The organism is Oerskovia sp. Root918 (assembly GCF_001428945.1).
GTDB lineage: Bacteria > Actinomycetota > Actinomycetes > Actinomycetales > Cellulomonadaceae > Oerskovia > Oerskovia enterophila.
In genome coordinates this window covers 516,057-573,727 of record NZ_LMJG01000001.1, presented here as the reverse complement: position 1 = coordinate 573,727, position 57,671 = coordinate 516,057, and the positions used below count along the sequence as shown (strand labels likewise).

Here is a 57,671-nt window from a genome sequence, read left to right as displayed (position 1 = left end):
TCCCCAGCAGCGTCCGGACCACGTCGCCCGCGGGCAGCACGTACTCGCCCACCATGATCGAGGCGACGAGCAGCGCGAGCACCAGGGCGACGAGGCCCGCCGCGACCAGTGCCTGGCGCCGGGTGCCCGGGTGGCGACGGAGCGGCGCGAAGACTCGGCCGAGCCCCCTGGTCGGAGAGGAGCGTCCGGTGAACCGTGAGCGCCCGGAACGCCCGGAGCCCCCCGAGCCCCCACCGCGCCCCGCGAACCCTGAGCGCCCCGCTGAGTTGTCAGAACTGGGCCGGTGGGTACCCCGGTGCAGTTCTGACAACTCAGCGGTCGGCGGACGCCTCGTGATCATGAGCGATCTCCCAGGTAGCCGCGGGCGAGGACGACGAACAGCGGCGCCCCGACCAGCGCGATCACGATGCCGACCTGGATCTCCGAGGTGGCAGGGGCCAGGCGACCGACGACGTCGGCCCCCAGGACCAGGACCGCCCCGCACAGTCCCGCGACCGGGATGCGCCACGCCGGTCCGCCGAGGCCGAGCCGCGTCGCGGCGTGCGTCGCGGCGAGCCCCACGAACGCGATCGACCCGCACGCCGCGGTCGCCGCACCGGCGAGCAGCGTGACCGCGAGCAGCCCGATCAGCCGGTCGCGCACGACGTGCCTCCCGAGCGAGACCCCGAGCTCGTCACCGAGCTCGAGCGCCCCGAGCGTCGGCGCGTTGACGACCGCGAGGAGCAGCCCGAGCAGCAGGAACGGGGCGACGGTCCAGATGACCTCGGGTCCCCGACTCACGAGCGAACCGATGCTCCAGAAGCGGAAGACGTCCATGGTCGTGCGGTCGAGCAGCAGCACCCCGGACGTGACCGACGCGAGCAGCGCCGTGACGATCGAGCCCGTGAGGACGAGCGTGACGCCCGGCGCGAGCACGCGGATGCGTTGCGAGAGGACCACCACGATCCCCCCGGCGCACAGCGCCCCCACGAGCGCGAAGCCCACAGCCCCCGACGGGCTCGTGACCCCCAGGACGTGGATCGCGAGCACCACGGCGCACGCGGCGCCCGACGTCACGCCCAGCAGCCCGGGGTCGGCCAGCGGGTTGCGGGTGTGCGCCTGCGTGAGCGCGCCGGCCACGCCGAGCGCGATCCCCACGAGCAGCCCCAGGACCGTGCGCGGCACGCGCATGTCCCACACGATCGCGGACGCCTCGGTCGTCCCGGGCTCGCGCAGCACCGCGAGCACGTCGGGCCACGGCACGGGCTGCGAGCCGAGGGCCACGCTCGCGAGGATCGCAGCCAGCAGCGCGAGCACGAGCGCTGCCCCCACGAGCAGGACACGCGACGAGGGCCGCGAGCCACGGAGGACGGTCGGGGGGCCAGCGGGCACAGCAGGCACAGCAGGTGCGGGGGCCGCAGCAGGTGCGGCAGCGGCACCTCTGCCCGCCGCCCCGCCGCCCGTCGGTGCCGTGCCGCCGTTCATGAGCCCGCTCCCGTGCTCGCGACGGCCTCGCGCGACCACACCCACCGGTCCTCGGCGCTCGGACGCGCGGCGTCCGCGGCACAGGTGCCCGCGACGGCTGCGGTCAGCGCGACGCGCAGGGCCTCGATCACCTCGTCGGGCCGTTCCCCGACGAAGAAGTGACCACCCTCGACGACCCGCTGTCGGACTCCTGCCCGCGCGCGTGCGGCCCAGGGCGCGACGGACGCGGGCGGGGACGCGACGTCGTCGGACCCGGCGAGCAGGAGGAGCGGCACCGTGACGTCGGCCGGCTCCCCGGGCGTGGCCGCGAGCGAGTCGTGGACCGCGAGGTCCGCGCGCAGGACGCGCGCGCGCAGCGCGAAGAACTCGTCGTCGGCGAGCAGCTCGGGCGGGGTCCCGCCCAGCGCGGTGATCCACGCGCGCAGTGCGGCCTCGTCGCGCGCGGCCGGCCCGGGCCCGACGACGTCGCTCCCCTCCTCCGCGTCGCCTGCGGTCCCGGGACGGTCGGCACGCGCCGCACGACCCGAGACCACGAGCAGGTCCGGGGCCGTGTCCGGGCCGAGGCCCGCGGCGATCCGGGCCGCGACCGATGCGCCGAGGCTGTGGCCGAGCAGGACCGTAGGCACACCGTCGGCCAGGAGCCCGCGCACCGGGCCGGACACGTCCGCGAGCAGGTCGGTCATGGTGCGGGCGAGCGGCTCGCCGAAGCGGCTCTCGCGACCCGGGTACTGCACGGCCACGACCTCGGGCGAGGTCGCGAAGGGACCGGTCGGGGGCGGGACGGCAGCACCGGCACCGGCTGCAGAGCCCGGTGCGTCGGGCGCGCCCGAATCACCAAGGGCATCAGGGGCACCCACGAGCCGCCGGTAGTAGCTCGCCGCGCCGCCCGCGTGCGGGCACACCACGACGCGCCACGTCGCCCCGGCCGGTGAGGCCAGGACACGCAGTGCGGGGTGGCGCGGCCGAGGACCGTCAGTCACCCGACGGTCCCGACGCGGGGGCGGACGACCCGGCGTCCGCGGTGCTCCCGGTGGGCAGGGCGGCGTCCGGTACAGCCGAGTCCTCCGGCGCCTCGGTGTCGTCGTCGTGGTGGTCGTGGTCCACGACGCCCTTGCGCCAGTACCCGTCGACGTCGAAGTTGTCGCGCCCCAGCCCCACCTCGTTCTTGAGGTAGCGGCGCAGCGGCTTGATCGACAGCGACTCGCCCGCGACCCACACGAACCCGTTGCCCGCGGGCAGGTCGGTCCCGCGCACCGCGTCCGCGAGCAGCGCAGTGGTCCCCGGCGCACGGTCCTCCCGGAAGAGCCAGGTCACGTCGAGGCTCGCGGCCGACGCGAGCGGCAGCACGTCGCCCTCGTCCTGGACCTCGACGAAGACCGTCACGGGCACGTCCGCGCGCAGCCGTTCGAGCCAGCGGGCCGCTGCGGGCAGGGCCGTCTCGTCGACGGCGAAGACGTACCAGTCGAACACGTCGTTGACGAGGAACGAGCCGCGCGGCCCGAGCACCCCGACCAGGTCCCCGACCTGCGCCCGGCCCGCCCACCGGCCCGCGATGCCGTGCTCGTGGAGCACGAGGTCGATGTCGAGCGTGCGGGCCTCGCGGTCGAAGAACCGCACCGTGTAGTCGCGGCTCGTGAGGTGGCGGCCGCCGACCCAGCGGTCGTCGACCACCTCGGGCATCTCCGGGGTGCCGCCGGGCTCGGTCGGCAGGAAGAGCTTGACGTGGTCCTCGGGGGCGACGGTCACGAAGTCCGCGAGGTCCTCCCCCGTGAGACGGACCCGGACCATGCGCGCGGCGATCCGCTCGACGGCCGCGACCGTGAGCAGGCGCGGGCGCAGCGGGTGCGTCAGCAGCGTGACCTGCTCGACGACGTCGGGCTCGGCGGGCTGGTCGTCCGTGACGGCGAGGTTGCTCGTGGTGCTGGTCATGCGTTCTCTCCTCGGGTGGTGCCGACGCTCGCGTCGACGGGCTGGGGGGAAGGTTCGTGGTCGGCCGGCTCGGGCTCGGTGACCGCGCGGCGCAGGCCCGGGACCATCAGGGCGACGAGGCCCGTCGCGACGGCCGCGAGCGCCCCGCCGAGCGCCACGGCGCCGCCTGCCCCGAGGGCCCGGGCGATCAGGGTCACGAGCGGCCCGCCTAGCGCGTCGCCCGCGGTGCCCTGCGCGGTCCACAGCGCGCTCACGCGGCCCCGCAGGTGGTCGGGCGTGCGCTCGTAGAGCAGCGTGAACCGCAGGATCTCGCCCAGGACGTCACCTGCGCCGACCAGGGTCATGGCCACGACGGCGAGGACGACCGACTGGGACAGGCCCAGCATCGCGACGCCCGCGCCCGAGGCCGCGAACACGATCAGGAGCAGGCGGCCGGTGCGCCGGACGCGGCCCGTCCACCCGCTCGTGAGGGTCGCGACGAGCGCGCCGACGGCCGGGGCGCTGAACAGCAGCCCGACGACCTCGGGGCCCGCGTGGAGCTGCTTGTCGACGAGCTCGGGGATCAGGACGTGGGGCGAGGCGAACAGGATCTGGACGAAGCCCAGCAGGATGATGCCGCCGACCACGCGGTCGGTCGCGACGAAGCGCAGGCCCTCGACCATGTCGTCCCACGGGCGGGGCCGGTGCTCGGGACCGAGCCCCACCTCGGCCTCGGGCGGCGGCTCGGCCGCGGCCCCGCCCGCCCCGGGCCTCTCCCCGGGCGAGGCGGCGTGCTCGGCGGACGCGGCGCCGTCGGGCACGGACTCCTCGCGCCGGGAGTCCTCCCCGCCCGGCGGCAGCGCGGGCAGGCGGACCAGGAAGCCCAGGCTCACGACGCTCGCCACGACGACGGCCCCGAAGACCAGGCTCGACCCGCCGTGCGCGATCGCGACGCCCGCCACGAGCGGGGCGACAACGGCGCCCAGGTCGAGCGAGATCGCCTGGAGCGCCGCGACCGCGGGGAGCTGGGTGCGCGGCACGAGCGAGGGCACGGCCGCCGCGAGCGCGACCACGCTGAACCCGCCCGCGAGACCGTCCCACGCCGCGATCGCGTAGATCGCGGGCACCGAGGGCGACTCGGCGAGCGAGTTCACGAGGAGCGCGACGAACCCCAGGACCGCCGCCGAGCGCGACCACAGGATCACGCGACGCCGGTCCGTGCGGTCGGCCACGACCCCCGCGACGAGGGTGCCCGCGAACGCGGTCACTCCCAGCGTCGTGTTCACGCCCGCGACGTGCAGCGACGAGCCCGTCAGGGCGTAGACCTGCACGGGCAGGGCCACGACGAGCATCCCGAGCCCGAGCAGCGACACGACCCGCCCCGCGAAGAGGAGTCGGAAGCTGCGGCTCGCGCGCAGCGGCGTCAGGTCCAGCGCGAGCCCCGAGAGCAGCCCCGGGGCGCTCACGTCGCCGTCGTCGTGGTAGGCGAGGCCGGGAGACCCGCGGACGGGGCGCCGTCGAGCACGCGGCGCAGGCTCGCCGGTCGCAGGTCCGTCCAGTGCGCGTCGACGTACGCGAGCGCGACCGCGCGCGGCGAGGCGTCCAGGACCACGTCCCACCCCGGCGGGACGGCCGCGAACTCGGGCCACAGGGAGTGCTGCTGCTCGTCGTTGACGAGCACCAGGAAGGTGCCCTCGGAGTCGTCGAAGGGGTTCATGGGTCAGTGCCTCTCGTCGGTGCTGGGTCGGGTGGCCGCAAGGGCCTGATGAAGGTGCCGTGCGAGGACCGGGCCGAGCTGCCCGATCGCCGCCGGGGAGACCATGTCGTGGTGCCCTGCGAGGACCGCGTGCTGGGTCACGGTGCCCGTGACGTGCGGGGCCCAGGCGTCGCGCTGGGCCGTGAGGTCGTGGCGGTCCGTGTCCTGGGCCGTGAAGAGCAGCATGTCGCCGCGGAAGGGCGTGTAGCGCGCCTGGCCCATGAGCTCGCACGAGTACAGGTAGGTGTCGACGACCGCGGCGAGCCCGTCCTCGTCCAGGTCGCCCCAGGCGCCGGGCGCGTCGGCCAGGACGTCGAGGACGTCGTCGCGCGTGGGCTCGGCGAGGAGGTCGGGGTCGACGCCGCCGGCCGCGAGGAGCGACCGGAGGGCGTCGACCTCCTCGGCGTGCGCGTCCGCCGACGGCGACGGATCCTCCGGCCCGACGGCGGAGCGCGCCCCGGGCGCGACGGCCTCGGCATCGAGCATCGTCAGGCTCGCGACGACGTCGCCCGCCTCCTGCAGGCGGGTCGCGACCAGGTGCGCCAGGTGAGCGCCGAACGAGTAGCCGAGCAGGTGGTACGGCCCGCGCGGCGCCACCTCGCGCACCGACCGGACCGTCTGCTCGGCGAGGTCGACGAGCGAGGAGGGGGCGCCGTCGGGCCCCGCGAGGCGCGGCGACTGGAGCGCGTGCACCGCGGTCCCGGCCGGGACGTGCGGGACGAGCGACGCGAACGACCATCCCAGGCCCCCCGCGGGCGCGAGGCACACGAGCGGCGGGGCGTCGCCCCCGGGCGTCGGCGCACGCAGCGTGAGCGTGCCGGCGAACGGGTCGGTCTCGGGGGCGTCCCAGTGCGCGACGATCGCCTCGACCGTCGGGGCCGTGACGAGGGCGCCGACGCTCAGCGGGCGCCCGAGGCGCGTGCGGACCATCGAGACCGCGCGCATCGCGAGGAGCGAGTGGCCGCCCGCGGCGTAGAAGTCCTCGTCGGCCGCGAAGCTCGCCACGCCCAGGACCTCGGCGAAGATCGCGCACAGCTCGCGCTCGAGATCGGTCCGTGGCTCACGTCCGCCCGCGCGCGCGAGGTCGGGGGCGGGCAGGCGCCGGACGTCGAGCTTGGCGTGCGGCGTCAGGGGCAGCTCGTCGAGCACGACGAGCGCCGAGGGCACCAGGTGGTCGGGGACCGTGCGGCGCATGGTCCGCAGGAGGTCGGCGAGCAGGTCGGCGTCACCCTCGGTGCCGGCCATGGCCCGTGACGGGCTCTGCCCGGCCAGCACCACGTACCCCACGAGGACGTGCCCTCCCCCGGCGCCCGGGCGCGCGACCACCGCGCACTGCGCGACCCTCGGGTCGCGCGCGAGGACAGCCTGCGACTCCCCCGGCTCGACGCGGTAGCCGCGGATCTTGACCTGGCCGTCGCTGCGGCCCAGGAAGTCGAGCTGCCCGTCGGGCCGGCGCCGCACCACGTCGCCCGTGCGGTACATGCGCGCGCCCGGCGCCCCGAACGGGTCGGCGACGAACCGCTCGGCGCTCAGCCCAGGTGCCCCGTGGTAGCCGCGGGCCAGCCCGATCCCGCTCACGTACAGCTCGCCCGGCGTCCCGTCGGGCACGGGTGCGAGCGCCGAGTCCAGGACGTACACCGAGGTGTTGGCGATGGGACGGCCCACCGTGGGGCGCCTGCTCTCGTCGGTGCCCCCGCCGAGCGTGTTGATCGTGTACTCGGTGGGGCCGTACAGGTTGTAGCCGCGGGTCCCGGGGGTCCGGGCGATCGCGTCCCACACCTCGGCCCCCACGGCCTCGCCGCCCAGCAGCACGAGCCCCGGGCGGTGACGCCCCTCGTCGAGCAGCCCTTCCGCGAGGAGCGCCGAGCACACCGAGGGCGTCACGTTGACGACGTCGATCCGCTCGGTCGCGCAGTACGTCGCCATGGCGTGCGGGTCGCGGCGCACGGCCTCGTCGAGCAGGTGCACCTCGTGGCCGTCGACGAGCCACAGCAGCTCCTCCCACGACATGTCGAACGCGAACGAGACCGTGTGCGCGACGCGCACGGGCTGGTCGCGGAGGCCGACCGGCCGCGACGCGACGAGCGGGTCGAAGATCTCCGTGCGGTGGTTGCGCAGCATGTTGACGAGCCCGCGGTGCTCGATCGCGACCCCCTTGGGCGCACCCGTCGAGCCCGACGTGTACATGACGTACGCGAGCCGGTCGTGGCCGGAGGTGGGCCGGTCGTGGCAGCGGGCCGGGTCCGGATGGCCCCCGGCGGGCAGCGGCGGCGCCTGGTCCTCCGGCACCACCGGCACCACCTCCCGGCCCGCGAGCACCTGCCCCACGAGCCCCCGGAACGACTCGTCGAGCACCACGACACCGGCCCCGGCCGCCTCGACGACCGCGCACAGCCGGTCGGCCGGGTGCGCGGCGTCGAGCGGCACGTACGCCGCCCCGGCGCGCAGGGTCGCGAACAGCGCGGCGACGAAGTCGATCCCGCGCGGCACCGCGAGCGCCACGACGACCTCGGGCCCGGCCCCCGCCGCGGACAGGACGCGCGCGAGCGCGTCGATGCGCGAGCCCAGCCCCGCGAACGTCACCGCGTCGGTGCCGTGGACCAGCGCTGTCCGCTGCGGGTGGGCCTCGACGGCCCGGTCCAGCAGGTCGAGCAACGAGTCCTCGCCCACGTCCTGCGCTGCGCGGACCCCGCGGGCGACGAGGAGGGGAGCGACGTCGTCGGGCACCGCGGCGACCCGGGCGACCGGCGCGCCCGGGTCTCCCACCGCGCGGCGCAGGACCGCCTCGACCTGGTCGAGCAGGGCGCCTGCCCGGGCAGCGTCGACGACGTCGGAGCGGTGCGACAGGATCAGCCGGTACGGCTGCCCGGGGTGGACCACGAACGTCAGCGGGTAGTGCGTGGCGTCGCCGCCCTCGACGTCCTCGAGGCCCACGGACGCGCTGAGGCGGTCGAGCTCGGCGTCGTCCTCGGGCGTGTTACGCATGACGTAGAGCGTGTCGAACAGCGTCCCGACGCCCGCGCGGCGCTGGAGCTCGCCCAGGCTCACGTGGTGGTGGTCCATGAGCTCGGCCTGCTCCGACTGGAAGCGCCGCAGCAGGTCGCGGAACGGCTCGCCGGGCCGCGTCGCCAGGCGCACGGGCACGGTGTTGAGGAACAGCCCGACCATGTCCTCGACCCCCGCGAGCGCGGGCGGGCGACCCGAGACGGTGCTGCCGAACACCACCTCGTCGCTCCCCGTGACCGAGCGCAGCGCGAGCGCCCACGCGGCCGAGTAGACCGTGCTGACCGAGACCGCGCACGTGCGCGCCAGGGCCAGGACCGCGAGCGAGAGGGTCGGGTCGAGGTCCCGTTCGACGACGTCGGGCATCGAGGCCCGACGGCGTGGGTCGGGCGGCGCGACGAGCGTCCCCTCCGCGAGGCCCGACAACGAGACGTCCCACGCGCTCGCCGCCGCGTCCGCGTCCTGCGCGGCGACCCACGCGAGGTACTCGCGGAACTGCGGGGCCGGCGCGAGGCCCAGGTCCTCGCCGCCCGCGGCGTAGTGCCGCAGGAGCTCGGTCACGAGCAGCGCGTCGGACCAGCCGTCGAGCAGGATGTGGTGGTTCGTCACGACGAGCGCGGCCCCCTGCTCGCCGAGCCGCACGAGCACGAAGCGGATGAGTGGCGGGCGGTCCATGGTGAAGCGGCGCTGACGCTCGTCGTACTGGAGCCGGTCGAGCGCGGTGGTGCGCTCGTCGGGCGCCAGGTGGTCCAGGTCCTGGACGCGCCACGGGACCGTGACCGCGGTCGGCACGAACTGCACCGGGCGGGCGAAGCGCTCGTGCGCGAACCCCGCTCGCAGGACCGCGTGCCGCCGCAGGAGCGACTCGCACGCCCGCTGCATGGCCTGCTCGTCGACGCCGCCCGGGAACCGGTACGTCGACTGCATGGTGTAGACGTCCAGGCCCGTGTCCTCCGAGACCGCGTGGAAGAGCAGGCCCTCCTGGAGCGGGGCGAGGGGCAGGACCTCGGCGATCGTGGGGGCGGGGGCTGTGGGGGCCGGGCCGGTGCGCTCGTCGGTCGTGGTCATGTCAGGTTCCTCATCAGGTCGTCGAGGTCGCCGAGCTCGCTCGCGGACATCGCGAGGAGCGGGGAGACGAGCGGGGAGCTGTCAGAAGGTGACCGGGGTATGGCCCGGGGTGCTTCTGACAACTGGTCCAGGGGGCGGGCGCGCAGCGCGAGCGACGCCGGGGTCGGCGCCGCGAAGACCGACCGCGGGTCGACCGTCCAGCCCCGCGCACGCAGCGTCGTCGTGACCTTCATGGCCACGATCGAGTCGCCGCCCAGGGCGAAGAAGTTGTCGTCGTCGGCCACGTCGTGCACGCCCAGGGCCTGGGCGAAGACCTCGCGGACGACGAGGACGGGCGGGCTCGCGGGCAGTCTCGCGGGCGGAGTACCGTCCGGTTCCCCGGGCGCCCTCTCCGGTGGGGTCCCCGCCCTGAGCGGCACCGCGGCGAGGCCCTCGCGCAGAGCGGGATACCGCTCCGCGAGCCCTGCGAGGACGTCCTCGACGGGAGTCCCCGGTGCGTCGGCCAGCAGGCCGATCACCTCGACGACGGCCGCGAGCGCCGCAGCCGCCCGGTCGGCGGGTACCGAGGTCAGGTGGTCGAGCTGCACGCTCAGCCCCTCGGACGCGTCGACCGTGAGCGCGAGCGGGTACTGCGTGCGGTCGTCGCCCTGGACGTCGGTGATCCGCAGGCCGGCCGCGGCGCCCGGCTGGGCGTCGGCGTCGCGCGGGTAGTTCTCGACCACGAGCAGGGTGTCGAACAGCTCGCCGACCCCGAGCGCCCGCTGCACGTCCGCGAGCGCGACGTGGTCGACGTCGCGCAGGCGCGCCTGCCGCTCGTGGACCGCGCGGACCAGGTCGGCGACGGTCCAGGCGCGTCCGCCGTCGTCGCTCCCGTCGTCTGACGAGCCCCCGCCCGGGGTGGCGCCCGGTCCCCCGACCGGGACCCGCACGGGCACGGTGTTGACGAACATCCCGGGCACGCAGTGCGCGCCCTCGATCTCGGCGGGCCGGCCCGCGACGGTCGTCCCGGTCAGCACGTCGCGCTCCCCGGTGAGGGCCGCGAGCACGAGCCCCCAGGCCGTGGTCACGACGTCGGCCGGCGTGACCTGCGCGGCACGCGCCGACCGGACGAGCCGGTCGCCCAGGCCGTCGGGGGCCGCGTGCAGCACGGTCGGCCGCTCGCCCGTGTCCTCGGGCTCGGCCACCCGCACGGGGCGCACCCCGGCCAGGGCGTCACGCCACACGTCGACCGCGCCGACGTCGCGCCGCGCGAGGCGTCGCGAGAGCTGCCAGGCCGCGCCGGGGGTCGGCGGCACCAGGCCGTCGAGGCCCGACGGCGCCGCTCCCGCGGGTGCACCGACGCGCCGCGCGTACGCGCCGAGCAGGAGGTCGACCAGGAACGGCACCGACCAGCCGTCGAGCAGCACGTGATGGTTCGTCACGACGAGCCGGTGGCCGGCCCCCTCGTGGGCTCCGAGGTGGACGACGACGAGCCTCAGCAAGGGTGGTCGTGCCAGGTCGAAGGGGCGGTCGAGCTCGTCGGCCATGATCTCGTCGAGCGCGCGGCGCACGGTGTCAGGGTGTGCGACGTCGTGGTGGGCGGCGCCGGGTGACGCGGCGCCGGCGCGCGAGGCAACTGGATGTGCGGCGTCGTGGTGCGCGGCGCCGGGCAGCGCGATCATCTCGGCGTACGCCGCCACCGGTCCACGGCCGACCCCGTCCGGCGAGATGCGGCCAACGGGGGTCAGAATCCCGCTCGAACCCCCGTCCGCCGCATCTCGCGGAGCACGCGAGAGGTGAGCCACGCCGTCGGGCAGCGTGATCTCGCGCAGCGGGACCTCGGTGACGTCCGTGACGACGAGCCCCAGGTCCTCGGGGCCGCGGGCCGCGACCGCGAGGCGGAGCTGCGGGTGGGCCGCGAGGACGTCGGCTGCGGCGGCGCGCAGCGCGGCGACGTCGAGGGGCCCGTCGAGGCCCACGTCGACCGCGCTCGTGTACCGGTCGACGGGTGCCTCGAGCGCGTGCAGGATCATGCCGCGCTGCACGGGCGTGAGCGGCCAGGGGGTGCCCGTGGGGAGCGCCGGAGCCGCTGCCACCTCGGTCGAGGCCTCTCGGACGAGAGCACGCAGGTGCCTGCCCCACCCCTCGACGAGCCGGTCGCCGACCCCTCCCGCCGAGGGCGACGCCCCCGCGCCCCGAAGGTGACCGCCCCGTCCGTCGAGGGCGTCCGACGCGCCTGCCGAGGGTGACGGCTCGCCGTCGACCGCCGGGGCCAGCAGCCAGCGCGCCACGAGCTCGGGGCCGTCCGGGCCGTCGACCACGTACGCGTTGAGCTCGACCGGGTGCGACGACGGCAGGTCGGCGTGCAGGTCGAGCGCGGACTCGACGTGCGCGGCGTCGGCCGCGCTCCCCCAGTCCTCGGTGCTCTCGGTCTCGCGTCCCAGGTAGTTGACGAGGACCTGCGGCGGGCAGGCCGCCGCGACCTCGCGCAGAGCCGCGGACGCCACCGGGGCGACGTGCCGGAGCAGCCCGTACGCACGCCCGTCGCCCGGGACCGCCGCGGCCTGGCGCGCCGTGGCCCGCAGGTGGGCCGACGCCGCGGCCCCCGGTGACGCAGCCAGCCGGACGGGCCAGGTCGTGGTGAACCAGCCGACGGTCCGCGACAGGTCGGGCCCCTCGCCGTCGAGGCGTCGCCCGTGCCCCTCGCTCTCGACCACGAGCTCGGCGTCGGTCGTCCCACCGGTGCGTGGCCCGCCGCGGCGCGTCTCGCCCGGCGGGAGGATCCCGCCCGCCGAGGCGCCCCCGCCCGCGGAGACGACCTCGCCCGCCGCGAGCGACAGCGCCGCGAGCAGGACGTGGTCGGTGCGGTGCTCGGGCGCGAGCCCCAGCAGGAGCCGGGTGTCGTCCGCCCCGAGGCGCACGACGACCTCGCGCGCGGTGGCCACGGTGTCGAGCACCGGGTCGAGCGGGCGGGCCGTCAGCGTGACGGCCGGCCCGGCGTGCACGTCGAGCCATGCGGGCAGCTCAGGCACCCGCTGGGCCGCCTCGTCGTGCATGGCCGCCGCGGCGGCCCGCAGGCTCGCCGACGCGGGAGGCAGGGCGCCGCCCGCCGCAAGCGTCCGCAGGTCGTCGACGAGGATGCGCCACGAGACCGCGTCGACCGCGACGTGATGGGCGACGAGCGCGAGCTCGCGCGCGTCCCGGTCCCACACCGCGCGCAGCACCCTGCCCGTCGCCGGGTCGATCTCGGCCGCCGCGCCGCGCAGCGCCTCGTCGAGCACGGGCCCTCCGGAGCCGCCGGCGAGGCGCAGGACGTCGCCCGACGCCTCGGACGAGGCCACGTCGAGGACGCGCGCGCCGCCGTCGTGCACCGCGAGACGCAGGGCGCCGTGCGCCGCCACGAGGCCCGCGAGCGCAGCCCGGAGCGCGGCCTCGGTGAAGTCGGCGGGGGTCCGCAGGACGCGCACCTGGACGAACCCGCGGTGGTCGCCGCTGCTCTCCAGGAGCCAGGCGAGCGCGGGCGTGAGGGGCAGGTCGCCGTGCTCGGTGAGCCCGTCCCGCGCGCGGGCGGTCGCCGGCGACGGTGCGGGCGCTGTCTCGGTCGCTGCCGCCGCGATCCCCGCGGGCGTGCGGCCCGCGAAGACCGCGCCGACCGTCACGACCAGCCCCCGCCCACGCAGCGCCCCGACGAGCTGCATCGCGCTGATGCTGTCTCCGCCCGCGGCGAAGAAGTCGGTCGCGGGGGTGACCTCGGCCCCGAGCACGCGGGAGACCTCGGCGCGGACGCGCTCGGTGCGGTCCTCCACGGGACGCTCGCCCGGCCCGACGGCGTCGATCCCCCGGGCGCTCGCGTCGCCCTCGTCGGGGGTGCGGCCGTGCGCACGCGCGCCGTGGTGGGTCGTCGCGCGGGGAAGCGCGTCGACGGTCGCTCCGGCCGGGGTCGGTCGAGGCACGCGCACCGTCCCGACGAGGTCGTGCGACGTCGGGAGGCTGCCACCGCGGGCCAGGTGCTCGAGGGCGCTCGCGAGCGCGTCCGGGAGGATGTCCGCGACCGCGGGGGCGAGCGCGCCGGGGCGCTGCTCGATCTCGAGCGTGAGCCCGTCACCGTCAGGCGCGGGGAGGACCGTGACGGTCACGGGGTAGTGCGTCGCGTCGTGGCCGCCCGTGGGGACGACGGCGACGGACTCGCCCGCCGAGGGCGACGAGCCCACCTCCCGAGGGCGACCGCCCTGCTCGCCGACGGCGACCGTCCGGTCCCCGCGCGGGTAGCTCTCGACGACCACGAGGGTGTCGAACAGCGGGTGGCCCGCGATCCGTGCGATCGACGGGAGCCCCACGTGGTGAGCGTCGAGCAGGCGGGCCTGGCGCGCCTGGACGTCCTGGAGCAGCGGGTCCGCGGTCAGGTGCGCACCGGCCGGGACCCGGACGGGCGACGAGCTCACGAACATCCCGATGATGCGGTCGGCGCCGTGCAGGTCGGTCGGCCGGCCCGCGACGGTCGAGCCGACCACGGCCTCGGGGCGCCCGGTCAGCGCGGCGACGACGAGGCCCCACGCGGTCTGGACGACCGTCGCGGGCGTGACCTCGGCACGGCGGGCCGCAGCACGCAGGCCCTGCGCGTCGATCGCGACGGGCGTGACGATGCGCGCGTCCCCCTCGGCGGGCGCGTCCGTCCCCCTCGGCGGCTCCAGAACGAGCCCCCCGGGCACCCCGTGCACCCCCAGCAGCGACGGTTCGTCGACCCCGTCGAGCTCGGCCCGCCACAGGTCCTCGACCTCGTCGCGCCCCGCCTCGGCGTCGCGCAGCCACACCAGGTAGTCGCGAAAGGACGGCTCGCCCGTCTCCGCAAGGCTCTCCCCGCCGGCGTCCCCACCGGCCTCCCCGGCGAGCACCGCCCGCAGCTCCGCCGCGAGCAGCGGCACGGACCAGCCGTCGGTCAGCAGGTGGTGCATCGCGAGGACCAGCACGTGCTCGTCCTCGCCCGTCCGCACGATCGCGGCCGACACGAGCGGTGCGAGCGACAGGTCGCCCAGGCGCGAGCGCTCGGCGAGGTCGACGTCGTCGAGCAGCACGGCGAGCCCGGCAGGGTCGAGCCCCCGGCCGTCGTGCTCGGTGACGGGCACCCGGGCGGCATCCGGCACGAAGAAGACCGGCGCGGGCAGGTCGAGTTGGAGGACGGCGCCGCGCAGGTTCGCGTGCCGGCGCACGAGCGTCTGCACCGCGCCCGCGATCAGCGCGCCTCCGTCCTCGCCCGGCCCGGTCACGGTGAAGCGGGTCGTCGTGCGGTAGGCGTCGGCCGTGTCGCGGGCCGCCTCGGCGACCATGCCGAGCTGGGTCGGGGTCAGGGGCAGCACGTCGTCGACGCGCGTCGCCCCCGGCACGGCCGCACGCACGTGCTCGTCGAATGCGACGGCCTGCGCGGCGGTCAGCGGCACGAGCACGTCGGCAGCACCGCCCGCCCCGGCGCGCCCCGAGCCCGAGGCGACCGACGTGCCCGGGGACGCGACGCCGTCGGGCCGGACACGCCGCGCCATCTCGCGCGGCGTGCGCGCCGCGAACAGGTCCGCGGGCGTCAGGACGAGCCCTTCGCGGCGCAGCGCCGCGACGAGCTGGAGCGCGTCGATGCTGTCGCCCCCCGCCGCGAAGACGCTCTCGTCGAGGCCCACGCCGTCCCCGCCCAGGACACGGGCGGCGGCCGCGTGGACCTGCGCCTCGACGGGGGTCGACTCGGCAGCGGACCGGCCGACGGACGCCGCGCCGGCCCGGCCCGCACCACCCCCGGACGTCCGTGCCCCGTCCCAGTCGGGCGCGGGCAGCGCGCGGCGGTCGAGCTTGCCGTGTCGCGTGAGCGGCAGGGCGTCGAGCACGACGAACGCGGTCGGCACGAGGTGCCGCGCGAGGCGCTCGGCCGCCGCGGCGCGCAGGGCGTCCGGATCCAGCGGCCCGCCACCCGTCACGTACGCGACGAGCCTGCTCCCCCACCGCGGGTGCTCGGCGAGCACGACCGCGGCCTCGGCCACGCCGTCGAGCGCGACGAGCGCCTGCTCGACCTCGCCCGGCTCGATGCGGAACCCGTGCAGCGAGATCTGGTCGTCGTTGCGCCCGAGCAGGCTCAGGGTGCCGTCCTCGGCGCGGCGCGCGAGGTCTCCCGTGCGGTACATGCGCTCCCCCGGGACCCCGCCGGGACGGGCGACGAACCGGCTCGCGGTCAGGCCCGCCCGCCCCAGGTACGCCTCGGCGAGCTGCGGTCCCGCGAGGTACAGCTCGCCCACGGTGCCGGCCGGGACCTCGCGCAGCGCGGCGTCGAGCACCACGGCCTGCGTGCGTCCCACGGGTCGCCCGACGACCGGCTCGGCCGTGTCCGCGACGTCCGCGGCGAGGGCGTCGACGGTCGCCTCGGTCGGCCCGTACAGGTTGACGACGCGTGCGCCCGTGGGCGCCGCGAGCGCCCGCATCTGCGTCCACAGCGCTGGCCCGAAAGCCTCGCCGCCCGCGACGCAGATCCGCGGCAGGCGCGCCCACTCGGCGCCCGCGAGCAGCGCGCCCCAGACGGTCGGCGTGAAGTCGAGGTAGTCGATCCCGTGCTCGGTCGCGTAGTCGCGCAGCGCGACCGGGTCGAGGAACACGTCCTCGTCGAGCACGTGCAGCTCGTGCCCTGCGGCGAGCGCGAGGAACGCGTCGTAGTGCGCGTCGAACGAGAAGGCCGCGGTGTGCGCGACGCGCAGGCGCTCGCCGGGCGGGTAGAGCTCGGTGCGGTGCCGTTCGAGCAGGTGCGCGAGGGCGTCCTGCCCCACGGCCACGCCCTTGGGCTCGCCCGTCGAGCCCGAGGTGAAGATGATGCTGCCGACGCACGCGCGCAGGGTCGCGGCCTCGGGCGCGGGCGGCAGCTCAGGCCCGACGGCGGCACGCGCCCCGGCAGCCTGGCCCGCCGCAGGCGCGTCGTCGGGCCCGACGGCGGAGCCCGCCCCGGGCGCGTCGGTCGCCTCGCGGGCGGGCGCGGGGGCCGGCGCCGTGGCGAGGGGGCGCGGCCCGGCCTCGTCCCACAGGAGGCGTGCCCCGCTGAGCCGCAGGACGTGCGCGCGCCGCTCGGGCGCGCCGTGCGGGAGCGGCGTGACGGCCAGGCCGCGGCGCAGTGCCGCGAGGATCACGTGGACGATGCGTTCGTCGCGCGGCAGGTCGATCGCGAGCGCGTCGCCCGGGCGCGCCCCGCACGCCGTGAGGCGACGCTCGGCCCGCGTGATCGCGAGGTCGAGCTCGGCGAACGTCCAGCGCTGGTCGCCGACGACGAGCGCGCCCGCGTGCGGGTGGCGTGCGATCGAGTCGGCCAGGACCTCGGTCACGAGCGCAGGGCGGGTCGCGGGGGCCGCGCTCGGGACGCGGGACGCCTCAGGGCTCGCATCGCCTCCCGCAGCGTCGGCCACGGCGAGCGCCTCGGCCGCCCTCCGCGACACCTCCGCCGCACGCCCCTTCCCTGCGACGAGGTCGAGGCTCGCGACCCGTGCCGCGGGGGTCGTGGCGACGGCGAGGAGGATGCGCTCGAACGTCGCCAGGAGGTCCGTGGCACCGGTCCGCGTGACGGCCGACGCGTGGGCGTCGAGCGCGAGGCCCCAGGTGTCGGGCCCTGCGTCGACCGCGAGCGTGAGCGGGAAGTGCGTGGCGTCGTGCGTCGCGAGCACGCGCAGGTGCAGCGGGTCGAGGCCGACGACGGTCGGTGCCACCACCCCCTCGCTCGCCGCCTGCTCGAACGACACGAGGGTCGTCGCGACGGGCGTCTCGGTGCCCGCCGCTGCCTGGATGCCGCGCAGCCCGACGTGCTGGTGGTCCCAGGACGCGTTCCATCGACGGGCGTGGTCGGCCACGACGACGCCGAGGGAGCTCGCGGCGTGGGCGTCGACGCGCGCGACGACGGACTCGGTGAGCATCCCGACGATCTCGTCGGCGTGCTCGACCTCGGGGCTGCGCAGCGCGACCGGGACCGCGAAGGTCGCGTGGGTCGTCCCGGCGTGGGCGGCGACCGTCAGGCCCCAGGCCGCGCGGACGAGCGTGGCCGACGTGACGCCCTGCGCCCGGGCCCCGGCGCGGACCGCCTCGACCGCCGCAGCGCCGAGAGGCCGGTGGATCGTGAAGGCGTCCTCGGGGACGTCGCCCGCCGACCACGTCGCGGCCTCGGGCCACCGCGAGAGGTCGACGTCGGCGAGCGCCTCGTGCCAGTGGGCGTGCGCCGCGTCGGGGTCCTGGTTCCCGAGCCACACGAGGTGGTCGACGAACCGGCCACGGGCGGGTGGGATCTCGTCGCCCTCCGCGGCCAGCTCGGCCCCGTAGAGCCGCGCGACCTCGCGCACGAGCAGCGGCATGGACCAGCCGTCGAGCACCAGGTGGTGGCTCGTGACGACCAGCACGTGGTGCTCCGCGCCGAGCACCACGACCCCGAACCGCACGAGCGGGGGGTCGGCCGGGTCGAACGTGAGCGAGCGCTCGGCCGCGGCGGCGGAACGCGTCGCGTCGCGCAGGGCGCGATCACGGTCCGCCCCGGGAGCGCCCTCCTCGGCGTCGCCCCCACCGCCCTGCTCCGCGCGCGCCACGCCTCTGTCCGCCACGCCCGGACCCGCCGCGTCGTACCAGACCACCTCGGCCGTGGCCTGGCTGGGGACGAACTGGACCGGGTCCAGGTCGTCGTCGACCGCGAACCCCGCGCGCAGGTTCGGGTGCGCCCCGAGCAGCGCGTCGAGGCTCCGCTCCAGGGCGGGCCCGTCGAGCGGTCCACGGAGCTCGACCAGGGTCTGGCCGACGTACGGGTCCTGCCCGTCGGCCGCGAGCCCCGCGTGCGCGGTCAGCGCGCGCTGGAGGGGCGTGAGCGGCCAGACGGCCTCGATGCTCTCGGTCGAGCTCATGGTCGTGCCTTCCGTGTGCGTCGGCGGTCGCCGAGGAGGGCGCCCAGGCGGTCGAGGTCGCCGGGCGCGAGGTCGAGGAGCGGCGCCGCCGCGTCCTGGGTGGTGCCGAGCGCCCCGGCCCCGGCCGGTCCGGAGGCCTGCGGGTCTGCGGAGCGGGTGGGCCGGGCGGGATCGGTCGCGAGCGGGCGCAGCCGCGCGGCGACCCCCGCGACGGTGCGCTGCTCGAACACGTCCTGCACGCTCGAGCGCCACCCCTTCTCGCGGAGCCGCGCCACGACGTGGATCGCGCGGATGCTGTCGCCGCCCAGGGCGAAGAAGTCGGCGTCGGGCGCGACGGGGGCGCCGTCGAGCGCCGAGGCGAACGCGAGGGTCACGTCCGTCACCGTCGCCGGGAGGTCCGGTCGCCCTGAGCCGGCGAGCGGGTCCCCCTCGGCGGGCGAGCCCGTCACCGTCGGTGCCGGTCCCGTCGCGGGCTCCGGGAGGGCACCGACGTCGAGCTTCCCGTTGGTCGTGAGCGGCAGCGCGTCGAGCACCACGACCGCCGCGGGCACCAGGTGCTCGGGCAGGACGTCGGCGAGCGCCGCGCGCAGCGCGTCCCCCGTCGGTCCGGGAGCCACCACGTACGCCACGAGCCGCGCCCCCAGGGCCGACCGCCGTGCCTGGACCGTCGCCTGCACGACGCCGGGCAGCGCGAGCAGCGCGGCCTCGGTCTCGCCGGGCTCGACGCGGAACCCGCGGATCTTGACCTGGTGGTCTCGGCGCCCGACGTAGTGCAGCAGCCCCTCTGCGTCGCGGCGCGCGAGGTCTCCCGTGCGGTACATGCGCTCCCCCGGCTCACCGAACGGCGACGCGACGAAGCGTTCGGCCGTGAGGTCGGGGCGACGCAGGTAGCCGCGCGCGAGCTGGGGTCCGGAGAGGTAGAGCTCGCCGACGACGCCGTCGGGCACGGGGCGCAGGTGCTGGTCGAGCACCAGGGCCGTGGTCGCGCTGAGCGGCCGCCCGATCACGGGCTGGTCGGCGTCGGTGCCGCTCGCGCCCACGGCGTCGACCGTGTACTCGGTGGGCCCGTAGAGGTTGAGGACCCGGAGCCCGGGCTGCGCACGCAGCGTGGTCCACAGCGCGGGCGGGCACGCCTCGCCGCCCACGGACACGGTCCGCAGGGAGTGGTCGCGCGCGAACAGCCCGGCCTCGACCACGGCCGCCATGACGGTCGGGGTCAGGTCGATCCGGTGGATGCCGCGCGACACGACGAGGTCCACGAGGGTGTCGGGGTCGCGGTACTGCTCGACGTCGAGCAGGTGCAGCTCGTGCCCCAGCAGCAGCGCGAGCAGCGTGTCCCACGAGCCGTCGAAGACCAGCGGCATGGTCTGCGCGACGCGCTGCACCCCGTCCTCGACGCGCGGCACGACGTGCTCCTGGTGGTGCGCGAGGAACTGCGCGAGCGCGCCGTGGCTGATCCCGACGGCCTTGGGCTCGCCCGTGGACCCGGACGTGTGCAGGACGTAGGCGAGCGCGTCGCGGGGCACGTCGAGCACCCGCCGCAGCGGCGCGGCCCCGTGGGAGGCGGCGTCCCCGCGCGGCCCGACGACGTCGCGCCCCGCCCACAGGTCGTCGCGCCCCGCGCGGTGGCCCTGGCCCGCCGGAGCCCCGGCCGCAGCGGTCTCGGCAGCGACCACGATCCGCGCCCCGTGCCGGTCGACGAGCGCGAGGCGCCGCGCGGGCGGGGTCCGGTCGTCGAGCAGGAGGGCGGCGGCCCCGCAGCGGTGCAGCGCGAGCAGGGTCACGACGTAGTCGGTGCCCCGCGGCAGGTCGATCGCGACGAGGGTCTCGGGCCCGGCCCCGGCCGCGACGAGCCGCCCGGCCAGGTGCGCGACGGCCTCGTCGAGCGCACGGAAGGTCGAGGTCTCGCGCGCGACGAGCGCCACGGCCTCGCCGCGCCGGGCCACGGCCCGGTCGAACAGCTCGCCCGCGAGCAACGGCAGTGCGCCTCCGGGCAGCGCGGGCCCGGTCGAGCCCGCGACGATCTGACGCTCGGTCGCGGGTGCCGCGAGCCCCAGGCCGCCCACGCGCGCACCGGGCGCGGCCCGACCCACGCTCTCGAGGAGGTGCGCCAGCTCGCCCAGGCGAGCGGCGACGTCGGGCCGCGTGAAGAGGTGTGCGGGCGCGGTGCCCGTGAGGCGCAGCTCGTCGCCGTCCGGTCCGGGGACGCGCACGACCGAGACCGCGAGGTCGTCGACCGGTCCCTCGGCCACGGTGCGCAGGCGGCCCGTCGCGGCGCCGAAGCGCAGGTCGTGGTCGAAGAGCTTGACGTTGAGCTCGGCCGCGGTCACGACCGCGCCCGCCTCGCGTGCGATCTGCTCGGCGGGGTAGCGCCCGTGCCGGCGCAGCTCGCCCACGCGTTCGCGCACCTGCGCCACGAGCGCGTCGATCCGCTGCCCGGGGGCGGCGTCCACCACGACCGGGAGCACGTTGACGCGCATGGTCGGGACGATCGCGGCGACCGACCCCATGCGGTTCATCGCGGGCATGCCCACGCCCACGTGGCGCCGCCCGGAGACCAGGGCGAGGTGCGCGGCGAACGTGGCCGCGACGACGTCGGGCCACCCGGCGCCGGAGCGCGCGGCGACCTCCTCGAGCGGCCCGACGGCGCAGCCCGCCTCGTGCACGACGCGCACCACGGCGTCGCTCGCCTCGGGGCTGCCCGCCACGGGCCCGTCGCTGAAGCTGCCCGGCCCCGCGGCGCCCAGGACGTCGAGACGGGACGACCAGTGCTCCCGGTCGCGCGCACGCTCGGGCGAGGTCGCGTAGCGCTCCTCCTCGGCCACGACGTCCGCGACCGCGCCGAACGGGCTCGGGCCCACCGCGCGCCCCGCGGCCAGGGCGCTGACGACCTCGGCGACGCGGCGCAGGACGAGCGTGATCCCGTACGCGTCGAGGATCGCGTGGTGCACCACGACCGACCACCACACCGTGCGGGCGTCGATCCGGACGATCGCCTGACGCGCCAGGCCGGGCGCGTCGAGGGCGAACGGGCGCACCCGGTCGGCCTCGACGAGCGCCTCGGCCCGTACGCGGGCGTCCTGCTCCCCCGACAGATCGAGGACCCGCACCCCGCCGGACGGCACGCCCGCGGGGGCGCTCGCCCGACCGGGACCGGGACCGCCGGCCGGGTGCACGACCTGCGTGACGCCGTCGGACACCTCGAACGAGGTGCGCAGCGCCTCCGTCTCCCCGACCACGATCTCCACGGCGAGCGCGAGCAGCGCGGTGTCGAGGTCGCCCGAGATCTCGACGACCTCGCCCACCGCGTACGCCGTGGTGCCGGGCCGCACGAGCTGCGCGCCGACGACGCCGAGCTGCGCGGTCGTCAGCGGCAGGCCCGCGGGCTCACGCGTCCGGGTGGACACGTCGAGGGCACCGACCACGGGCGCGCCCGAGCGCGCCGACGGGGGTCCGGGGACGAGAGCCGGCGCGGCCAGGAGGTCGGGGGCGGAGGGCGTCGTCATCAGGCCTGGAGGTCCTCGAGCACGACCTCGAGCTGGTCGAGGACGTCGAGCGCCAGGCTGTAGCGGTCCGCGAAGAAGTAGCGGATGCCGTACGCGTGCCCCGCGGTCACGGCCGGGAGCGACTGGTAGGTCGCGGCCGCGGCGAGCTCCTCGGCGCCGGGACCGGGAGCGCCGTCGACCGTCTGCTCGTGGAGCACGACCGTCGCGTCGGCGACCTGGCCGAGCTGCTCGTAGGACAGGAAGGCGCCGTTCTCGGTGGTCTCCTCGGCCACGACGGCGGGCAGCGGGGCGCCGATGTCGGTGAGGATGCCCCCGAGCCACGAGATCTGGGAGTAGACCGTGACCTCCTCGAACGAGTCGAGGCCCGCGAACGTGTTGGCCGCGATGACGTCTGCGTACGTCTCCTTGATCTCGGCGACGCGCGCCTCGTACGCGGCCTTGGTCGCCTCCGCCTCCTCGCCCGCGCCCAGGGCCGTCGCGATCTCGACCGACGCGTCCTTGACCGTGGCGGAGCCCGTGGCGCGGATCAGGACGGTCGGGGCGATCTGCGAGAGCTTGTCGAAGTCGGCCTTCTTCTCGGCGCTGAGCTCCTCCTCCTTGCCGCCGCGCACGAACCCGACGATCAGGTCCGGCTCGAGCGACGCGATCTTCTCGTAGTCCCAGCCGTCCGCGCCCAGGACGATCGGCAGGTCCGCGACCTGCTCGTGCTCGGCGGGCAGGAACGAGTCGGCCCAGTCGCCGTCCGCGGTCGCGACGGGCACGATCCCGGCCTCCAGGAGCGGCCCCGTGCCACCCTCGAGCGCCACGACGCTCTGCGGGTCCGTCGGGATCGTGACGGGACCGAACGCGGTCTCGACCGTGCGCGTGCCGGCCTCGGCCGAGGAGCCCGCGGGCTCGCCGGCCTGCGACGTGCCGCCCGCGCACCCGCCCACGGCGAGGACCGCGGCGAGGGCAGGGACGACCAGCCAGGCGGTGGCGCGGGAGGTCCGGGTGCCTCGTGCGGCGGTGAGGGATCGGGAGCTGGACATGCGGGGTTCTCCTTGAGGTGGGTTGCTGGTGAAGCGGTGGGCCGGGCCCGCACGTGGCGCGGGCCCGCAGGTCAGGGGGTCGGCACGCCCAGCGCGCGCAGTGCGCCGCGCAGCGTGGGCTCGACCGCGACCTGGGCGAACTCGACGGGCCAGCCCGCGGCGCGCCAGCGCTCGAGCAGCGCCATGAGCCGCACCGAGTCGAGGCCGTGGTCGGTCAGGTCGTCGTCGAGCCCGATCTCGTGGGCGGCCGAGCCGCCCACGCCCAGGACGTCGACGAGGTCCGCGAGCGCCTGCTCGCGCGTGGGGACCGGGGGGCGGGTGGTGGCGGTCATGCGGGTCCTTCGGTCGAGGGGGTCGGGGTGGTCGGGGTGGCCTGTTTGGCGTGGACGGCCGGCGTGGCACGCGTGGCCGACGGGCGCGCCCCGGCCCGCCGGGCCAGGACGTCCGAGCGAACGGGGACCACGAGCGGCCAGCCCTCGGGGTCCGCGACGAGGTGGGCGCGGATCCCGAACACCTGCTCGACGAGGTCGGTGGTCAGCACCTCCTGGGGTCGCCCCTGGGCAACGACCGCGCCGTCCTTCATGAGGACGAGGTGCGTGGCGTACCGGACCGCGAGGTTGAGGTCGTGCAGCACGGCCACGACGGTGCGGCCCTCGTGGTGCAGGCGCGCGCACGTGTCGAGCACGTCGATCTGGTGCGCGACGTCCAGGAACGTCGTGGGCTCGTCGAGCAGCAGCAGCGACGTCTCCTGCGCGAGCGCCATGGCGATCCACACGCGCTGGCGCTGCCCGCCCGACAGCTCGCTCACGCGGCGGGTCGACAGGTCGAGCGTGTCGGTCGCGAGCAGCACCTCGTCGATCACGCGGTGGTCCTCGGCCGAGAGCGCCCGCAGGAAGCCCTGGTGCGGGTGCCGACCGCGCGCGACCAGGTCGCGCACGCGGATGCCGTCGGGCCCGAGCGGTGCCTGCGGCAGGAACGCGAGCCGGCGCGCGACCTCGCGCGGCGGCATCGAGGTGACCACGCGCCCGTCGAGCTCGACCGTCCCGGCGCTGGGCCGCAGGATGCGCGCGAGCGCGAGCAGGAGGGTGGACTTGCCGCAGCCGTTGGGCCCGACGATCACGGTCAGCTCGCCCTCGAGGATCTCGAGGTCGACGCCCTGGAGCACGTCGCGCCTGCCGTAGCCGACGCGCAGGCCGGCGGTGGTGAGGCTCATCGCGCGGCCACGGGGAACGCGACGTCGGGCGTCCGGGCGCTGCGGGCGGCGGGGGCTTCCCCGCCCGACGGCGTCGCGCGGCCCGCGTCGCTCTCCTCGCCCGGTGCGGTGCCTCGGCGGGAGAGGACCGAGGAGAGCACCTCGCCGGCGCGGACGCCGAGCGTCGAGAGCAGCGTCGAGGAGAGCCCGTGCGAGTGCTCGGACTGTCCCACGAGGTAGAGGCCCGCGTCGGCGGGCTCGGTCAGGCGCACGCGGTGGTCGCGGTGCAGGTCCAGGGCGCCGTCGGCGTCGCGGCCCAGGAGTTCTGCGGCCTCCCGGCCGGAGCCCGCGGCACCCGGCGACGGCTCGGCGCGGGACCCGTCGTCGTCCCGCGAGCCGCCGAGCAGCGTCGTGGGATCCAGCGGGCGGTAGCCCGTCGCGAGCACCACGAGGTCGGCGTCCAGGACTGCCGTGGTCCCCGTGAGGTTCTCGGCGAGCGTGAGGGCGACCGGACCGTCCGACGGGTCTCGCACGTCGAGCACCTCGGTGCAGCGGTGCCAGTGCAGGCGGTCACGGCCGAGCCACCGGTCGCGGTACTCGTGCTCGTGCAGCGCGCGGATGGTCTCCTCGGCCACGACCGAGTAGTTGGTGTTGCGGTGGTGCGCCATGAGCTGGGCGCGGCCCGCGGGCGGGGCGTCGTAGAAGACGTCGACCGCGCCCGGGTCGAACACCGAGTTGGCGTAGGGCGTCGAGTCCGAGGGCGAGAAGCCGTAGCGCCGCGACACCGAGTGGACCTCGGCCCCGGGGAACCGGTCGTAGAGGTCGAGCATGATCTCGGCCGCGCTCTGCCCCGCTCCCACGACCACGGCACGCCGCACGTCGTGGTCGACGAGCGCGACCCGGTCGAGGTAGCGCTGGTTGTGCCACACGCGGTCCGACTCGGTGACCCCGGAGGGGAGGCGCGCCTGGAGTCCTGCGGCGACCACGACGTCGCGCGCCCTGGTCGTGCTGCGGCCCTGCGCGTCCGCGACCGTGACGTCGAACGCGACGACCCGTCCGCCGTCGCGCACCGGGACCACCGTCTCGACCGTGGACCCGTAGCGCGTGACCCCGGCGAGCCGGGCCGCGGCCCACCGCAGGTACGCGGCGAACTCGACGCGCAGGGGCGTGAGGCTGCCCCGGTTGAGGAAGTCGACGAGCCGCTCCTGCTCGTGCAGGAACGCGAGGAACGAGTAGTCGCTCGTGGGGTTGCGCAGGGTCACGAGGTCCTTGGCGAACGCGACCTGCATGTGGGCGTCCTCGAAGAGCATCCCGTGGTGCCAGCGCGAGGTCGCCTGGCGCTCGTGGAAGACCGCGCGCAGCGGCTCGTCGGCCACGGCGTTGTGCTCCTCGACCGCGATCGCGAGCGCCATGTTGGAGGGGCCGAAGCCGAGGCCCAGGAGGTCGACGTCGACCTCGTGGCCGGGGCGGCGGGGGTCCTGCGTGCGGGAAGGGTTGCTCATCGCGGGCTCCACGGCTGGGTGCGGGGTTCGGGGTCGGCGGGTGCCGCGGGCGCGGCGGCCGGGTGGGCGCGGTCGACCTTGCCGACCGCGGTGGTGGCGAGCGCCTCGAGGGTCTCGAAGCGGTCGGGGACCTTGTAGGCCGCGATACCCCGCTCGCGCAGGAAGCGGCGCAGCACGGGACCGGTCGGCGCGACCGCCCCGGGGCGCGCCACGACGCGCGCGACCGCGCGCTCGCCCAGGTACTCGTCGGGCTCGCCGACGACGCTCGCGTCGAGCACGCCGGGGTGGGCGCGCAGGTGGTTCTCGACCTCGGCGGGCGCGATCTTCTCTCCCCCACGGTTGATCTGCTCCTTGGCCCGGCCCACGACGGTGAGGTAGCCGTCGGCGTCGCGCGTCACGAGGTCCCCCGTGCGGTAGAAGCCGTCGGCGGTGAACGAGCGGGCGTCGTGCTCGGGGGCCCGGTAGTAGCCGCGGATCGTGTACGGACCGCGGGTCAGCAGGTGCCCGGGCTCACCGGGCGGCACCGGGTGGTCGTCGTCGTCCACGACGAGGACCTCGTCGGCCGGGGAGACGGGCCGCCCCTGCGTCCCGACGACGACCTCGCGCGGGTCGCCCGCCCGGGTGTAGCAGACGAGCCCCTCGGCCATGCCGAAGACCTGCTGGAGCGTGTCCCCGAACACCTCGATCAGGCGTTCGGCCGCGCTCGTCCCGACCTTGGCTCCGCCGACCTGGAGGACCTGGAGCGAGGAGAGGTCGTGCGCCGCGACGAGCGGCGAGGCCGCCCAGACGTGCGCGAGCGGCGGCACGAGCGCCACGTGCGTGACCCGGTGCCGCTCGATCAGGGCGAACGCGACGTCGGGCGCGCCGTGCGGGGACAGGACGACGGTCCCGCCCGCGTGCAGCACGCCCAGGACGCCGGGTGACGTGAGGCCGTAGTTGTGCGCGACGGGGAGCGCCGCGAGATAGGCCGAGTCCGGCCCGAGACCGCAGATCCGCGCGCTCTCGCGCACCGAGTACAGGTAGTCGGCGTGCGTGCGCGGGATGAGCTTGGGCGTGCCCGTGGTCCCGCCCGAGAGCTGGAGGAGCACGACGTCGGACGGGTGGGCGGCGTCCTCGAACGGGCCGTGGGCCGCAGTGAGGTCCGCGCGGCGCACGTCGTCGAGGGAGTGCACCGCGAAGGGGCCCCGCTCGTCGTGCCCCGACAGGTCCGGCGCTGCCGGAGAGCCGCCCGCCACCACGACGTGCCGCACCGACCCGACGGCGGCGCCGACCTCGCGGGCCAGGGCAGCGTGGTCGAAGCCCTGCTCGACGCCCGCGGACACGAGCGCCACGGCGCCCGTGTGGGCCGCGAAGTACTCGACCTCGGTACGGCGGTGGGCGGGCAGCGCGAGGACGGGCACGATCCCCGCCCGGCCCAGCGCGACGAGCACCTCGACGAGCTCGCACGCGCTCGGGAGCTGGACCACCACGCGGTCGCCCCGGCGCAGGCCCAGCGCGGCGAACCCGTGCGCGAGCTCGTCCGCCGCGCGGTCGAGGTCGGCATACGTGAGGGCACGGGCCCCGTCGACGAGCGCCGTCGCGTCGGGCCGGGCGGCAGCGGCGTCGCGCACGAGCGAGCCGAGCGTCTGGTCGGTCCAGTACCCGGCCGCGCGGTAGCGGTCGGCCGCCTCGGCCGGCACCGGGACCACGCCGTCGAGGAGGAGCGGTGCGGGGCGCGTGGGCTGCCGTGCGGGGACTGCGCTCACGAGACCCCGCCCAGCGCGGACAGCAGCGTCGAGAACTTCACCGCGGTCTCGGCGTGCTCGCCCTCGGGCGTGGACCCGACGACGACGCCCGCCCCCGCGAACAGCCGCACGTCGGCGCCGCGCACCACGCCGCAGCGCAGCACGATCGCCCACTCGCCGTTCCCGGCCTGGTCGGCCCAGCCCACGAGTCCCGTGTAGAAGCCGCGGTCGAACGGTTCGAGGGAACCGATGAGCTCGCGCGCGGCGTCCTGCGGGTGGCCGCAGACCGCGGGCGTGGGGTGCAGCGCGTACACGACGTCGAGCACCGACGTCCCGGGCGTCAGGCGGGCCGTGACGGGCGTGCCCAGGTGCCACAGGTGCGAGGTCGCGACGAGCTCGGGGGTCGCGGGCACGTCCAGGTCCTCCTCGCGGTCGACGTACGCGCGCAGCACCTCGCGGATCGCGTCGGTCACGAACGCGTGCTCGCGCAGGTCCTTCTCCGAGGCCAGGAGCCGCTGCGCGGTCGCGCGGTCCTCGTCGGGGTCGGCCGAGCGCGGGGCCGACCCCGCGAGGGGGTGGCTGTGGAGCACGCCGTCGCGCACCGAGACCAGGAGCTCGGGGCTCGCCCCGACCAGGTGCCCCTGGTCGCCGGGCAGCTCGACGTCGAACACGTACGCGTCCGGGTTGGCCCGGCGCACGGCCGCGCGCACCGCGCCGCGGTCGAGCGGCTCGGGTGCGGACACGTCGAGCGTGCGCGCCAGGACGACCTTCTCGGCCGCGCCGTCCTCGAGCCGGGACACGGCTCSCCCGACGGCGGCGCGGAAGACCGCGTCGTCGCGTCCGGGCAGCGCGTGCTCGGGCCGGGCGACGGGTAGCGGGCCCTCCTCGGTGGCGTCTGCCGGTGCACCGCTGGAGACCACGGGGTGCCACGACTGGTGCGCCGGCACCACGAGGTGCGCGGGGCGCGAGGGGTCGAACGGGATGGCCCCCACGAGGATCGGCGCGGGCTCACCGGCCCACCGGGCCCCGGCCGCGCGGGCCAGCAGCTCGTGCGCCGCGCCCGCGACGGCCGGCCCGTCCCACGAGGGCACGTCGAGCCGCGCACGGACGCCGTGCGCGACGAGGCCCGTCCGGGGCGACGCGAAACGGAACTCGGCGTGGCCGGACGAGGCCCCGTCGTCGGGCGTCCAGGTGGGAGCCGCGGAGGCCGAGGTCTCCGGGGTGTCCGGGGTTTCTGGGGCGCGGTGCGGGCGGCGCGCGTGCGCCGGGTCGAGCGCGACCGCGGGCATCTTCGTGGGAGGTGCCGGGTCGTCGAGCACGGTGAAGCCGGTCATGAGGCGTCCTCGTCGGTGTCGATGGGTGCATGAAGACCTGCGCGGTCGTCCGCAGGGTGACGTGCGAGAGGTCGTGCGGTGACGCGGGGGGGGGTTGGGTGGTGCCGGCGGTCAGCGGAACGTGGCGCCGCCGTCGACGACGAGCTCGTGCACCGTGATGTGCCGGGCCGCGTCCGAGGCGAGGAAGACGACCGCGGCGGCCACGTCCTGCACCTCGGCGAGACGCCCCAGCGGGATGCCGAGCCGGAAGTCCTGGGGCATGCCGGCCACGACGCGCGCCTCGGCCATCTCGTCGAGGACGGGGACGTCGTCGGGCCCCGGGGACCCGGCGAGCGCCGCGAGCATGGGCGTGCGGGTCGAGCCCGGCGAGACCACGTTGCAGCGGACCCCGTACGGTGCGAGCTCGAGACCGAGCGACCGGGTCAGGCTCGACGCCGCGGCCTTCGAGGCCGCGTACGCGGCCATGCCCACGCGCGGGACACCCGCGGCGTTCGAAGCGACCGTGACGATCGCGCCGCGCCGACGGGAGGACAGACATCGGGCGACCTCGCGCGAGACCAGGTAGACGCCCGTCGCGTTGACCGCGAGCATGCGCTGCCAGTCTGCGAGCGAGGACTCGGTCACGACTCCCGGGCGCAGGACGCCCGCGGCGTTGACGAGGACCTCGAGGGGTCCGACCTCGTCCTCGACCCAGCGGACCAGGCGAGCCACGTCCTGCTCGTCGGTCACGTCGAGGCGCACCGGGACGACAGTGCCCGGGGTGCGCGGCGCGGCGGCCGGGACGGGCGCGGTGCCGCCGTGCGGGGGCACGGTCGTGTGCGCAGGAACGGTCGGGCGGTCGAGGTCTGCCGCCACGACGACGTAGCCCTCGGCGGCGAACGCGTGCACGACCGCGGCCCCGATGCCGCCCGCGGCACCGGTCACGAGGACGACGCGCGTGCTCATGCCCCCGCCACCGCGGGGACGCGTGCCCCGAGGTGCGTCAGCACGTCGTCGGTCGTCGCCACGACCGCGCACCGGTCCGCGGCCCAGGCGAGGGCCTGGCGGTGGTGCGCGAGCGAGAAGTCCGCGACGGCGTCACCGACGAGGAACGGCTGGACGTCGTGCATGAACGCGTCGCACGCCGTGACGAGGCAGCCGATGTGGGCGTAGACGCCCGTCACGACGAGCTGGTCTCGCCCCTGCTCGCGCAGGAGGTCGCGCAAGCCCGTGCGGACGAACGCGTCGTAGCGCCACTTGGTCAGCAGGGTGTCCCCCGGCTGCGGTGCGAGCGCGTCGATCACGACGTCGGTGCCGTCGTCCGGGATGCCCGGGCCCCAGAAGTCCGTGAGCAGGCCGCGGTCGGCGGGCTGCTGCGCGGGCGGCTGAGCGGTCAGGACGACCGGGATGCCGAGCTCGCGCGCCGTCGCGGCGAGCCGGGAGATGTTGTCGACGGCGTCCCGCAGGGCGGGCGACGCCGGGTCGAACGCGTCCACGAAGTACTGCTGCATGTCGTGGACGAGGAGCACCGCGCGAGCAGGGTCGACCTGCCAGGTCACGCGGTTGCTCGGGTACTCGTGCGGTGCCGGGCCGTCGTAGGCGGCGATCGTCGGCAGTCCCATGGTCCCCCCAGAGCCAGGTGTATCGAGCGGTTTGTCGAGTGAGTTAGGTAAACCTTTCCTCACTGAGGTAGACCTAAGCACACTGTCCACCTGCCCGAAAAGGGGTGTCCACGGAACGGACAGATCGTGACGATCTGCCATCTCGTTCGCGGAAGCGACAGGCTCGGCCACAGGGAGGCGCCTCCTCGGCGAGCTCCCCGCTCTCCGCCCCGCCCCGCACCCGGGGAACGCCGAAGGGCCGCCCGGCCAGGTCTCCCTGGCCGGACGGCCCTTCGTGTCAGCTGCGCAGGCTCCTAGGAGCCCGGCCGCGTGAGCGGACGGATCAGAAGTCCATGCCGCCCATGCCGCCGTCGCCACCCGGCATCGGCTGGTTCTTCTCCGGCTTGTCCGCGACGACTGCCTCGGTCGTCAGGAAGAGCGCTGCGATGGACGCAGCGTTCTGCAGCGCGGAGCGCGTGACCTTGACCGGGTCGTTGACGCCTGCGGCGAGCAGGTCCTCGTAGACGCCGGTCGCGGCGTTCAGGCCGTGGCCCGAGGGGAGGTTGCGGACCTTCTCGGCCACGACGCCACCCTCGAGACCGGCGTTGATCGCGATCTGCTTGAGCGGGGCGTCGATCGCGGCGCGCACGATCTGCGCGCCGGTCGCCTCGTCGCCGACCAGGTCGGTGATCGCAGCGGTCTCGAACGCGACGGCGCCGGCCTGGATGAGAGCCACGCCACCACCGGCGACGATGCCCTCCTCGACGGCAGCCTTCGCGTTGCGGACGGCGTCCTCGATGCGGTGCTTGCGCTCCTTGAGCTCCACCTCGGTCGCGGCGCCGGCCTTGATGACAGCGACACCACCGGCGAGCTTGGCGAGGCGCTCCTGGAGCTTCTCGCGGTCGTAGTCGGAGTCCGACTTCTCGATCTCGGAACGGATCTGGTTCACGCGACCTGCGATGAGGTCGGCGTCGCCGGCACCCTCGACGATCGTGGTCTCGTCCTTGGTGACGACGACCTTGCGAGCCTGGCCGAGCAGGTCGAGGGTCGCGGTCTCCAGCTTGAGGCCGACCGTCTCGGAGATGACCTGGCCACCCGTGAGGATCGCGATGTCCTGCAGCATGGCCTTGCGGCGGTCGCCGAAGCCCGGAGCCTTGACGGCGACGGACTTGAAGGTGCCACGGATCTTGTTCAGCACGAGGGTGGCCAGGGCCTCGCCCTCGACGTCCTCGGCGATGATGAGGAGGCTGCGGCCGGCCTTCATGACCTGGTCGAGCAGCGGCAGCAGGTCCTTGACGTTCGAGATCTTCGACTCGACGATCAGGACGTACGGGTCCTCGAGGACCGCTTCCTGACGCTCGGGGTCGGTCTCGAAGTAGCGGGCCAGGAAGCCCTTGTCGAAACGCATGCCCTCGGTGAGCTCGAGCTCGAGGCCGAACGTGTTCGACTCCTCGACGGTGATGACGCCTTCCTTGCCCACCTTGTCGAGGGCCTCGGCGATGAGCTCGCCGATCGCGGGGTCACCGGCCGAGATCGCGGCCGTGGCGGCGATCTCTTCCTTGGTCTCGATGTCCTTGGCGGCGACGAGCAGCTGGGCCGTCACGGCCTCGACAGCCTTCTCGATGCCGCGCTTGAGGGCGATCGGGTTGGACCCGGCCGCGACGTTGCGCAGGCCCTCGCGCACGAGCGCCTGGGCGAGCACGGTCGCGGTGGTGGTGCCGTCACCCGCGACGTCGTCGGTCTTCTTGGCGACCTCCTTGACGAGCTCCGCACCGATCTTCTCGTACGGGTCGTCGAGCTCGATCTCCTTGGCGATGCTCACACCATCGTTGGTGATGGTGGGCGCGCCCCACTTCTTGTCGAGGACGACGTTGCGGCCCTTGGGGCCGAGCGTGACCTTCACGGTGTCGGCGAGGACGTTGAGCCCGCGCTCCATCCCGCGACGTGCCTCCTCGTTGAAGGCGATGATCTTTGCCATGGGGATTGATCCTCCGCTGGTGGCGTGTGACGGTCGGTCGGCGCCCGCGACGGACGGCTCGCGCACGACGACGTTCCTGTCACGCCGACTCGCGGGCCTCACCTGACGACCAGAGAAAACTGTCACTCTCATGACGAGAGTGCTAACGCCATTATTGGCACTCTGCCGGTGCGAGTGCAAGGCCGTTCGGTCGCTATCGCCCCCAGCGGAACGACGCACGTCCGGCTCGTCCTAGGATGCCCAGTGTGAGTTTCGCGACAAAGAGGTGGCGACTGGCGGTGCTGGGAGCGGCGATCGCCCCCGTCGTGGTGCTCGTGACGGCCGGAGCCACCCCGTCCCCGCAGCCGACCGACGTCCGGATCGACCTGTACCAGGACGGCGTCGCGACCGCAGGTCCCGGCACCCTCCTGCGGCTTCCCGCGGGCATGGACGCCACCTACCTCGAGGGCAGCAGGGTCCTCGACCCCGCAGCCCTCGACCCCGCCTGGCTCACCGCCGGCATCGACCCCGCCGACGGCGAGGTGAACCGGCTCAGCCAGGTCGCGGGCTCCCCCGTGACCGCCGGCTCGCTGCTCGACGCCGCGGGCGCCGAGCGCGCCGCGGCCTCCTCCAGGGCGTGGCTCGCCGACGGCCGGGTCCCGGGCGCCGGCACCCGCTTCGCGGGGCTCGGCGAGGACGCCCTGCTCGACCTGCACGCCCTGACGCTCGAGAACGGTGCCTCGCTCGCCGCCGCGTCCCCGCGCTGGCGCTTCGTGTGGCCGCGCGACTCGTCGTTCACCGCGGCCGCGTACGCGCGGACCGGCCACGTCGACGACGCCTTGCGCGTGCTCGACTTCCTGCGCTCGGTCCAGGAGCCCGACGGCTCGTTCCACGCCCGCTACCTCCCCGACGCCTCCGGGGTCCCCGACGACCGCGGGATCCAGTCGGACGGGAACGGGTGGGCCCTGTGGTCGGCCTGGACCGTGCTCGACGAGATCGAGGACCCCGAGGACCGGGCGGACGCGCGCGAGCGCCTCGCCCCGCTCGTCGACGCCTCGACCGCGCACGTGCTCGCCCTGGTCGACGACGACACCGGCCTGCCTCCCCCGTCGAGCGACTACTGGGAGGTGCACCCGACCGACCTGACCCTCGGGACCGCCGCGCCCCTGCTCGCCGGGCTCGAGGGGGCCATGGCGTTCTACCGCGACGGCGAGCAGTGGGACCGTGCGGCCGACGCGGCGAGCGCGGCGGTGCGCCTGCGGACCGCGATCGAGGACCGGTTCGGTTCCCAGGGCTACCCGCGCGCCGTGTCGGGCGGGGCGCAGGACGCCGCGACCACGTTCACGCTCCCCCCGTTCCAGCCCACGGCGCTCAGCGGGGCCGAGGACGCCTGGCGCTCCTCGGTCATGTCGATGCTCCGGCCGGCCGGGGGCGTGGCTCCGGGGGCAGGGTGGCGCACCGACGGCGTCTCCTGGACGCCCCAGACCGCGCTGTTCGCCCTCGCGGGCGCCTCGATCGGCGAGGACGAGGCCGCCGAGAGCTGGCTCGACTGGCTCGCGGCGCACCGGACGGCCTCCGGCGCGATCCCCGAGAAGGTCCTCGCCGACGGCTCCCCCGCGGCGGTCGCACCGCTCACGTGGAGCTCGTCGCTCGTGGTGCTGACCCTGATCGAGCTCGAGGACCGGCGCATCGAGGCGGCTGAAGCGCTGGCTCCCTGAACCGGGCCACGTCCGGCCGCGAGGCGTGCGCGCTCACCCGCCCCGGTGGCCCCTGCCGTCAGGGCGCCAGGGCCGGCAGGTGCGGGACGTCGAACTCCCGGCGCAGGACGCGCTGGGCCGCGTACCAACCGCCGAGCCCGTGGACACCGGGTCCCGGCGGGGTCGAGGCCGAGCAGAGGTAGACCCCGTCGAGACCCGTCGCGTACGGGTCGAGGCGCGCGGTCGGGCGCGCGAGGACGCGCCACATGCTGACGGCCCCCGCCGCGATGTCCCCGCCCACGTAGTTGGCGTTGTGCTCGCTCATGCGCGCCGCGGGCACGCACCGCGAGGTCACGACGACGTCGCGGAAGCCGGGGGCGAAGCGTTCGATCTGGGCGGTGATCGCCTCGGTGACGTCGAGCGTGGACCCGGCCGGGACGTGTGCGTACGTCCACAGCGGTCGCAGGTCGCCGACCCTCCGTGAGGGATCGACGACGCTCGGGTCGCTCACGAGGACCATGGGCCGCTCGGCGTGGCGGCCGGCCTCGACCGCGGCCTCCGCGGCGGCCATCTCGGCGCGTGTGCCGCCCACGTGAACGGTCCCGGCGAGCCCGACCTGGACGTTCTGCCACGGCACAGGACCACGCAGCACGAAGTCGACCTTGGCGGCCGCGTTGCCGTAGGGGAACGCCGTGAGCGCCCTGGCGGCGCGTCCGGTGAGACGGGAACCGAACACCTCGACCACGGTGCGGGGCGTCGTGTCGAAGATGACGGCCCGGGCCGGGGGAAGGTCCGACTCCGAGCGCACGGGATGATCGGTGACCACCTCGCCGCCGTGCGCCTCCAGGTCCGCGACCAGTGCGGTCACGATCGCCCCCGAGCCGCCGCGAGGGACCGGCCAGCCGCCCTCGGTGTGCGCGAGCGACGCGAGCAGCATCGCGACCCCTGCCGAGGCCAGCGACGGCATGGGCGCGATCCCGTGCGCCGCGACCCCTGTGAAGAGTGCGGGCGCGACGTCCCCCACGAAGCGCCGGTCCCAGGCCCGGGTGCCCTGCTCGAGCACACCGAGGCCGAACCGGGCCGCGGTCGGCACCCCACGTGGGAGGAGCCCCGCGGGGATGCTCCGCTTGTCGCCCAGAGCGGTCGCGACCGCATGTCCCGTGTTCCGGGACAGCGAGCCGACGAGCGAACGCCATGCGGCGCCGTCGACACCCAGCCCGTCGACCGTCCGGTCGAGGTCGCGGTAGGCGATCCCCGCGCGACCGCCCGGCAGCGGCTGGGCGTACGAGACGTCGGGGACGAGCAGCTCGACGCCGCGCGAGGGCAGGTCGAACGCCTGGAAGAACGGCGATGCCCACGCCATGGGGTGCACGGCGGAACAGATGTCGTGGACCATGCCGTCGGCCAGACCCAGGTCCAGGGTGCGGGACCCGCCCCCGACCGTGGGCTGCGCCTCCAGGACCCTGACGGACAGGCCCGCCCTGGCGCACGTCACCGCCGCGGCGAGGCCGTTCGGCCCGGATCCGACGACGACGACGTCCACCTCGGTCAGGTGCCGCGCCGGGGTCACGGCGTTCAGAGCGGGCGCACCTGTTCGGCCTGCGGGCCCTTCTGGCCCTGCCCCGGCTCGTACTCGACGGCCTGCCCCTCGTCGAGGGTGCGGTAGCCGTCGTTCTGGATCGCGCTGAAGTGGACGAAGAGGTCCTGACCGCCCGAGTCGGGGGTGATGAACCCGAACCCCTTCTCGGCGTTGAACCACTTGACGGTGCCCTGGGCCATGGAACGTCTCCTCGCGTGCGGCGCATGCGTGCCGCGGGTCGCCCGCGGGCGACCACCGCCCTCGGTGCCTCCGAGCCTAGCCCGCGTGGTGCGCTCCGTCACCGGTGCGCGCGATGCGGCCCCTGCGAGGACGCGCAGGAAGGGGGACGGCGACCGCCGGTGGCGAGGTGGTCGGTCACCCGGCGGGACGATGCCGTGGACCCGCGCGCGACGGATCCGCGACGTCTCAGGGGGCGACCGTCAGCGCTGACTTCACGATCACGAGGACGTCGCCCTCACGGACGTCCACCTGCGTGACCTGCTCCGCCGGGATGCCCAGGACCGCGGCGACCGCCATCGCCGTCTCCTTGCGGTCCGCGGCGTACCAGATCGAGTTGGCCGTGACGCCCGAGTCGCCGGGGTAGGCCGCGAACTCGACCTTGGTGAACCCCTTGGCGTCCAGGGCCCCCTTGCCGACGCGGGACTCGCCCTCGGGCCCCTTGTCGTTGAGGACGCGGACGAACGCTCCCTTGTCGGCTGCTGCCAGCAGGGCGTCGATGTCGGTCGCGGGGTCCGCGGGCGGCTCCTCCTCGACCGGGGTCTCCTCGGTCACCGGTTCCTCCTCGACCGGGGTCTCCTCGGTCGACGGGTCCCCGGCTGCAGGGTCCTCGGCGGGGACCGACGCTGCCGGTGGCTTCGCGTCGGCCTCGGGCGTCCCTCCGCCGAACCCGCCGGAGACCGCGTAGACGCCGCCGATCCCGACCACGGCGAAGATCCCGGCGACGAGCAGGAACGGCCACGTCTTGCTCCACGTGCTCCGCGGAGCGCGGTACACCCCGACGGGCGCGCCCTCGGGCGCGGGGACGTCGAACTCGTCGGGCGCGTAGGGGTAATCGCTCTTGCTCACGCCGACAGGGTAGCCCGTCTCGCCCGGCAGGTTAAACGTCGCCGAGTCGGCGGGCGGAGCGGGCGCGCTGACGCGTGGAGCGCATCCGGCGCAGACGCTTGACGAGCATGGGGTCGTGAGCGAGAGCCTCAGGGGAGTCGATCAGGGCGTTGAGCGCCTGGTAATAACGCGTCGCCGTCATGTCGAAGAGCTCGCGGACCGCCTGCTCCTTGGCGCCCGCGTACTTCCACCACTGACGCTCGAACGCGAGGATCTGCTGGTCGCGCTCGGAGAGGCCGGAACCGGTCCCCGTCTCCGTCCCGGCCTCGTCCAGGGATGCGGCGACGAGGTGCTCCGTGTCGGCGAACGCTTCGCTCATGGGCAGTTCCTCACTCGTCGGGGCGTCCGGCACCGGCGAGCGGCGGGGACCTGGGCACCTCCAGCCTACGCGCGAACGACAGGGGTGTCATTCAACGGCTCGCGTACTCTCGCCGCGTGAACAGCTCCGCGACGCCCGCCCCTGCCGACTCCCTCGACAACCCCTCGGCCGCCGTCCCGCAACGGCCGCTCGCCGAGATCATGGCCCCCGACTGGGCGGCCGCCCTGGCCCCCGTCGAGCCGCAGCTGCGCGCCGTGGGCGACTTCCTCCGCGCGGAGACCGCGGCCGGGCGCCCGTACCAGCCTGCGCCGGCGGACATCCTGCGGGCCTTCCAGCGACCGCTCGCCGACGTGCGCGTCCTGATCGTCGGTCAGGACCCCTACCCCACGCCCGGCCACGCCATGGGCCTGTCGTTCTCCGTCCAGCCCCACGTGCGTCCCGTGCCGCGCTCGCTCCAGAACATCTACGCCGAGATGGCGACCGACCTGGGCTCCACGACGCCCGCGCACGGCGACCTGTCCGCATGGAGCGACCAGGGCGTCATGCTGCTCAACAGGGTCCTGACGGTTGGCGACGGTGACGCCGGCTCCCACCGTCGCAAGGGCTGGGAGCCAGTCACCGAGGCCGCGATCCGCGCGCTCGTGGCGCGCGACCGCCCGCTCGTCGCGATCCTCTGGGGACGCGACGCCGCGACGCTCAAGCCACTCCTGGGCAGCACGCCCGTGGTCGAGAGCGCGCACCCCAGCCCGCTCTCGGCCCGCCGCGGCTTCTTCGGGTCCCGGCCGTTCTCGCGCGTCAACGAGCTGCTCGTCGCCCAGGGCGCGGCGCCCGTCGACTGGACGCTGCCTGCGGCCTGAGGTGCGGCACCTGACCGGGCGGGTGGCGCCGTCGGGCAGGAAAGTCACGCGACGCACGGCGCCCGTTGTCACACAATGGACCGGTGACCACCTCGCACCCGGACGATGAGAACACGCCCCGATGGGCCAGCTACGTCGCGATCGGCGACTCGTTCACGGAAGGACTCTGGGACCCCTACCCGAACGACCCGGACCGCCAGCGCGGCTGGGCCGACCTCCTCGCAGGGCACCTGTCGACGCGACGCAGCGCCGCGGGCCAGGCCCCGCTCCAGTACGCCAACCTCGCGATCCGCGGTCGGCTCCTGCGCTCGATCCTGACCGAGCAGGTGCCGGCCGCGATCGCGCTCAAGCCCGACCTGGTGAGCCTCATCGGTGGCGGCAACGACATCCTGCGCCCTGCGGCCGACATCGACCGTCTGGCCCGCAACCTCGAGCACGCGGTGGCCCGGCTGCGCGCCGAGGGCATCGACGTCCTCCTGGGCACGGGCTTCGACACGTCGGGGTCACCCCTCGTGGGGCTCACGCGCGGCCGGGTGGGCGTCTACAACACCCACATCTGGTCGATCGCGCGCCGCCACGGCGCGCACGTCCTGGACCTGTGGGGCATGGCGTCGCTCCACGACTGGCGCATGTGGTCCGAGGACCGCATCCACCTGACCCCGGACGGGCACCGTCGCGTCGCGCAGGCCGCGCTCGTGGGCCTGGGCCAGGCGCCCGACGACGCCGCGTGGGACGACCCGTTGTCTCCCCTCCCGCCGGTCCCGCTCCTCGACCGGGCCCGGCAGAACGCCGAGTGGGTGCGGGTGCACGTGTACCCGTGGGCGACGCGGCGGCTCCGGGGTCAGTCCTCGGGCGACCTGCGCGAGCCCAAGGTGCCCGTGCTGACGCCCGTGCAGTCGCAGTAGAGGCACCCCGGGACAGCACCTGCTCGGACATGACGAAGGCCGGCGCCTCGCAGCACGTGCTGCGAGGCGCCGGCCTTCGTCGTTCCTGACGGAGCCGCCTGTCGGGTTCGAACCGACGACCTTTCGCTTACAAGGCGAGTGCTCTACCAGCTGAGCTAAGGCGGCACGCCACCCGCGGGCAGCGGCACCCTGAGGTGCGCGAACAGCCTACCGGGTGTCGGGCGCGCGGCCGTCGTCCGTCCCCTCAGGGCCACGACGACGGCCGCTCGCTCGGCGGGGCGGGGTCAGCCCTTGGCTGCCTCGACCGCGGCCTGGAGCGCCGTCGGGTCGCTCCAGTTGCCGTCCCAGCGCTCACCGTTGATCGTGATGGTCGGCGTGCCGAAGCCACCGCTCTGCGGGTTGGCGAGGTCCGGGTTCTGCGTCGCGAGGTTGGTCGCGCCCTCGACCCAGTCGCCGAACTCGTCGACCGCGTCCCCCGCGGCGATCTTGTCGGCCACGTCGGCCGGGACGCCCGCGGTCTTGGCGATCTCGGCGATCTGCTGGTCGGTCAGCGTCTCCTTGTTCTCCTCGGGCTGATTGACGAACATCGCCGAGTTGAACGCGTTGAGCTGCTCGGGAGCGTGCTCGGCGATGTAGGCGGCGGCAGCGGCCGAGCGCGTCGAGAACTGCTGGGCGTTGGCCATGCGGTCGAGGATCGCCACGGGGTGCAGCACGACGTTCACGTCGCCGGCCTCGCGCAGCTGGTCGAGCGAGGCGCCGTTGATCTCCTCGAACTGCCCGCAGATGGGGCACATGTAGTCGAAGTACACGCCGACGTCGACCGCGCCGTCGGTGCTGGTGCCGGCGACGCCGTCGGCGCCGAGGGAGATGCCGGCCGTGTCGGTCGCCGTGCCGGGTGCGGTGACGCCGGTGAGCGGCTCGGTCACGCGAGCCTCCTTCTGGTTCATCGCGGGGATGAACACCCAGAGGAAGGCGCCGATGAGGACCGCGAGGCCGCCCACGAGGGCGCCGATCGTGATCGCTCGGTTGCGCTTGTCGCGCTTGGCCTGTGCCTCGCGCAGCGCGAGGGCCTCGGCACGGGCCGCGTCGCGGCGGTCGGCCTTGGTCTGACGGGGTTCGTTCGTCGACATGAGAGTCCTTGGAAGTCGTTCGGGGCGCGGCGTCCCGGAAGGGGCCGCGCAGGTCGCGGGAAGGCGGTCCGTGCCGCGCACCGGGGTGCGGGTGGCACCGGGGCGCGCGGCGGTGACGAGTCGGGTGACGAGTCGTCAGGCGGCCGCGAGCGCGGTCGGCGGCCCGCGCAATGAGCGCACCGCGGCGAGCGCGAGATGGTGCAGGACCTTGGTGGCCGAGCGGACGACCTGGCGGCACGCGTCGGCGACAGGGGCGAGCGGGCGGTGCAGCAGCGCGGCGAGGCTCCGGGGGCGCAGGACGCCGACGAGCCGGTCACGGACGCGCAGGGCGACGGCGGCGAGGCCGCAGCCCGCGAGCAGGAGCGCGAGGTGCGCCAGCAGCACGGGCAGGGCGAGCACGCCGACGACCGTGACGACCCGCGCGGGGTCTCCCCCCAGGGCGGCGGTCCCGGCCGGGCACTCGGCGGTCTCTCGCAGGAGGGCCAGGTGGACCCCGGCGACGCCCCAGCCTCCGGGCGCCGGCAGGCACTGGTGGACGACGCTGAAGCCGCGGTCCGCGAGGAGGGACAGGGTCCCGACGACGAGCAGGAACCCGGCGACGACGAGCGAGGTCACGGCGGAGAACCGGCGGACCGAGGCCTCCGCGGAGGTCCCTCGGACGGACCGCGCGCGCACGACCGCACGGACCGCAGCGCGTGGCGCGGTCTCGTTCGGGGGCGTTCCGGGCGAGGCACCGTGTGGTGCGCCCGGTGCGGACGTCCTGGTCACGGGGTCAGCGTACTCGGACAGTCTGGGAGTTTCCGGTGAAGCCGCAGGATCAGATGCTCGGGGGTGGTCCGGGGAACGGCGCCCACTCGATGGGCGCTCCGTCGCCGAGCGAGAAGAGCACGATCGCGGCGAGCGCGAGGCCCACCACGACGAGGACGATCGCCCCCACCCTCCCCGGCGCGACGTGCACGAGGGTCGTGCGCGCCCCGAAGCGCGTCAGCGCGGAGAGCGGGCCGAACCACGCGAGAAGCACCGCGACCGCCATCGCGAGGCACAGGACCACGGTGAAGACCCAGTCCTCGTTCGCCCCGCCCGCGGACCGCGCCTCGACCGTCTGCTGGGGGGCGAGGACGACCATCCCGGGTGCGAGCATCCACCACGCCCCGACTGCGACGAGCAGACCTCCGCACCCGGCGACGAGCAGCGACGGCAACGCACCGACGGCGGCCCGCAGCGCGTACCAGGGCACCGAGACCGCGACCCGGACGCCGTCGCTGCGCTGGACGCCCTTGCGCTCGCGGTGCGCGTGGAACGAGTCGGCGGCCACGCCCACGACGCGCGCGGCGACCACGAGCAGGCACAGGAGCACGAACGCGACCCCGGGGTGACTGCCCGCGAGCAGGACGAGCGGGAGCCCGAGCGCGAGCAGGGTCCCGCTCCGGTGCCGGTGGGACGGGCGGGCGTACCCATCGGCGGGCGCTGCCACGACGGGCTGGCCGAACGCGTCGAACAGCGGGTCCCGCCCGGGCGGCGTGGCGACCTGCCCCGGGGCTGGCTGCCCGCGATCAGCACGAGCGGTGGCCCCGGCGGGTCGGCCCGGCTGCGGCGGGTAGGGAGTCGTCGCGGGCGGGGGCACGGCGTACCCGGGCGGAGGGACCGGGGCCCGCCCTGGCGCTGCCGCGGGGACGGGGCCCTGGAGCTGGACCGGGGAGACGCGCGGGACCACCGAGGGCGGCGGCTGCTGCGGCGCCGGCACCGGTGCCCCCGGCGGGACCGCGGGCATCGCGACCGTCCGCCCGTCGTTGGCGAGGACCTGGGTCGCCGCGAGCGGCGGGATCGAGGGAGCACCGGGGACCGGGACCGCCGAACGGGTCGCGGACACCACGCTCGTCGGCATGACGTCGACGGCCGACGCGGGGAGCGCCACGGTGGCCGCAGCACCCGCACCTGCACCTGCGCCTGCACCCGCGAGCCGCGTCGCGGCGGGGACCGTCGGGGTGCTGGCCGCCGCGCTGCCCGCGGCCGCGAGCGTCGCAGCGAGGGCCCCGGCCGCCGCTGCGCCGACCCCCTGCCCGCTGAAGGTGGGCGGGACGATCGCGGTCGCTCCCGTGGCGGGCGACGCCGTCGGGCCGTCCCCCTCGTCCGCGACGCGGCGGAGGACCTCGGCGACCTCCGACGGCCCCAGGCGCCGCGCCGGGTCGGCCCGGAGCGCCGCCGCGAGCACAGCCGCGGTCCGCGGGCCGAGCCCCGCCAGGTCGGCCTCGCCCGTGCGGGCACGTGCCAGGACCGTCTCGACCGGGCGCATGCCGAACGGCGGGCGGCCCGTGGCGGCGAAGGCCAGCACGGCCGACCATCCCCACCAGTCGCTGTTGACGCTCGGCGCGGCCCCTTCGAGGAGCTCGGGGGCCAGGTAGCCGGGCGTGCCCATGACCAGGCCCGTCGACGTCGCACGGGCCTCGTCGAGGCCGTGCGCGATCCCGAAGTCGATCAGCACCGGCCCGTTCTGGGTCACCAGGACGTTGCTCGGCTTGAGGTCGCGGTGCACCACGCCCGCGCTGTGGACGGCCTCGAGCGCCTCGGCGAGCTGGTCCGCGAGCTCGAACAGGTCGCGCGCGTCGAGCGGTCCCCCCGTCGCGATCTCCTCCTCGAGGTTGGGGCCGTCGACGAGCTCGGTGACGATGAAGGCGTCCGAGCCGTCGAGCTCGACGTCGAGGATCTGCGCGACCGCCGGGTGCCGCAGCCGTTGGAGCGCGACGGCCTCGCGGCGCAGGCGGTCCCGGCCCTGGGCGTCGACGTCGAGATGGGCGTGCAGGAACTTCATCGCGACGAGGTTCCCGCCGCCGTCCTCGGCCTCGTAGACCGCGCCCATGGCGCCGGCACCGAGCCGCGCGAGGATGCGGTAGCCCCCGACCTCGCTGCCCGCCGGCAGCCCGCCACGGCGCGCGGTGCCGTTGCTCCGCGCCGGGTCGACAGATCTGCTGCTGGCCTCCTCCATGGTGTCAAGGTATCGACAAAACGCGTCCGTGCCCTGCGCTCCCGTGAGCAGGTGAGACGCGGCACCGATAACCTGGGTGGAGATTCACGGACGTCCAACCGAATATCAAGGAGATCTCCATTGACTGGCAAAGACGGCTACGACCTCGTCGTGGTGTCCAACCGGCTCCCGGTCGACTTCACGGTCGACCACGAGGGACGCGTCGACTGGAAGCGCTCCCCCGGAGGACTCGTCACGGCTCTCGAGCCCGTCATGCAGAAGTCGGACGGTGCCTGGGTGGGCTGGTCCGGCGCGCCTGACCTCGAGGTCGAGCCCTTCGACGCGGACGACATGCGGCTCGTGCCCGTGACGCTCTCCGCGACCGAGATCGAGCGCTACTACGAGGGCTTCTCGAACGACACGCTGTGGCCGCTCTACCACGACGTGATCGCTCCCCCGGCGTTCCACCGGCAGTGGTGGGACGCCTACCGGCGCGTCAACCAGCGCTTCGCCGACGCCGCGGCGGCCCAGGCCGACCACGGTGCGACCGTCTGGGTGCACGACTACCAGCTCCAGCTCGTGCCCCGCATGCTGCGCGAGCAGCGACCCGACCTGCGGATCGGCTTCTTCAACCACATCCCCTTCCCCCCGCTCGAGCTGTTCCAGCAGCTCCCGTGGCGCCGCCAGGTCATCGACGGGCTCCTGGGTGCGGACCTCATCGGTTTCCAGCGCGCGGGCGACGCGTCGAACTTCATCCGGGCCGTGCGCCGCCTGACCGGCTACACGACCCGTGGGCCCATCGTCACGACCCCCGCGACCGAGGACAGCCCCGCCCGCCACGTGCGCGCCGCGGCCTTCCCCATCTCGATCGACTCGCACACGTTCGACGAGCTCGCCCGGACCCCCGAGGTCCAGGCTCGCTCGCGCGAGATCCGCGCCGACCTGGGCGACCCCGAGGTCATGATGCTCGGGGTCGACCGGCTCGACTACACCAAGGGGATCCGGCACCGGATCAAGGCCTACGGCGAGATCCTCCAGGACGGGCGCATCGACGTCGAGCACGTCACGCTCGTACAGGTCGCGAGCCCCAGCCGCGAGAACGTGGGCGCCTACCAGGAGCTGCGCGAGCAGGTCGAGGGCCTCGTGGGGCGCATCAACGGCGAGTACGCGGAGATCGGCCACGCCGCGATCCACTACCTCCACCACTCGTACCCGCCCGAGGAGATGGCCGCGCTCTACCTCGCGGCCGACGTCATGCTCGTCACCTCGCTGCGCGACGGCATGAACCTCGTGGCCAAGGAGTACATCGCGGCCCGCTCGGACGACCAGGGCGTGCTCGTGCTGTCGGAGTTCACGGGCGCGGCCGACGAGCTCGCGAGCGGCGCGCTGCTCGTCAACCCGCACGACATCGACGGCATGAAGGACATCATCGTCGCCGCGGCCCACATGGACCCCCGCGAGCAGCGCAAGCGCATGCGCCGCCTGCGTCGACGCGTCCTCGCGGACGACGTCTCGAAGTGGTCCGAGTCCTTCCTCGGCGTGCTGCAGGCCATGCCGTCGCGCGACACGCCCCGCCGCCAGGAACCGGTCGAGGGGGAGGGCGCGTGACGGCGTCGGGCCCCGGGACCTCGCTCGACGGCGGGCTCGAGCGCGACCTCGCCGCGTTCGCGGCGCTCGCCCCCCGCACGCCCGACGGCGGCGCGCCGGCGGGCGGGCCCCTGCTCGTGGCGAGCGACTTCGACGGGGTGCTCGCCCCCCTGGGCGACGACCCGCTCGCGTCGCGCCCCACCCCGGCGTCGGCGGCCGCGCTCGCGCGGCTCGCGACGCTCGGCCCGGACCGCGTGCGCGTCGCGCTCGTGTCGGGCCGCCGGATCGAGGACCTCGCGCGCCTGGCCTCGCCGCCCGTGGAGGCGCTGCTCGTCGGGAGCCACGGCGCCGAGACGGGCGAGGTGCTGGCTCCCACCCCCGAGGGCGATCCGGCCGACGGTCCGGGCCTTGCCGGCGATGCCGGCGGGGCTGACGCCGCCGCCGCCGCTGGTGGGCAGAGCCAGGTCCGCGCGGACGGGACCACGGCCCGCGTCCGCCTGGTGCCCGTCGCGCTCGACGACGCCCAGACCACCCTGCTGGACCGCGTCACGCAGGGGCTCGAGGAGATCGCGGCCCCCGTCGAGGGCGCCTGGGTCGAGCACAAGCCCTCCGCCGCGGTGCTGCACACCCGCCTGTCCCCCCAGCCCGCGGCCGACGAGGCCTCGGCAGCCGCCGCGCGGCTCGGCGACGAGCTGGGCGCGCACGCCATGACGGGGAAGAACGTCGTCGAGATCGCGGTCACGAGCACCTCGAAGGGCATCGCGCTCGACGCGCTGCGCACGAGCCTGGGGTCGCCGGCGGTGCTCTACCTGGGCGACGACGTGACCGACGAGAGGGCGTTCGCCGTGCTCGGCCCGTCCGACCTCGGGATCAAGGTCGGCCCCGGTGAGACGCTCGCACGCCGGCGCGTCGCCGATCCCGCCGAGGCGGCCCGCGCACTCACGGCGCTCGCCGACCTGCTGGGAGCCTGAGGACCGTTACCCGGACGTGACCGGGGTGTGACGGAGAACTCAGCGGGCGGGGGTAGGATGCCGAGCAACGATGACGTCGGACCCCCAGGTCCCCGGGTGACCGGAATCCCTGGAGGTTCGACTTCTTCTGTGTCACAGCAGACACGCACCACGTGAAAGCGCGGCACGTCACTACACAACGGATCGTCCGGCACGTACCTGCCGGTGGAGGGATGTACCCATCATGGCTACGGTCACTTTCGACCACGCAACGCGGCTCTACCCGGGGACCGAGCGCCCTGCGGTGGACCAGCTCAACCTGCACATCGAGGACGGCGAGTTCCTCGTCCTCGTCGGCCCCTCGGGTTGTGGCAAGTCGACCTCGCTCCGCATGCTCGCGGGCCTCGAGGACGTCAACGGCGGGCACATCTTCATCGGTGACCGCGACGTCACCGACGTGCAGCCCAAGGACCGCGACATCGCGATGGTGTTCCAGAACTACGCGCTGTACCCGCACATGTCCGTCGCGGACAACATGGGCTTCGCGCTGAAGATCGCCGGCACGCCCAAGGCGGACATCCGCCAGCGCGTCGAGGAGGCTGCGAAGATCCTCGACCTGTCCGAGTACCTGGACCGCAAGCCGAAGGCCCTCTCGGGTGGTCAGCGCCAGCGTGTCGCCATGGGCCGCGCGATCGTCCGCCAGCCGCAGGTCTTCCTCATGGACGAGCCGCTGTCGAACCTCGACGCCAAGCTCCGTGTCCAGACCCGTACGCAGATCGCGTCGCTCCAGCGCCGTCTCGGCGTCACGACCGTCTACGTCACGCACGACCAGACCGAGGCCCTCACCATGGGTGACCGCATCGCGGTCCTCAAGGACGGCCTCCTGCAGCAGGTCGGCACGCCGCGCGACATGTACGACACCCCGGCCAACGTGTTCGTCGCCGGCTTCATCGGCTCCCCCGCCATGAACCTCGCGACCTTCACCGTGAACAACGGTGCAGCCGAGGTCGGCGCGGCGCGCATCCCGCTCGACCGCGAGGTCGTCGCCAAGATCACCGAGGCCGACAAGGGCAAGGTCACGGTCGGCTTCCGCCCCGAGTCCCTCGAGGTCACCACGCAGGCGAACGAGAACGCGTTCGCCGTCGAGGTCAACATCGTCGAGGAGCTCGGCTCCGACGCGTTCGTCTACGGCACCCTCAAGGGTGACCTGGCCAGCGCCGACGTCCACTCGGGTGCTGGTGACAACCAGATCATCGTCCGCGTCGACCCGCGCAACGTGCCCGCCAAGGGCGAGCGCATCCACGTGGCGATCCGCCCGGGCAACACGCACATCTTCTCGACCGCGACGGGCCTGCGTCTCAGCTGACCTCTAGCGACACGGGGGCGGGCTCGGCTGTGTGCCGGGTCCGCCCCTTTCGCATATCCTTCCCCGTGGCTGCGGAACGTCCGCAGCCGTGACCGACGACGGGTGCGGACCCGCGGCGACCTGCCGCACGGCGCGCACCGCAGTCCGCCGAGCCACCCCGCGCGACCGGCCACCGCGGAGAAAGGACCTGTCATGGTGCAGAACCTGCAGATCACCGCGTCAGCCCCCGACCCAGCCCTGCTCGACCTCCCCTGGGACATCCCGCTCGAGCAGTGGCCCGACGAGGTGCTCGCAGCCCTCCCCCGCGGCATCTCCCGCCACATCGTGCGCTTCGTGCGCATGTCCGGGCGCGTCATCGCGATCAAGGAGATCGGCGAGTCCGTCGCGTACCGCGAGTACGAGCTCCTGCGCCAGCTCAGCCGCATGGACGTGCCGAGCGTCGTGCCCGTCGGGGTCATCACGGGCCGCTCCGACGCGAACGGCGAGCGCCTCGAGGCCGTGCTCATCACCGAGCACCTGCAGTTCTCGCTGCCCTACCGCGCGCTCTTCAGCCAGGCCCTCCAGCCCGACACCGCGACCCGGCTCATCGACGCCCTCGCCGTGCTGCTCGTGCGGCTGCACCTCATCGGCTTCTACTGGGGCGACGTGTCGCTGTCCAACACGCTCTTCCGACGCGACGCCGAGACCTTCGCGGCCTACCTCGTCGACGCGGAGACGGGCGACCTGCACCGCGAGCTGAGCCCGGGCCAGCGCAGCTACGACGTGGACCTCGCGCGCACCAACATCATCGGCGAGCTCATGGACCTCTCGGCGGGCGAGCTCCTCGACGAGGACATCGACGAGATCCTCGTGGGCGACGCGCTCGTCGCACGGTACAACGAGCTCTGGGACGCCCTGACGAACGCCGAGTCGTTCGCGTCCGACGAGCGCTGGCGCGTCGCGGCCCGCATCGAACGCCTCAACAACCTGGGGTTCGACGTCGGCGAGCTCGACATCACGACCGACATCGACGGGACCACGGTCCAGATCCAGCCCAAGGTCGTCGACGCCGGGCACCACTCGCGCCGCCTCATCCGGCTCACGGGACTGGACGTGCAGGAGAACCAGGCGCGCCGGCTCCTCAACGACCTCGACTCCTATCGCGCGGCGGCCGAGCGGCAGAACGACGACGAGGAGTTCGTCGCGCACGACTGGCTCAGCGGCGTGTTCGAGCCCACGATCCAGGCCGTGCCGCGCGACCTGCGGCGCAAGCTGCAGCCCGCACAGCTCTTCCACGAGATCCTCGACCACCGCTGGTTCATCTCCGAGAAGGCCGGGCGCGACATCCCCATGCCCGAGGCCACGGCGTCCTACGTGGAGAACGTGCTGCGGCACCGGCCCGACGAGAAGGCGATCCTGGGCCTGGCCCCGGGCGAGGTCGACCAGCAGGAGTGACGCTCACCGGGGCGAAGGTCTCGACGGCCGGGGCTCCGGGGATCAGGGGCGTGTCGCGGCTGCCGGCACGGCGTCCTGGCGTCGGTAGCGCTCACCCACGAGGGCCGTACCGAGCGCGATGACCCCGGGCACCACGAGTGCCACCTCGAGCCCCGCGCGCAGCACGAGAGCCCCCGTGGCCGCGCCCGCACCGAGCGCGAGGACCGCGGACACCCGACGGACCCAGGCCTCCCGGCCCTGGCTGCCCTGGAAGTAGTCGGCGGCCAGTCCCGTGAGCGTCGAGGTGACCACGGTCGTCGTGAGGTCCTTGACCGACAGGTGCCGTGCGGTCGCTGCCTGGGTGCCCATCGACAGCCCGAGCACCGCCACGATCACGAGCAGGTGCCATCCCCTGGGTTCCCCGACCAGGGCGGCCGCGACGGACGCGGCGAGCACGCCCACACCGACCCCCGCGAACAGACCGGTGGTCGTCCGGTGCCAACCGGCCGGGTGGTTGCGGAACGCGTACCCGGCGATCCCCGCTCCCCCGACATACGCCACGAGGGCGACGAGCGGGCCGGCCGTGGGGACGTCCTGCCCACCGGCCAGTCCCATCCCGAGGATGAGCACGTTGCCGGTCATGTTGGCCGTGAAGACCTGGTCCAGGGCCAGGTAGCAGATGCCGTCGATGATGCCCGTCGAGAACGTCAGGACGAGGAGCAGCACCCGGTAGTGCCGGTGCACGGGGTGAGGGTCCATGCCGCGAGCATGCCCCGGGAGACCACGGGGCGCACCCGCGGGGCCCGGGAGCCACCGTGTCGCGGAGCCTCGGTGCAGCGACCACGCCCGCACCGTCGCGCTCCCGCCCAGGCGCGCACAGGAGAGCGCACAGGGCGCCCCACGGACGGCCTGGAGGCGGCCTGCGGGGCGCCCTGGGGCGCGTGGCGGTGCGGAGAGGCTCAGTCCTCGGCGGCGCGCAGGCGCGCGACCTCGTAGAGCGAGATGCCGGCTGCGACGCCTGCGTTGAGCGACTCGACGTCCGAGAGGATCGGGATCGAGGCGACGACGTCGCACGTCTCGCGCACGAGGCGCGAGAGGCCCTTGCCCTCGGAGCCGACGACGAGCACGAGCGGGTCCTTGCCGAACGCGAGCTCGCCCACGGCGACGGGGCCGCCGCCGTCGAGCCCGACGATGAAGCAGCCCGCGGCCTTGTACTCGGTGAGCGTGCGCACGAGGTTGGTCGCACGGGCCACGGGCACGCGCGCCGCCGCCCCGGCGGACACCTTCCAGGCCGAGGCCGTGACGCCGGCCGCGCGCCGCTCGGGCACCAGGACGCCGTGCGCGCCGAACGCGCCCGCAGAACGCAGGACGGCGCCGAGGTTGCGCGGGTCGGTCACGCCGTCGAGCGCGACGATGAGCGGGGGCTCGCCTGCCTCGTGCGCCCGGTCGAGGAGGTCCTCGGGGTCGGCGTAGTCGTAGGGCGGGACCTGGATCGCGACGCCCTGGTGGACCGAGCCGTCGGTCATGCGGTCGAGCTCGGCCTTGGTGACCTCGAGGAGGTTGTACCCGCGCCCGGAGGCGATGTTCAGGATCTCCTTGGTGCGGTCGTCGGCCTCGAGGCGCGTCGCGATGTAGACCGCGGAGACCGGGATGTACGCACGGAGGGCCTCGAGCACCGCGTTGCGGCCGTTGACGACCTCGTTGGCGCTGCTCGAGCGGGTCGTGCGCGACGGCGTGCGACCGCTCGGGCGGCCACCACGGGCTGCGCTCTTGGCGTCGTGCGAGCGGGGACCCGTCGAGGTGGCCTCGCGGCGCTCGGCCGCGACCTTGGCCTTGTGCGCCTTGTGGTAGGTGCGGTCCTCGGCCTTGGGCGTCGGGCCACGGCCCTCGAGCGAGCGACGGTTCTTGCCGCCCGTGCCGGCGACGGCGCCCTTCTTGTTGCTGCTGCGGGTCGCGCCGCGTCGTTGTGAGTTTCCAGCCATGGGTCTGCCCCGTCGGTCGATGTGAATGAGTGAAGTTGTCGGTGGCGGACCCCGCGCCCCGGTGGGCGCCGTCCGGCCGTCGGGCCAGGGCTCCTGGTCAGGTGCCCTGGCGTGCAGCGAGGGACCAGCGGGCCCCGTCGCTGGAGTCCTCCACGACGACCCCGGCGGCCGCGAGGCGGTCCCGGATCGCGTCGGAGGTGGCGAAGTCGCGTGCCGCCCGTGCCTGGGCGCGGGCGTCGAGCTCGGCGGTCACGACCGCGTCGAGCGCGTGGCGGTACCGGGTGTCCCCGGCGTCGGCCCACTGCTCGCCCGCGGGGTCCAGCCCCAGCACGTCGAGCATCGCGCGGAGCGAGACGAGGTGGTGACGGGCGACCGTGTCGGCGGCCGGCGACCGGTCGGCGAGCGCAGAGTTGCCCGCCCGCAGGTGCTCGTGGACCACGGCGAGCGCGGCCGGCACGTTGAGGTCGTCGTCCATGGCCGTCACGAACGCGGTCGGGAGCTCGGCCTCGCGCACGTCCGCGACGTCGACCTCGCCCACGCGCTCGCTCGCTCGCTGGACGAACCCGCTGAGCCGCTCCCACGTGGCCTCTGCCTCGGTCACGGTGTCCTGCGTCCACTCGAGCATCGAGCGGTACTGGACCGCGGCGAGCGCGTAGCGCAGCACGGCCGGGCTGGTCGTGGCGAGCACCTCGCGCACGAGCAGCCCGTTGCCGAGCGACTTGCTCATCTTGGCGCCGCCCTGGGTGACCCAGGCCGAGTGCAGCCAGTACTGGGCGAACCCGTCGCCGGCCGCGCGGGACTGCGCCTGCTCGTTCTCGTGGTGCGGGAACCGCAGGTCCAGGCCGCCGCCGTGGATGTCGAACGTGCTCCCCAGGTACCGGTGGGCCATGGCCGAGCACTCGAGGTGCCAGCCGGGCCGTCCGCGCCCGAACGGGGTGTCCCACGAGGCCGTGGCGGGTTCGCCGGGCTTGGGGGCCTTCCAGAGCGCGAAGTCGCGCGGGTCGCGCTTGAGGGAGTCCTCGGCCGGGTCCGCCGGGGCGGGGGCGAGGTCCTCGAGGCGCTGGTTCGTGAGCGAGCCGTAGTCCGCCCACGAGCGGACGTCGAACCACACGTCGCCGGGTCCGGTCGTGTAGGCGTGCCCCGAGTCGACGAGGCGCTGCATGAGCTCGACCATGTCCGGCACGTGCCCCGTGGCGCGGGGCTCGTAGGTCGGAGGTGTCACACCCAGCGCGTCGTAGGCCGCGGTGAAGGCGCGCTCGTTGATCGCGGCCCACGCCCACCAGGGCTCGCCCGCGTCCACGGACTTGGCGAGGATCTTGTCGTCGATGTCCGTGACGTTGCGGATGAGGGTCACGCGCGAGCCCGTGCGACGCAGCCAGCGCACCAGGACGTCGAACGCGACGGCCGAGCGCATGTGGCCGATGTGCGGCGCCGACTGGACCGTCGCCCCACACAGGTAGATGCCGACCTCACCCTGGTTCTGGGGGATGAAGTCGCGCACGTCCCGCGTCGCGGTGTCGAACAGTCGAAGGCTCACGCCCGCAAGGTTACCGGGGTGCACCCCTCCCGGCAGAACCCGCCCCGGCGGGGGCGGCGCATCCGTGCGCGTCTTCACCCGCGCGAGCGGGTCGCGCAGGCCCGTCCGCCGAGCCGAGGACCCAGCGCCCGGCCCTCGCGCGACGGCGGCGCGGCTTCCGTCAGTCGCGCCAGTGGACCTTGGTCGGGGTCACGCGCACGACCACGCGGCGGTTGTCGGTGCCGTCGTCGCCCGTGTAGCGCTCGGCTCCCGTGTACTTCTGCGCGAGAGCGTGGATGAGCGAGGCCGAGGGGTCCTCCTCGATCGCGGCCTCGCCGCGCACCTCGAGGTACCGGTACGGGGCGTCACGCGGGTAGACGAGCACGCTCAGACGGGGGTCGCGGCGCAGGTTGTCGGTCTTGCGACGGCCGTGGATCGTCGAGAACACGATGTCCTCGCCGTCGCGCGCGACCCACACGACCGAGGTCTGCGGGCTGCCGTCGGCCTCGAGCGTGGCGACGGTGGCGAACTCGGGGGCGTCGAGGAGCGCCTTGGCGGCGTCGGGAAGGCTCGTCATGCCGTGCTCAATCGCGCGGGGACCGCGCGTATTCCCGCAGGTCCCCACCTTCTCAGCAGGTGGGACGCCCACCGGCCCGACGGCGGCGCTACCCGAAGTTCTTGCCCTCGCCGCGGTAGGTGGGGACCTCCTCGACGACCTGGTCGCCGCGCACGAGCTGCACGCGGTCGAAGCGCTCCATGAGCTCGCCCGCCTTGGCGTGGCGGAACCAGACGCGGTCGCCCACCGCGAGCTCGCGCGCGTCGCGGCGGCCTCGGGCGACGTGCAGGGGCGTCTGGACCTCGCCGACGCCCTCGGACGACGTGAGCCGCCACCCGGGCTCGACGACCCGGGGCACGCGCGCGGCCCCTGCCGGCCCCGAGGCCACGTACCCGCCCGCGAACGCGGTCGCGTAGCCGGGCGCAGGGACGCGCACGACGTCGAGCCCGAAGTACGCCGAGGGGTGCGGCACGAACGAGCGGTACCCGTCGAACAGGCCGGGCACGAACAGGCCCGAGCCGGACGTCACCTCGGTCACGACGGGGTCGGCGGCGGACGTCTCGAGCGAGCCGGTCCCCCCGGAGTTCACGAGCTCGAGCTCGTGCCCGACGGCGTCGCGCACGGCCGCGATGACCTCGCCCCGGCGCGTGGACAGGTCGGCGACCGAGGCCTTCTTGACGAGCCGCACCGCGGGGCTCGTGTCGGGCAGCCCCGCGACCTGCGCCTCGTAGAACATCAGGCCGCGCACGCGCAGCCCGGGCACCGTCCCGATCGCGTGCGCGAGCGCAGCGGCCTCCGCGGGGGTGTGGACGGGTGAGCGGCGGGTCCCGAGGTGGACCGTGAAGGGTCCGACCCCCAGCCGCAGCGAGGCGTCGATGTCGAGGCACAGCAGGACGGGCGGGGTGCCTGCCTCGGCTGCGCCCTCGGACCTGCTCTCCGCAGCGTCCGCTCCCCGGTGCCCCGAGAGGGCGGTCGCCACGAGCGCGACCTGCGCGACGTCGTCGACCATGAGCGTGATCTCCCGGCGCGCGGCCGGGTCCGCCGCGAGCTCCGCGAGCGCCCGGCGGTCGACCGTCGGGTACGCGACGAGCACGTCGCGAGCGCCCTGCTCGACGAGCCAGAGCGCCTCGGCCAGCGAGTACGCCATGATCCCCGCGAAGCCGAGCCGGCCTGCTCGCTCGACGAGCGAGCGCACGCGCACGGACTTGGACGCGAGGCGCACGGGCACTCCCCCGGCACGGGCCAGGAGCTCGCGGGCGTTGGCGTCGAACACGTCGAGGTCGACGACCGCGACCGGGCCCGGGACGCGCTCGGTCGCGGCGGACAGCCGGTCGCCCAGCGTCCGCGCCTCCTCCGACGAACCGGACGATCGGGACCTACCGGTCGCACCTTCGGCGTGGGACCGGGCGGGCGGGTCCTGCGTGCTGCTCTGCACGGGCGTCGACGTCATGGTAGGAAACCTACCCCTCGTGAGATAGTGCCGGGTGTGACGAGCCAGCAGGCTCCCGGTTCATGGACGAACTGGGCGCGAAACCAGACCGCTGATCCCCTGCGCCGCGCTGCCCCGCGCGACACCGACGAGCTCGCGCAGACAGTGCGCAGAGCCGCGGACGACGGCCTGCACGTCCGGGCCGTCGGCGCCGGCCACTCGTTCACGGGAGCCGCAGTCACCGACGGGCTCCTGCTGAGCCTCGACCACCTGCAGACGGTCGAGGACGTGACCCGCACCGAGACCGGCGCGCGCGTGACCGTGGGGGCGGGCATCCGGCTGCATCGGCTCAACGAGGTCCTGGCGTCGGCGGGGCTCGCGATGCGCAACCTCGGCGACATCGACCGCCAGTCGATCGCGGGCGCGATCTCGACCGGCACGCACGGCACGGGCGCCTCGCTCGGCGGTCTCGCGACCCAGGTGCGCGGGGTGCGCGTGGTCGGGGCCGACGGTTCGGTCAGCGAGGCCACGCCCGAGCAGGACCCCGACCTGTTCGAGGCGAGCCGCCTGGGCCTCGGCTCGACGGGCGTGCTCGCGGCCGTGACGCTCGACGTCGTCCCGGCGTTCCACCTGCGGGCCCAGGAGGAGCCCTGGCCGCTCGACCGGGTCCTCGAGGAGCTGAGCACGGCCTCGGGCGGTCGCGGGGGCGGCTCGGACGCCGAAGGGCTCGAGAACGCGCACGACCACTTCGAGTTCTACTGGTTCCCGCACACGCGCCGCGCGCTCACCAAGCGCAACGACCGCCTGGGGCCCGACGACGAGGCCTCGGCCTCCTTGCGCACGGCGCGCGGGGAGCGGCCGGGCGCCGTGACCCGGGCGCGCGCCTGGGTCGACGAGGAGCTGCTGTCCAACGGGGCTTTCGAGGTCATCAACCGGCTCGCGACGGCCGTGCCGCGCGCCACGCCTCGCATCAACGCGCTCTCGGCACGTGCTCTCGCCCCCCGCACGTACGTCGCGCCCTCGCACGAGGTGTTCGTCTCGCCGCGCCGCGTGCGCTTCCGCGAGATGGAGTACGCGGTGCCGCGCGCCGAGCTCGTGAACGTGCTCGAGGAGATCGACGCCTGGGTCAGGGCCTCGGGCGAGAACGTCCCGTTCCCGGTCGAGGTCCGGTTCGCCGCCGCGGACGACGTGTGGCTGTCCACGGCCCACGGCCGCGAGAGCGCCTACGTCGCGGTCCACCAGTACCTCCGCCTCCCGCACGAGCGCTACTTCGAGGGCGTCGAGAAGATCGTCGCGGGCGTGGGAGGGCGACCGCACTGGGGCAAGCTCCACACGCTGGGCGCCGAGGACCTCGCGGAGCGCTACCCACGCTTCGAGGACTTCCGCCGGGTCCGCGCCCAGGCCGACCCGGGCGGCGTGTTCGCGAACCCGTACACGGACCAGGTGTTCGGGCCGCGCTGACGGCGCGCGTCGCGCACGGGACGTGGGCCGCCCGGGGCGAGCGGCGCCGTCGGGCCGTCGTGCGGAGCCGGACGCAGCCACCAGGGCTGCTGCAAGCCCCGCTACGAGGCCTCGGCGGGCTCCTCCGTGCTCGGCACCGCACCGTCCGGGTGCACCACGAGCGACAGGACGTAGTCCGCGAGCGCGTGGAAGCTGCGGATCGTGGCCTCGTCGTCCTGCTGGACGAGCCACGCGATCTCGATCCCGTCGATGTACCCCGCGACGATGCGCGCGAGGAACGGCGTGTCCATCGAGTACGTGATGCCCGCGATCTCCGAGAGCTGGTCCAGGATGCCCTGCGTCATGGCCCACGTCTGCTCGAGGTGCGCCCGCGCGACCGGGCGCAGCGCACGGTTGCGCGAGCCCGCGGTCGCGAACTCGAACGTCAGCAGCCGCATGTGGCGGCGCGGGGTGAGGCCCTGCCACAACCCGTCGGCGGCCGCGTGCGCGATCGTGTAGAGGTCCTGCGTGGGGTCCAGGGCCATGCGGACCGGGTCCGAGGCCACGAGCGCGACGCTGTGGCCCATGGCCCGGAGCATCGCGTCCTTGTCCTCGAAGCAGTAGTGGACCGTCCCGAGCGAGATCCCGGCCTCGGCTGCGACCCCGCGCACCGTGACGGCCTCCACCCCTTCACGGATGGCGATCGACATCGCCGCGTCGACGATCTGAGCGCGGCGCTCCTCGATGGACATGCGGCTCATCGTCGAACTCCTTCGTGACCGTCCTCGGTGGTGCGCACGAACGTCGCCCGCTGTTGTCCACCATGCCTTCAATGTCGCATATTCGCATGTGGGAGCCGTGCGAGCAGGCCGAGCCACGACCTGGACGTGGCAGGCTGGGAGGGTCGGCTCCCGTCGGAGCCCGTCCCGGCCCGAAAGGACACCTGTGGCACGCTCGCACCGCCCGCTCTCCCTCGTCGCCGCCTGCGCGCTGCTCGTGCCCCTGCTCGCGGGCTGCGGCGGCGCCACGCAGGAGGCGCCGCCGCCCGCAGCGACCTCGCAGTCCGCCGAGATCACCGACGACGGCGTCTCGGTCACGCTGACCGTCCCCGCGGGCTGGGACCGTGCGGGGCAGGACGCGCCCCTCGTCGTCCGCACGGAGAAGCCGTTCGGCGACCCGGGCTTCACGGCCAACGTGGTCGTCACGACCGAGCCTCCCGGCGGGTCGACGCTCGCCGAGCAGACCGCCGCGGCTGCCGACTACCTGGCAGAGACCGCGGACTGGACCGTCGACCCGACGCAGCCGGGCCCGATCGAGCTCGCCGGGCTCCCCGCCCACCGGTTCGGGGGCACCCGCACGGTAGACGGCGTCGAGGTCTCCCAGGTCGAGACGATCGTCGAGGTCGCGACCTCGACGGGGACCGCGTTCGTGTTCGTCACGGAGTCGTTCGCGACGCAGGACGCCGACGGCGCCGCGCAGGCCCGCGCGGTGACCGACAGCCTGGTCGTGACCCCCGTCGGGTGACGGCGGGTCGCGCCTAGGCCCCGAGGGCCCCGAGGGCCCCGAGCGGTGAGGTCGACCCACGCGGGACCAGGCGGCACGGGAGCTTCTCGACCCCGGACGCCCGCTGGCCGTCGATCGCGGCGAACAGGCGTTGCGCGGCGTAGCGCCCCAGGACCTCGAGGTTGTTGTCGACGCTCGTGAGCTCGGGGCGCGCACCGAGCGCGAACTGCTCCCAGTTGTCGAACCCGATGACCGAGACGTCGCCCGGAACGTCCCGGCCGAGCTCACGGAGAGTCTCCAGCACGCCCCGGGCGATCTGGTCGCTCGCGGCGAAGATCGCGTCGATCGACGGGTCCTTGGCCAGGAGCATGGCGGTGGCGCTCCGGCCCCATCTCTCCGACCACTCCCCGAACAGCACGCCGTCCCCCGCGAGCTCGAGCCCCGCTGCCGAGAGTGCCGCGGCCGTGCCGGCGGCGCGGTCCTGGGCTGCCGCGTACGTGGGGTCTCCCGAGACGTGCGCGATGCGCCGACGCCCGCACGCGATGAGGTGCTCGACGGCGACCCGCCCGCCCGCGACGTTGTCGGGGACGATCGAGAGGTCCGCGTCGTCCTGGGACGGCGCGTAGGCGTAGACCACGGGCACGGGGAGCCGCTGGCCCAGCGACTGACGCGGGTCCGTCTGGCGCCCGACGACGATCAGACCGTCGACGCGGCGTGAGAGCAGCGCCTGGAGGTGGTACTGCTCGCGGATCGAGTCGCCTCGTGCGTCGCACAGGAAGACCGAGACGCGGCCGGCCCCGAACGCGTCCTCGGCACCCATGAGGATGGGGATGACGAAGCGTCCCTCGAGGTCGCTCGTGAGCAGGCCGACCGTGCCGGTCCGCCCCGCGAGCAGCCCACGGGCGAGCGCGTTGGGCTGGAACGACAAGCGCTCGGCCGCCTCCATGACCCGCGTCCTGGTCTCGGCCTTGACCTGGTCACGCCCGTTGAGCGCCTTGGAGGCCGTGGCCACCGAGACGCCCGCGAGCCGGGCGACGTCGGTCAGCGTGACCGAGCGCTTGGCCCGGTCGACCGGCGGGGATCCCCCTTCGTCCTCGCGCACCATCGTCCTGCTCCCTCGAGATGTTCCGGGCCCCTGGTGGGTCCGGAGGTCGTGACGAAACTGTAACCCCCTCAGCGGGTTGACGGCTCCCCCACTCCGCAATAGTCTCAGAAAACCTTTTCGGCGACTTTCGCAAGAGGCTATGTGAGCGCTAACCTGTTCCTATCGGCCTCAACATGCGGATAGATCTCGTCGTGGAGGCAGGGCCGTCGCGGTCGCCAGATGTCCGTGACGTGCTTCCGAAACGGTTTCGTCGCCGTGCGCAGGACCCCTGGACGTGCAGAGCAGCACCCGAACACCCCCGCACCACCCTCAACGAAGAGAGCTTGGAGGCTCGAATGAGCACCACACGGAAGTCGAT

General features: G+C 74.8%; 42 protein-coding genes and 1 tRNA gene (2 of these 43 cut by a window edge). 10 read left to right on the top strand and 33 right to left on the bottom strand.

Translation table 11 applies throughout. The features are described from left to right. The 18 genes from ASE27_RS02480 to groL all read right to left on the bottom strand — a co-directional run. Window positions 1-82, bottom strand: partial view of an iron chelate uptake ABC transporter family permease subunit gene (locus ASE27_RS02480; protein WP_056645343.1) — the 5' end (the start) only. 881 nt of this gene lie to the left of the window's left edge; 82 of the gene's 963 nt are visible here — the first part of the coding sequence; it begins with the start codon at window positions 80-82; the stop codon falls past the left edge of the window. Between the two features lie 254 nt (window positions 83-336). Beyond that, complete coding sequence (locus ASE27_RS02475) at window positions 337-1,371, bottom strand: iron ABC transporter permease (protein WP_056646570.1); 1,035 nt, start codon at window positions 1,369-1,371, stop codon at window positions 337-339. Window positions 1,372-1,460: 89 nt separating this feature from the next. Next, on the bottom strand, window positions 1,461-2,444 hold the full coding sequence (locus tag ASE27_RS02470) for a thioesterase II family protein (RefSeq protein ID WP_162259207.1): 984 nt from the start codon (window positions 2,442-2,444) through the stop codon (window positions 1,461-1,463). Further along, complete coding sequence (locus tag ASE27_RS02465; RefSeq protein WP_082608413.1) at window positions 2,437-3,393, bottom strand: siderophore-interacting protein; 957 nt, start codon at window positions 3,391-3,393, stop codon at window positions 2,437-2,439. The genes ASE27_RS02470 and ASE27_RS02465 overlap by 8 nt, the downstream gene beginning before the upstream one ends. Then, entirely contained in the window at window positions 3,390-4,838 is a 1,449-nt protein-coding gene (locus ASE27_RS02460; RefSeq protein ID WP_056645337.1) for an MFS transporter, read from the bottom strand. Before ASE27_RS02460 ends, ASE27_RS02465 begins: the two co-directional genes overlap by 4 nt. Beyond that, window positions 4,835-5,089 carry an MbtH family NRPS accessory protein gene (locus ASE27_RS02455; protein WP_056645334.1) on the bottom strand — a complete coding sequence of 85 codons (255 nt, stop codon included), beginning with the start codon at window positions 5,087-5,089 and terminating at the stop codon, window positions 4,835-4,837. Before ASE27_RS02455 ends, ASE27_RS02460 begins: the two co-directional genes overlap by 4 nt. Window positions 5,090-5,092: 3 nt before the next feature. Further along, window positions 5,093-9,199 (bottom strand): non-ribosomal peptide synthetase, encoded by a 4,107-nt coding sequence (locus tag ASE27_RS02450; protein ID WP_056645331.1) that lies wholly within the window; start codon window positions 9,197-9,199, stop codon window positions 5,093-5,095. Continuing rightward, window positions 9,196-18,069, bottom strand: a complete 8,874-nt coding sequence (locus tag ASE27_RS02445; protein WP_056645328.1) for a condensation domain-containing protein — start codon at window positions 18,067-18,069, stop codon at window positions 9,196-9,198. Before ASE27_RS02445 ends, ASE27_RS02450 begins: the two co-directional genes overlap by 4 nt. After that, on the bottom strand, window positions 18,066-21,575 hold the full coding sequence (locus ASE27_RS02440) for a non-ribosomal peptide synthetase (protein ID WP_056645326.1): 3,510 nt from the start codon (window positions 21,573-21,575) through the stop codon (window positions 18,066-18,068). Before ASE27_RS02440 ends, ASE27_RS02445 begins: the two co-directional genes overlap by 4 nt. Next, entirely contained in the window at window positions 21,575-22,603 is a 1,029-nt protein-coding gene (locus ASE27_RS02435) for an ABC transporter substrate-binding protein (RefSeq protein ID WP_056645321.1), read from the bottom strand. Before ASE27_RS02435 ends, ASE27_RS02440 begins: the two co-directional genes overlap by 1 nt. A 71-nt stretch (window positions 22,604-22,674) precedes the next feature. Beyond that, a complete protein-coding gene (locus tag ASE27_RS02430; RefSeq protein ID WP_056645318.1) occupies window positions 22,675-22,935 on the bottom strand; it encodes a phosphopantetheine-binding protein in 261 nt (86 codons plus the stop codon). Next, entirely contained in the window at window positions 22,932-23,816 is an 885-nt protein-coding gene (locus ASE27_RS02425) for an ABC transporter ATP-binding protein (RefSeq protein WP_082608411.1), read from the bottom strand. The genes ASE27_RS02430 and ASE27_RS02425 overlap by 4 nt, the downstream gene beginning before the upstream one ends. Then, window positions 23,813-25,297 carry a lysine N(6)-hydroxylase/L-ornithine N(5)-oxygenase family protein gene (locus tag ASE27_RS02420; protein ID WP_082608410.1) on the bottom strand — a complete coding sequence of 495 codons (1,485 nt, stop codon included), beginning with the start codon at window positions 25,295-25,297 and terminating at the stop codon, window positions 23,813-23,815. The genes ASE27_RS02425 and ASE27_RS02420 overlap by 4 nt, the downstream gene beginning before the upstream one ends. Further along, window positions 25,294-27,042, bottom strand: a complete 1,749-nt coding sequence (locus tag ASE27_RS02415; protein ID WP_200955873.1) for a (2,3-dihydroxybenzoyl)adenylate synthase — start codon at window positions 27,040-27,042, stop codon at window positions 25,294-25,296. Before ASE27_RS02415 ends, ASE27_RS02420 begins: the two co-directional genes overlap by 4 nt. After that, on the bottom strand, window positions 27,039-28,355 hold the full coding sequence (locus tag ASE27_RS02410) for an isochorismate synthase MenF (RefSeq protein ID WP_056645314.1): 1,317 nt from the start codon (window positions 28,353-28,355) through the stop codon (window positions 27,039-27,041). Before ASE27_RS02410 ends, ASE27_RS02415 begins: the two co-directional genes overlap by 4 nt. A gap of 111 nt (window positions 28,356-28,466) precedes the next feature. Then, window positions 28,467-29,300 carry an SDR family oxidoreductase gene (locus tag ASE27_RS02405; RefSeq protein WP_056645311.1) on the bottom strand — a complete coding sequence of 278 codons (834 nt, stop codon included), beginning with the start codon at window positions 29,298-29,300 and terminating at the stop codon, window positions 28,467-28,469. Then, complete coding sequence (locus ASE27_RS02400; protein ID WP_056645308.1) at window positions 29,297-29,956, bottom strand: isochorismatase family protein; 660 nt, start codon at window positions 29,954-29,956, stop codon at window positions 29,297-29,299. The genes ASE27_RS02405 and ASE27_RS02400 overlap by 4 nt, the downstream gene beginning before the upstream one ends. Window positions 29,957-30,278: 322 nt before the next feature. Then, window positions 30,279-31,913: a chaperonin GroEL gene (gene groL / locus ASE27_RS02395; RefSeq protein ID WP_056645303.1), complete on the bottom strand. Its 1,635-nt coding sequence runs from the start codon at window positions 31,911-31,913 to the stop codon at window positions 30,279-30,281. A 236-nt stretch (window positions 31,914-32,149) separates the two neighbouring features. Between groL and ASE27_RS02390 the strand changes: the two genes are divergently transcribed. Next, window positions 32,150-33,610 (top strand): glycoside hydrolase family 15, encoded by a 1,461-nt coding sequence (locus tag ASE27_RS02390; RefSeq protein ID WP_369818975.1) that lies wholly within the window; start codon window positions 32,150-32,152, stop codon window positions 33,608-33,610. A 58-nt stretch (window positions 33,611-33,668) separates the two neighbouring features. On the opposite strand, the gene ASE27_RS02385 is transcribed toward ASE27_RS02390, so the two are convergent. The 4 genes from ASE27_RS02385 to ASE27_RS02370 form a co-directional block, all read right to left on the bottom strand. Next, the gene (locus tag ASE27_RS02385) at window positions 33,669-35,159 is read right to left on the bottom strand and encodes an NAD(P)/FAD-dependent oxidoreductase (protein ID WP_235534061.1); all 1,491 of its coding nucleotides are present in this window, start codon (window positions 35,157-35,159) and stop codon (window positions 33,669-33,671) included. 5 nt (window positions 35,160-35,164) lie between these two features. Further along, window positions 35,165-35,368 (bottom strand): cold-shock protein, encoded by a 204-nt coding sequence (locus ASE27_RS02380; protein WP_056645298.1) that lies wholly within the window; start codon window positions 35,366-35,368, stop codon window positions 35,165-35,167. Between the two features lie 226 nt (window positions 35,369-35,594). Continuing rightward, a complete protein-coding gene (locus ASE27_RS02375; RefSeq protein ID WP_056645295.1) occupies window positions 35,595-36,254 on the bottom strand; it encodes a LytR C-terminal domain-containing protein in 660 nt (219 codons plus the stop codon). Between the two features lie 31 nt (window positions 36,255-36,285). Then, entirely contained in the window at window positions 36,286-36,612 is a 327-nt protein-coding gene (locus tag ASE27_RS02370; protein ID WP_056645292.1) for a DUF3263 domain-containing protein, read from the bottom strand. A 116-nt stretch (window positions 36,613-36,728) separates the two neighbouring features. Here ASE27_RS02370 and ASE27_RS02365 point away from each other — a divergent pair, with 116 nt between their 5' ends. Both ASE27_RS02365 and ASE27_RS02360 read left to right on the top strand, forming a co-directional pair. Then, complete coding sequence (locus tag ASE27_RS02365; RefSeq protein WP_255354214.1) at window positions 36,729-37,469, top strand: uracil-DNA glycosylase; 741 nt, start codon at window positions 36,729-36,731, stop codon at window positions 37,467-37,469. Between the two features lie 83 nt (window positions 37,470-37,552). After that, complete coding sequence (locus tag ASE27_RS02360) at window positions 37,553-38,374, top strand: SGNH/GDSL hydrolase family protein (protein WP_056645288.1); 822 nt, start codon at window positions 37,553-37,555, stop codon at window positions 38,372-38,374. Between the two features lie 92 nt (window positions 38,375-38,466). On the opposite strand, the gene ASE27_RS02355 is transcribed toward ASE27_RS02360, so the two are convergent. The 4 genes from ASE27_RS02355 to ASE27_RS20545 form a co-directional block, all read right to left on the bottom strand. Beyond that, a tRNA-Thr gene (locus ASE27_RS02355) sits at window positions 38,467-38,539 on the bottom strand. 119 nt (window positions 38,540-38,658) lie between these two features. Further along, on the bottom strand, window positions 38,659-39,504 hold the full coding sequence (locus ASE27_RS02350) for a DsbA family protein (RefSeq protein WP_056645285.1): 846 nt from the start codon (window positions 39,502-39,504) through the stop codon (window positions 38,659-38,661). Window positions 39,505-39,639: 135 nt separating this feature from the next. Then, on the bottom strand, window positions 39,640-40,272 hold the full coding sequence (locus tag ASE27_RS02345) for a hypothetical protein (protein WP_157257341.1): 633 nt from the start codon (window positions 40,270-40,272) through the stop codon (window positions 39,640-39,642). Between the two features lie 49 nt (window positions 40,273-40,321). Continuing rightward, on the bottom strand, window positions 40,322-42,487 hold the full coding sequence (locus ASE27_RS20545) for a serine/threonine-protein kinase (protein WP_056645281.1): 2,166 nt from the start codon (window positions 42,485-42,487) through the stop codon (window positions 40,322-40,324). 120 nt (window positions 42,488-42,607) lie between these two features. On the opposite strand from ASE27_RS20545, the gene otsA reads away from it, so the two are divergent. From otsA to ASE27_RS02320, 4 genes are all read left to right on the top strand, one after another. Beyond that, window positions 42,608-44,074, top strand: a complete 1,467-nt coding sequence (otsA, locus tag ASE27_RS02335) for an alpha,alpha-trehalose-phosphate synthase (UDP-forming) (protein WP_056645278.1) — start codon at window positions 42,608-42,610, stop codon at window positions 44,072-44,074. After that, a complete protein-coding gene (locus ASE27_RS02330) occupies window positions 44,071-45,024 on the top strand; it encodes a trehalose-phosphatase (protein WP_056645277.1) in 954 nt (317 codons plus the stop codon). The genes otsA and ASE27_RS02330 overlap by 4 nt, the downstream gene beginning before the upstream one ends. 223 nt (window positions 45,025-45,247) lie before the next feature. Then, complete coding sequence (locus ASE27_RS02325) at window positions 45,248-46,369, top strand: ABC transporter ATP-binding protein (RefSeq protein ID WP_056645275.1); 1,122 nt, start codon at window positions 45,248-45,250, stop codon at window positions 46,367-46,369. Window positions 46,370-46,561: 192 nt separating this feature from the next. Beyond that, window positions 46,562-47,803 carry a DUF4032 domain-containing protein gene (locus tag ASE27_RS02320; protein WP_056645273.1) on the top strand — a complete coding sequence of 414 codons (1,242 nt, stop codon included), beginning with the start codon at window positions 46,562-46,564 and terminating at the stop codon, window positions 47,801-47,803. Window positions 47,804-47,845: 42 nt separating this feature from the next. Here the strand turns inward: ASE27_RS02320 and ASE27_RS02315 are convergent, their stop codons facing one another. The 5 genes from ASE27_RS02315 to ASE27_RS02295 all read right to left on the bottom strand — a co-directional run bounded on the left by ASE27_RS02315 (window position 47,846) and on the right by ASE27_RS02295 (window position 53,286). After that, a complete protein-coding gene (locus ASE27_RS02315) occupies window positions 47,846-48,541 on the bottom strand; it encodes a YoaK family protein (RefSeq protein ID WP_056645270.1) in 696 nt (231 codons plus the stop codon). A gap of 200 nt (window positions 48,542-48,741) precedes the next feature. Further along, entirely contained in the window at window positions 48,742-49,764 is a 1,023-nt protein-coding gene (rlmB, locus tag ASE27_RS02310; RefSeq protein WP_056645268.1) for a 23S rRNA (guanosine(2251)-2'-O)-methyltransferase RlmB, read from the bottom strand. A 97-nt stretch (window positions 49,765-49,861) separates the two neighbouring features. Then, window positions 49,862-51,301 carry a cysteine--tRNA ligase gene (gene cysS, locus ASE27_RS02305; RefSeq protein WP_056645266.1) on the bottom strand — a complete coding sequence of 480 codons (1,440 nt, stop codon included), beginning with the start codon at window positions 51,299-51,301 and terminating at the stop codon, window positions 49,862-49,864. 160 nt (window positions 51,302-51,461) lie between these two features. Beyond that, a complete protein-coding gene (locus tag ASE27_RS02300) occupies window positions 51,462-51,857 on the bottom strand; it encodes a PPOX class F420-dependent oxidoreductase (RefSeq protein ID WP_056645264.1) in 396 nt (131 codons plus the stop codon). 88 nt (window positions 51,858-51,945) lie between these two features. Then, complete coding sequence (locus ASE27_RS02295; RefSeq protein ID WP_082608408.1) at window positions 51,946-53,286, bottom strand: alanine racemase; 1,341 nt, start codon at window positions 53,284-53,286, stop codon at window positions 51,946-51,948. A 36-nt stretch (window positions 53,287-53,322) separates the two neighbouring features. Here ASE27_RS02295 and ASE27_RS02290 point away from each other — a divergent pair, with 36 nt between their 5' ends. After that, window positions 53,323-54,726 carry a D-arabinono-1,4-lactone oxidase gene (locus tag ASE27_RS02290; protein ID WP_056646562.1) on the top strand — a complete coding sequence of 468 codons (1,404 nt, stop codon included), beginning with the start codon at window positions 53,323-53,325 and terminating at the stop codon, window positions 54,724-54,726. A 101-nt stretch (window positions 54,727-54,827) separates the two neighbouring features. On the opposite strand, the gene ASE27_RS20540 is transcribed toward ASE27_RS02290, so the two are convergent. Next, window positions 54,828-55,466: a TetR/AcrR family transcriptional regulator gene (locus tag ASE27_RS20540; protein WP_056760579.1), complete on the bottom strand. Its 639-nt coding sequence runs from the start codon at window positions 55,464-55,466 to the stop codon at window positions 54,828-54,830. 184 nt (window positions 55,467-55,650) lie between these two features. Here ASE27_RS20540 and ASE27_RS02280 point away from each other — a divergent pair, with 184 nt between their 5' ends. Continuing rightward, window positions 55,651-56,229: a hypothetical protein gene (locus tag ASE27_RS02280; RefSeq protein ID WP_056645260.1), complete on the top strand. Its 579-nt coding sequence runs from the start codon at window positions 55,651-55,653 to the stop codon at window positions 56,227-56,229. A gap of 13 nt (window positions 56,230-56,242) precedes the next feature. On the opposite strand, the gene ASE27_RS02275 is transcribed toward ASE27_RS02280, so the two are convergent. Next, a complete protein-coding gene (locus ASE27_RS02275; protein ID WP_056645257.1) occupies window positions 56,243-57,313 on the bottom strand; it encodes a LacI family DNA-binding transcriptional regulator in 1,071 nt (356 codons plus the stop codon). 335 nt (window positions 57,314-57,648) lie between these two features. Between ASE27_RS02275 and ASE27_RS02270 the strand changes: the two genes are divergently transcribed. Further along, on the top strand, window positions 57,649-57,671 hold the 5' portion of the coding sequence (locus tag ASE27_RS02270; protein ID WP_056645256.1) for an ABC transporter substrate-binding protein. It continues 1,300 nt past the right edge of the window; the window shows 23 of its 1,323 coding nt (coding positions 1-23); it begins with the start codon at window positions 57,649-57,651; the stop codon falls past the right edge of the window.

Bases quoted from the DNA above. Each gene is read 5' to 3' on its own strand.
- ASE27_RS02465 (WP_082608413.1), bottom strand. From the start codon at position 3,393: ATGACCAGCACCACGAGCAACCTCGCCGTCACGGACGACCAGCCCGCC.
- ASE27_RS02455 (WP_056645334.1), bottom strand. From the start codon at position 5,089: ATGAACCCCTTCGACGACTCCGAGGGCACCTTCCTGGTGCTCGTCAAC.
- ASE27_RS02450 (WP_056645331.1), bottom strand. From the start codon at position 9,199: ATGACCACGACCGACGAGCGCACCGGCCCGGCCCCCACAGCCCCCGCC.
- ASE27_RS02445 (WP_056645328.1), bottom strand. From the start codon at position 18,069: ATGAGCTCGACCGAGAGCATCGAGGCCGTCTGGCCGCTCACGCCCCTC.
- ASE27_RS02440 (WP_056645326.1), bottom strand. From the start codon at position 21,575: ATGACGACGCCCTCCGCCCCCGACCTCCTGGCCGCGCCGGCTCTCGTC.
- ASE27_RS02435 (WP_056645321.1), bottom strand. From the start codon at position 22,603: ATGTCCAGCTCCCGATCCCTCACCGCCGCACGAGGCACCCGGACCTCC.
- ASE27_RS02430 (WP_056645318.1), bottom strand. From the start codon at position 22,935: ATGACCGCCACCACCCGCCCCCCGGTCCCCACGCGCGAGCAGGCGCTC.
- ASE27_RS02425 (WP_082608411.1), bottom strand. From the start codon at position 23,816: ATGAGCCTCACCACCGCCGGCCTGCGCGTCGGCTACGGCAGGCGCGAC.
- ASE27_RS02420 (WP_082608410.1), bottom strand. From the start codon at position 25,297: ATGAGCAACCCTTCCCGCACGCAGGACCCCCGCCGCCCCGGCCACGAG.
- ASE27_RS02405 (WP_056645311.1), bottom strand. From the start codon at position 29,300: ATGAGCACGCGCGTCGTCCTCGTGACCGGTGCCGCGGGCGGCATCGGG.
- ASE27_RS02400 (WP_056645308.1), bottom strand. From the start codon at position 29,956: ATGGGACTGCCGACGATCGCCGCCTACGACGGCCCGGCACCGCACGAG.
- groL (WP_056645303.1), bottom strand. From the start codon at position 31,913: ATGGCAAAGATCATCGCCTTCAACGAGGAGGCACGTCGCGGGATGGAG.
- ASE27_RS02390 (WP_369818975.1), top strand. From the start codon at position 32,150: ATGCCCAGTGTGAGTTTCGCGACAAAGAGGTGGCGACTGGCGGTGCTG.
- ASE27_RS02380 (WP_056645298.1), bottom strand. From the start codon at position 35,368: ATGGCCCAGGGCACCGTCAAGTGGTTCAACGCCGAGAAGGGGTTCGGG.
- ASE27_RS02370 (WP_056645292.1), bottom strand. From the start codon at position 36,612: ATGAGCGAAGCGTTCGCCGACACGGAGCACCTCGTCGCCGCATCCCTG.
- ASE27_RS02350 (WP_056645285.1), bottom strand. From the start codon at position 39,504: ATGTCGACGAACGAACCCCGTCAGACCAAGGCCGACCGCCGCGACGCG.
- ASE27_RS20545 (WP_056645281.1), bottom strand. From the start codon at position 42,487: ATGGAGGAGGCCAGCAGCAGATCTGTCGACCCGGCGCGGAGCAACGGC.
- ASE27_RS02325 (WP_056645275.1), top strand. From the start codon at position 45,248: ATGGCTACGGTCACTTTCGACCACGCAACGCGGCTCTACCCGGGGACC.
- ASE27_RS02320 (WP_056645273.1), top strand. From the start codon at position 46,562: ATGGTGCAGAACCTGCAGATCACCGCGTCAGCCCCCGACCCAGCCCTG.
- ASE27_RS02315 (WP_056645270.1), bottom strand. From the start codon at position 48,541: ATGGACCCTCACCCCGTGCACCGGCACTACCGGGTGCTGCTCCTCGTC.
- rlmB (WP_056645268.1), bottom strand. From the start codon at position 49,764: ATGGCTGGAAACTCACAACGACGCGGCGCGACCCGCAGCAGCAACAAG.
- ASE27_RS02300 (WP_056645264.1), bottom strand. From the start codon at position 51,857: ATGACGAGCCTTCCCGACGCCGCCAAGGCGCTCCTCGACGCCCCCGAG.
- ASE27_RS02295 (WP_082608408.1), bottom strand. From the start codon at position 53,286: ATGACGTCGACGCCCGTGCAGAGCAGCACGCAGGACCCGCCCGCCCGG.
- ASE27_RS20540 (WP_056760579.1), bottom strand. From the start codon at position 55,466: ATGAGCCGCATGTCCATCGAGGAGCGCCGCGCTCAGATCGTCGACGCG.
- ASE27_RS02275 (WP_056645257.1), bottom strand. From the start codon at position 57,313: ATGGTGCGCGAGGACGAAGGGGGATCCCCGCCGGTCGACCGGGCCAAG.